We start from the raw sequence: 56,478 nt of genomic DNA, 5'->3' as shown, positions 1-56,478 counted from the left end.
GGGCGTCTCTGCATTCCCCCTTGCATGCTCAGGCATGCTGACCCGAGGGCGCAATAGGCACTTCCGACCACGCTGAGCAAGCAAGGGGGCATGCACGCCCCGGTCGCAACACCTCACACGCACTCATGCGTAGGGCGGAGATCGGCGTTGCCGGTCTCCGCCTTTTTCTCCCCTCCACGTTTGAAGAGGCATGACCATGGCTCGCCGGCGTATTCATTCTTTCCTTTTTCTGCTGTTAACCGCGGTGGCCTTCGTTGGGTTTGTGGCGTTGGGTGTTTGGCAGGTGAAGCGGCTGGCCTGGAAGGAAAATTTGATCGCTCGCGTGGACACTCGGGTGCACGCTGAAGCGATGCTCGCCCCGTCGCAACATGACTGGCCCACTGTCAGTGAGGACACCCATGAATATCTTCATGTTAGTGTCCGTGGCCGATATCAGCCCCAGGCTGTTGCGTTGGTGTCGGCAGCCACCGAAGCGGGGCAAGGCTACTGGCTGATGGCACCGTTACAGTGTGCCGATGGTAGCTGGGTGTATGTGAACCAGGGGTTTGTACCCCAGCAGCAACGCCAGGCTGCACAATCGGGTGAATATACGCCGGCTGAGCTGGTCACTGTCACCGGGCTGTTGCGCCTTAGCCATCCGGGCGGGGGCGTATTGCGAGATAATGTGCCTGACGAGAATCGCTGGTACTCACGGGATGTGAAGGCCATGGCCGAGCGGAATGGTTTGTCTCCGGTGGCTCCCTATTTTATCGATGCGCAAGCCGATGACAGTGAGCTACCCGTGGGGGGGCTTACCGTCATTCATTTCCGTAATAATCATCTAGTCTACGCCATCACTTGGTTTGCCCTTGCCTTCGGCATGGTGCTGGCGGCTTGGCTGGTGCTACGGGATTCACCCCGAACGCGCTAAACTGGGGCTATGGAAATCATGTCATCGTCCTCACCCTCTAAGACTCCTCCATCGGGATCGTTATTTTCTGCACTGCGCCGCAGTAGCGACGACCTGACCGGCCGCAAGAACCTGCAGTTACTGATACAGCTGCGCTGGATTGCCATGTTCGGCCAGTTCGCCACCATTTTGGTGGTTAATTACGGCTTTGATATTGAGCTACCCGTGGCGCAAATGCTGATGGTGCTGTTTGGTCTGCTGTTGCTCAATGCGGTCAGTTTGTTGCGAATGAGGCTGCCAAAGACCATTGGCAATACCGAGTTATTCCTTTCCCTGCTGATTGATGTGGCCACGCTGACCATGCTGTTGGCGTTGAGCGGCGGTGCTTCGAACCCGTTTGTGTTTCTGTATTTACTGCAAGTGATTCTGGGTGCGGTGTTGCTGGAGGTGTGGTCTACCTGGGTGATTCTGGTGACCACCACATTGTGCTTCGGCTGGCTGGCCTGGTATGGCCACCCATTGCCTATGCCGTTGGATCATTCCGAAGGGCTATTCAGTCTTTACATCGAAGGCATGTTTATCTGTTTTGTGCTCAATGGTGTGCTGCTAGTGGTTTTCATTAACCGTATTACCCGTAATCGACGTCAGCGTGACGAGCATCTGGCGCAGTTGCGTCAGCGAGCAGCAGAAGAAGAGCACATTGTGCGTATGGGGTTGTTGGCTTCCGGCGCGGCCCACGAGCTGGGAACGCCGCTGGCGACCCTGTCCGTGATTCTGGGTGACTGGAGGCACATGGAGCCGTTCAAATCCAATGGTGATTTGGCCCAGGAAATTACTGAGATGCAGACACAGGTACTTCGCTGCAAATCTATTGTTAGCGGTATCTTGTTATCGGCGGGCGAGGCACGGGGGGAATCTTCAGAAGGAACTACGGTACGCGCGTTTCTGGATGATTTGGTGGACGAGTGGCGCGAAACGCGCCCGGTGAAAGATTTTTCTTATAGCAATGAGTTTGGGGAAGACCTGAGTATCGTGTCCGACTCAGCCCTCCGGCAGAGCATTCATAATGTATTGGATAACGCACTGGAAGCCTCGCCAAATTGGGTGCGGCTGAGTGTGTACCGTGAAGGTAAAACCCTGCTGGTGTCGGTGGCAGACCGGGGGCCGGGCTTCGCACAGGCAATGCTCGACAATCTTGGTCGCCCCTATCAGTCCAGCAAGGGGCGACCGGGCAGTGGCCTTGGGCTGTTTTTAGTGATGAATGTACTGCGCACGTTAGGGGGTAATCTGAAAGCGAGTAATTTGGTGCAGGGCGGCGCATTAGTAACGTTGTCTTTGCCACTTTCCGTGGTCGCCCTGAAACAGGAAAGAGGAGAAACCAACGGTGACTGATACGTTGCAGGACGAAAAACTGCTATTGATTGTAGAAGATGATGACGCCTTTGCTCGCACCTTGACCCGTTCGTTCGAGAGGCGAGGATATCGAGTTATTCATGCGGATAGCTTGGAGTCGATGCAGGCTTTGCTAAAAAGCCATGAGCCTGGTTTTGCCGTAGTCGACCTGAAGCTTAAGGGTGACTCGTCTGGATTGGCCTGCGTGCAGGCGTTGCACGAGCATGCTGAAGACATGCTGATTGTGGTGCTTACAGGCTATGCCAGTATTGCTACGGCAGTGGAAGCGGTGAAGCTGGGAGCCTGCCATTACCTAGCGAAGCCCTCCAATACGGATGATATTGAAGAGGCCTTCAGCCGGGCGGAGGGTAATGCCGAGGTGTCCCTTACCGCACGTGCCACTAATCTCAAGACTCTGGAGTGGGAGCGCATCCACGAAACGCTGGCGCAAACGGGGTTTAATATCTCAGAAACCGCCCGCCGCCTTGGTATGCACCGTCGCACTTTGGCCCGCAAGCTGGAAAAACAGCGGGTTAAGTGAACACTGCCAACATCAATGGCCGAGCCCACGTTCTCAGATCAGTGTGGAGGCCATGCTTTGCCATCAGCCCCATCTACGTTAGCCGATTTAATGAAGCTCTTCCGGCGGAGGGGTGTAGCGGTGGGGAGGTAACTCGACCCGCTGGGTAACGCCACCCTGCACTACGGTGCGGCCTTCGTAACGTTCCCCGCCGGTGACGGTAAATTCGAACCGATAGATGCGGGTGATGCGTCTTTTGCCGTGGTTATCTTTGCTCAGGGTGAGCTTTTCCAGGCCAACGCTTTCGTCTAGAAATTCCAGTTTTTGTCGCTCACAAAAGCGTCGGGTCGCGACCAACGCCCGCTCACGGATGCCGTGGGAACGCCAGAACAATGCGCCGATCATGACCAGCGCGGTGATTAATAACACATCAGACAGATCCAGGTTCACCGGTGTGCCCCCGGCAGGCCGCCAAACAGGGCCTGCCACTGAGCCTCGTTAAGGCCATTGAGTGTTGCTATGTTCCGTTCGGGAATCTGTTCCGGATTCGGGTAGCTGGCGAGCCCTTTGTCCAAACTGGCTTCGCGTAGGATGTGTAGAATCGGGTAGGGTGCCCGGTTGGTGTAGTTCTCCGGGTCGTCGGCAGTGGTATCGGCGAATTGGTAAGCGGGGTGAAAGCTGGCGATTTGATAGGTGCCTTCCCAGCCTTGCTGTTCTAGCAGGCCATCGGCTAGGTCTAATACGTCATTGTAGTCGAGAAAATCGTCTAACTGGTCGGTAATGATCAACAGCGTGGTGTCCACTTCTTCTGCAGATACGCGATCCATGTGGTCCAGTTCTTCGTGCAGATCCCCCAGCAAGGTTTCCACATTACGGCTATCGCTAACGGCAAAGCGTACCTGCCCGGCGGTGAAGGGCTTGCGCGCAAAAGGGCACAGGTTCAAGCCGATGACCACCTCTTCGAGCCATTGGCGGGTCTGGTTGATCGGGCAGGTTTTTTCCATGTCGTTAATCCGGTATTTCAATATTATCGCCAACGCGAACCACGCCGCTGGATAGAATTTCACAGCGCAGGCCGCCACGGCCCAGTAGGGCGTTGATCACTTGTTTAGGCGTTAGATCGCCTGCTAGCAGCTGACCGACTACAGAGCAGGGTTCGCAAAGCTCAATGCCGCGCAAGCGGATGTTGCCGAGCTGAAATTCACGCCCTTCCAATGCATTGAGGTCAACCCCTTTGGTCAATACGTTACGCCGCAGGGTTGATGGAACAACCTGTTGCTGATATTCGCGGTTGAAGCTGTCGATGGCCTCTGATTCGATCAGGGTGATTTGTTCTTCTGGTTTGGCATTGCGTCGATAGTGGCGGTCGCCAACGATGCCACAACCCGCACGCAGCTGTACCGCAGGCTGATTTTCCACCGGGCCACGGGACTGGCTGGCGGTGTAAAGGGCGAGGATTCTCATGGAACTCCTGGGCTGACGCCTAAGGCCGGTCGCTGAAGTACGCACATCGCACATATTGACGCGCCAGTTTAGCAGTTTCTTCCGAGTTTTCAGCGTCTAGCCTCTGGCGTCCTCATTAGCTAGAATCCACATCAATACTAATGATTGAGAAAGGACGTCCCTTGGACTGTGCCCTGAGCGACAATCCGCTTTTCCTCCTCACACCTGCTCGCTGGCGATGGTGATGCTCTCCCTGTGTCTGTACTGACACGTCTTTTGATTATTTTTCCTCTACAATTATTGCTCTAGATCGCGGTCCGCCTAAGTGCTGGGCCGTAGCGAAATGCTAAGGACAATTATGTCACCACAAGAACTGGATCGTTTTGCCCAGCAGGGCTATACCCGGGTGCCCGTGGTTCGCGAAGTATTGGCGGATTTGGATACGCCGCTGTCGGCCTATCGTAAGCTGGCGTCTGGCCCCTACACCTACCTGTTTGAATCGGTGCAGGGGGGCGAACGGTGGGGCCGGTATTCCATTATTGGCCTGCCGGCCACAGAGGTGGTGCGGATTACTGGCCAGCAGGTGCAGGTCGATGGCCCAGAGGGGCGTCAGCATTACGAAGCGGCTGACCCTATTAGCTGGGTGGAAGAGTATCGAAAAGCCTATCGTAGCCCAGACTTGGAGGGCTTGCCCCGTTTTAATGGCGGCCTGGTGGGGTATTTCGGTTATGACAGCGTGCGGTATTTCGAGCCACGTTTGGGGCCTGCACCTGGCGAGGATGTGCTGGGGGTTCCGGATATCCTGCTGATGCGGTCCGAGGAGGTGGTGGTCTTCGATAACCTGCGCGGGGCGCTGTTCCTGGTGGTGCATGTGGACCCGAAAGAAGACGGGGTACTGATGCGCGCCGAGCAGCGGCTAGAGGCGTTGGAAAGCCAGCTGCGCGCTCCCTTGTCGGAGCCGGCACATACCGTTTACGGCGAGCCTGTGGACGAAAACGATTTCCACCATGAATTTCCGCAAGACGCTTTCAAGGCGGGTGTGGAAACCATCCGCGAGTACATCCTGGCGGGGGACGTGATGCAGGTGGTGCCGTCCCAGCGCATGAGTTGTCCGTTTCAGGCGCCGGCGCTGGATTTGTATCGTGCCCTGCGTTACCTGAATCCGTCGCCTTACATGTTCTATCTGGATCTGGACGATTTTCATATCGCCGGCTCTTCGCCGGAAATTCTGGCTCGCGCTGAGCAGGGGCGAACGACGGTGCGGCCACTGGCGGGCACGCGCAAACGCGGTGCCAATGAAGCGGAAGATTTGGCGCTGGAAAAAGACTTGCTGGCGGACCCGAAGGAAATTGCCGAGCACCTGATGCTGATTGATTTGGGGCGCAACGATATTGGCCGTGTTTCTAAGGCGGGCAAGGTGGAGGTTTCCGACCAGATGGTCGTGGAGCGTTATTCCCACGTGATGCATATTGTGTCCAATGTGGACGGCGAGCTACGCGAAGATTTGGGGCCGCTGGATGTGCTGCGTGCCACCTTCCCGGCGGGCACCCTGAGCGGTGCGCCGAAGATCCGCGCTATGGAAATCATTGACGAACTGGAGCCCACCAAGCGCGGCGTCTACGGGGGCGCAGTGGGGTATATCGGTTTTAACGGCGATATGGACACGGCTATCGCTATCCGTACTGCAGTGATCAAGGATCAACGCCTGTACGTGCAGGCTGGGGCAGGGATTGTGGCCGACTCCGTGCCGCAGTCTGAATGGGACGAGACCATGAATAAAGCCCGGGCAGTATTCCGAGCGGTAAACATGGCATTGGGTGGTCTCAACCTGGCAGACGGAGGACAGTAATAATGCGCGTGCTGATGATCGATAATTACGACAGTTTTACCTACAACCTGGTGCAGTACCTACAGGAGCTGGGTGCTGAGGTGCTGGTGCACCGCAACGACCAGATTAGCCTGGAAGAGATTGAACAGCTGAACCCTGATCGGTTGATGATTTCCCCTGGCCCTTGTACCCCCAATGAAGCGGGTATCTCCCTCGCAGCGATTAAGCACTTTGCTGGCAAGCTGCCGATTCTTGGTGTGTGTTTGGGGCATCAGGCGATTGGGCAAGCGTTTGGGGGCCAGGTCATTCGGGCCCGCCAAGTGATGCATGGTAAAACCTCGCCGATTTACCACAATGGTGTGGGCGTGTTCCGTGATTTGCCATCGCCCTATACGGCAACTCGCTACCATTCTCTGGTGGTGGAAAAAGACAGCCTTCCGGATTGTTTGGAAATGACGGCCTGGACTCTGAAAGACGATGGCAGCGTCGATGAAATCATGGGTATGCGTCACAAGACGCTGCCGATTGAAGGGGTGCAATATCACCCTGAGTCTATTTTGAGTGAGCACGGTCATGCCCTGCTTGAGAATTTTTTAAAGCTGGATGAGCAGGGGGAAGGGGCATGAATATTCCGCAAGCGCTGGCCAAAGTGGTCGATAATATTGATTTGAGCATCGAGGAAATGCGCGATGTGATGGGCCAGGTGATGACCGGTGGCGCCACCGATGCACAGATTGGTGCACTGATGGTCGGCCTGCGGATGAAAAGCGAATCTCTGGATGAAATCACTGGCGCCGTTATGGTTATGCGCGAGCTGGTTACCGGGGTGACGGTGGAGAACCGTCAGTATCTGGTGGACATCGTCGGTACCGGCGGCGATGGCGCCAATTTGTTCAATGTGTCCACCGCCAGTAGTTTTGTGGCCGCGGCCGCCGGTGCCCATGTGGCCAAGCACGGGGGCCGTTCGGTGAGCTCGCAAAGTGGTTCCGCTGATCTGTTGGAAACGGCGGGTATTGCGCTGGACCTAAGCCCGGCACAGATTGGCCAATGTGTGGATAATGTTGGTGTCGGCTTCATGTTTGCGCCGAACCATCACAAGGCTATGAAGTATGCCGTGGGGCCGCGCAAGGAGCTGGGTATGCGCACCCTGTTTAATATTCTCGGTCCGATGACCAACCCGGCCGGGGTTCAGCGGTTGGTGATGGGTGTATTCTCGGAAAAGCTGTGTCGTCCGCTGGCGGAAGTCATGGGGCGCCTGGGCGGCGAGCACATCATGGTGGTGCACAGTAAAGACGGCCTGGATGAGATCAGCCTGGCGGCACGTACTCATGTGGCGGAGTTCAGGGATGGTGAGGTGAAAGAGTACGACCTGACACCGGAAGATCTTGGGCTGGGATCCGATTCCCTGGTCGGCCTTGATGTAACTGACTCAAAAGCGTCTTTGGCGCTGATCAAAGATGCGTTTGGCAAGCGCACCACAGAAGCCGCTTGCAAGGCTGCAGACATGATTGCCCTGAACGCGGGGGCGGCCATTTATGTCAGTGGTATTACTCGCACTCACAAGGAAGGGGTCAGCATGGCGGAAGACCTGATCCACAATGGAGAAGCGGCAGAACGCATGCGCGAGCTGGCCCAGTTCAGCACGGCCCTCAAGGTTGGCGACGAATCCCATTAAGGAGCGAGGTTATGAGCACAGGCACCATTCTCGATAAGATTATCGCCCGCAAGCAGGAGGAGATTGCCATTGGCAAGAACCATTATACGCTGGGTGATCTACAGTCCATGGCAGACAACCAGCGCAAGGCACGAGGGTTTATTTCCAGCCTATTCGGCCGGGTGAAGGAGCATCAGCCAGCGGTGATTGCGGAGATCAAAAAGGCCTCTCCCAGCAAGGGCGTGATCCGAAATGATTTTGATCCGGTATCCATTGCCCGCAGCTACGAAGCTAACGGTGCGGCTTGTCTGTCGGTACTTACTGACAAGGATTTTTTCCAGGGCGATGAACATTACTTACGTGCAGCTCGTAACGCGGTAAACCTGCCGGTGTTGCGCAAGGATTTCATGATTGATCCGTGGCAGATTTTTGAGTCCCGAGCCATGGGGGCAGATGCGGTGTTGTTGATTGCGGCAGCGCTGTCCGATGCGCAGATGGATGAGTTATATCATGCTGCTCAACAGGCCGGATGCGACGTGTTAGTGGAAGTGCACACGGAAGAGGAATTGCAGCGGGCGATAGCGTTGAACGCAGAGCTCATCGGCATCAACAACCGTAATCTGCATACCTTCGAGACCAGCCTGAATACTACGTTGACTCTGGCTCAACAGGTGCCGGGTGACCGTATGGTGGTGACTGAAAGTGGAATCCACTCCAGTGCAGACGTGAAGCTGATGCGTAACAACGGCATCCATAGTTTCCTGGTCGGCGAAGCCTTTATGCGTGCCGATGACCCGGGCGCTGAACTCAAGAAACTGTTCTTCTGATTTATAGGCCTCGTCGTTTCAATTGAGTGTTGTTGGGCAGTGCAAGCCGGTAGGCGGTGGTTAGCTTGAGGTATTGTTTTTAGCGTCCACGTTTTCAGGCTTTCTGTGCCCTTGGGTAAAATTATCTGCCTGCGCAAGGTACGTTCAGCCCGTGTTGAACAGGCAAGAGATGGAAACGAAAGAGGCCGCGCTAATGGTTGGGCGCGGCCTCTTTGCGGTGAATTGGCAGAACATTCATTCGCGTTTGAACGTGTAGCTTACCTAGTACCGTACACCACCATGGTTTTGCCTTTTACGGAGACCAAGCCCTGTTCTTCTAGGTTTTTGAGTACCCGGCCTACCATTTCCCGGGAGCAACCGACGATGCGACCGATTTCCTGGCGAGTGATTTTGATCTGCATGCCGTCTGGGTGTGTCATTGCATCGGGTTGTTTACATAGGTCTAGCAGGGTGCCCGCGACACGGCCGGTGACATCCAGAAATGCCAGATCGCCCACTTTGCGAGTGGTGGCGCGTAGGCGGCCCGCAATTTGGGCGGATACGGTGAACAGGATATCTGCGTCTTCACGTGCCAACTGCCGAAATTTTGGGTAACTAACTTCGGCAACTTCACATTCTGTCTTGGCTTTTACCCAAGCAGAGCGGGAGGGGTCGTTTTCAAATAGACCCATTTCACCGAAGAAATCCCCTTCATTAAGGTATGCCATGATCATCTCGCGACCATCGTCGTCCTCGATCATTACCGTCACAGAGCCTTTGAGGATGTAATACAGCGCATCCGATTCATCACCAGCATAGATGATGGTGCTCTTCGCCGGGTACTTGCGGCGGTGGCACTGGGCCAAAAAGTGGTCCAGATTTGGGATGATTTTGTTGCCGTTCATCATGGGAGCTCAGTCTTTGAAACCAGAAAAATGTCTTAGTTATAAGCCTATGGATACTGCCTGTTTTTATGAGTTATGCCAAGAGGACAGGTTCTTTATCGTGGTTTTCACATGGTTAATGGGAACCAAGTTATTATTAAACAACGTTTTTTCTCTATATACGCCAATTTCCTAGGGGGGGTAAAAATAGAGAAAATATTCCCAATAGTCTGCTCTGAAAAGGGTGGCGTGAGGCCCGCGCTATGGTACTCTGCGCCCCCTTCAAAGGCGGGCGCACTCAGGCTTTCGGTTTGTGTTCGGGATGGGGTGACATACTAGGAGAGCGCCATGAAAGCAGTGGTTAAATGGCAGGGTGAAGCTTGCTATGAGGCGGAGACAGAAAGCGGCCATAAGGTGCTGATGGATGGTCCGCCGGATCATGGTGGTCAGAACCGCGGGCCGCGCCCCATGGAAACCTTGTTGTTGGGGGTGGGTGGTTGCTCCTCCTTTGATGTGATTCATATTCTTAAGAAGTCCCGTCAGGACGTGACCGACTGCCGGTGTGAATTAACCGCAGAGCGTGCTGACGAGGTCCCGGCGGTGTTTAGCAAGATCCACCTGCATTTTATTGTCAGCGGTAACAGCTTGAAGGAAGCCCATGTGAAAAGGGCGGTCGAGCTGTCGGCAGAAAAATATTGTTCTGCCAGCATTATGCTGACTCGCGGTGGTGTTGAGATCACCCATAGTTATACCATTGAAGGCTGAGGCGGCCTGCAGGCGTTTCGGTAATGGCAATATGCCGGCCAGGCCGGTGATTGTGGTGACATCCTTTGGGATGTTGCAAACAAGGTAGCCGCTAGGGTTGCGGTGGTGTGTTTGTCTTAACGTGGCGATGAAACGCCCATGGGGTAAGGCTGTGGTGAAAGATCCCAATCCCAAGATTACGGTTCACGGTTTCAATAACCTGACCAAATCCTTGAGTTTTAATATTTTTGATATCGCTTACGCAAAGACAGAACAGCACCGTCAGGAATATATCGAATATATTGACGAGCTGTATAACGCGGAGCGTCTCACCGAGATTCTCACCAACGTAACCAATATCATTGGCGCCAATATTTTGAATGTGGCTCGCCAGGATTATGAGCCTCAGGGTGCCAGTGTGACCATGCTGATTGCTGAGCATGAAACTCCACCTGTTGGGACCGACTGGGACGAAGAAGGGCCAGGGCCGTTGCCAGAGACGGTCGTTGCTCATCTGGATAAGAGCCATGTGACGGTACATACCTATCCTGAGTCGCACCCGGATAATGGCATCTCCACTTTTCGGGTCGATGTGGACGTGTCGACCTGTGGGGTAATCTCCCCGCTGCGTGCGTTGAACTACCTAATCCACAGTTTCGATTCCGATATTGTCACGGTGGATTACCGGGTGCGTGGAATGACTCGTGATCTGGATGGCACCAAGCACTACATTGATCACGATATTAATTCGATCCAGAACTTCCTGACTGAAGATACCCAGAACGCTTATCAGATGATCGACGTGAATGTGTATCAGGAAAATATCTTCCACACCAAGATGTTGCTGAAAGACTTCGATATTGATAACTACTTGTTTGGCGCCGGTAGGGATGAATTCGCACAAACCGAGTTAGACCAGATTGAAGAGCGGATGAAGACTGAGATGCTGGAGATTTTCTACAGCCGTAACTTGGGATAAGCCTGCAGCAAGCTTCCACGTAACACGCAGAATAAAAAAGCCGCGCCCGTACAGGGTGCGGCTTTTTTTGTTGCTGGACGCCGGCTACAGAGTGGTTAGAGCGTTGATTAGATCCTGTAGGTGGTGAATGTCATCACCTTACTCATTAGCGTCATGGCGTGGCGTACCGGTGAGGGGAGGTCGGCGCCGCCGGCGTCCTTAGCGGTGACCGCGTGCTTGAGTTCGTCGGTTTTCATTTGCTCAAGAATGGCGCGGGTGCGCAGGTCGCTTTCTGGCACCTGGTACAGGTGGGATTCCAGATGTTTGACTACTTGATTCTCTGTTTCGGTGACAAAGCCTAGGCTCCAGCGGTCGCCGATCAGGCCAGCGGTGGCGCCCACTGCATAGCTCATGGCATAGAACAGTGGATTAAGCTTGCTGGGCACGCCGCCGAGCTCCTGAATGCGCTCTTCGCACCAGGCTAGATGGTCTTCCTCTTCCCGTGCGGATTCTTCCATGGCGTGGCGAATATGCGGCAGGCTGGCGGTACTGGCTTGGCCTTGATAGAGCGCCTGGGCGCAGACTTCTCCGGTATGGTTAATACGCATTAGCCCCAGCACGTGTCGGCGCTGGTCGCTGGGCAGGGTGCCGGCTTCCGGGGCGTCCGGCGCTGGAGCGGCATGGGCGGGCGTTCGCTCTGCCTGGGTGGTGCCAGGGGTCAGGGTTCGCAGGGCGTTATCAGCGCGGGCGAGTAGCTTGTCCAGAGGAGACAGTCGGCGTTCAGTCATGGCAAATTATCGCTGGCAGGCAAGCAAGCCAAAGGCTTGCAGCGTGAAAAGTGAGTGGCTCCTAGTGTAGCCTAAGAATGGCTGAATTGAAGCACCCTACCGACTAGACAACATAACAAGGGCCTGTGTGCCAGCGTATTGCGTGAAGCGTGCAAGCAATAATGCATGAGTGACCTGAATGACCTGAAGATGCTGTTGGAGTCCCGCTATCCCATTGTGGTGATTGAAACCTGGGAAGAGCTGCGGGCGCTGGATTTGATTCGTCGCTTGGGCATGCTTGAGGGCCGACCAGTGTTTGCCTGGAATGCGGTGGATGGCTTACGCAGGCTGGAGTTGGAACAGAGCCCCAGCCAAAAACACACCATTGAGCCCGATGCCATGCTGGGACAGATTCGCGCTACTAACGAACCGGGCATCTATGCGCTGTGTGATTTGCATCCCTATCTGGATGGGGAGCCAAAGCCTATACGCTTAATCAAGGAAATCGCGCTTCATCATGAGCGTTTACACCACACCTTGGTGCTGGTTAGCCACGAATTCACCATCCCGCCTGAGTTACGCCGCTACTGTACGCGTTTTAATTTGTCTATGCCGGATGAAAAGCAGCTGGAGCATATTGTTCAGGATGAAGCGCGCCGCTTCAAAAAGGAACGCGGCGAGCGGGTTCGTGCCGACAGAGCTTCATTGGAGCGTTTGGTGCGCAATTTACGTGGGTTGAGCGTGGAGGATGCTCGCAAACTGGCCCGTGGGGCTATTATCCATGATGGGGCTATCACCGAGGAAGACTTGCCGGAGGTGAATAAGGCCAAGTTTGCACTAATGGAAATGGACGGGGTGCTTAGCTATGAATACGACACCGACAGCTTTGCCAATGTGGGTGGGCTGCAGGGCCTGAAAGATTGGTTGGGCAAGCGCGAAGGCGCCTTTCAGGATGGTCAGGGCCAAGCTATCGACTCGCCCCGTGGGGTGATGCTGGTAGGTGTGCAGGGTGGTGGTAAAAGCTTGGCCGCCAAGTCGGTGGCGGGGCTTTGGGGCTTACCATTGTTGCGGTTGGATATGGGCGCCATATACAACAAATTTTTCGGTGAGTCCGAGCGCAATGTGCGTGAGGCGTTGGCGATGGCGGAAACTATGTCGCCTTGTGTGTTGTGGATAGACGAAATCGAGAAGGGCATTGCGGTAGGAGATAACGATGGGGGTACTTCGCGCCGGGTGTTGGGCACGTTGTTAACGTGGATGGCAGAAAACCGCAGCAAAGTCTTTATGGTGGCGACGGCTAACGATATTGAACGGTTGCCTCCAGAGCTTATTCGCAAGGGTCGACTGGACGAAATTTTCTTTGTTGATTTGCCTTCCTGTGAGGTGCGCAAAGATATTTTCTGCATCCACTTGAACAAACGTGGGCAGCAGACCAATGCCTTCGATTTGTCCCGTCTAGCTCAGTGCAGCGATGGTTTTACTGGTGCCGAGATCGAGCAAGCGGTGGTGGCCGGGTTATACAGTGCAGGGGCGGCAAATCAGCCCCTGGATCAGGCCTTGCTGGAAGCGGAGCTGGCGGCCACGGTGCCGTTGTCGGTAACCATGGCGGAATCGCTGGGCCGTCTGCGGCAATGGTGTCAGGGGCGAGCAGTCAGTGCCGGGGGGTGACTCGGGGTTGATGGCTTTGAGCCTAGGATTTCATCCATTGGTCTGCTCAGTTGTGTGTGCTGCGTTGGAGGGTTGCTGAGCTGTCTCCGGAGGGGCGGATTGGGTAAAACGCACGAGGGTATTGCGTAATACGTTTAGCTCCACGGGCTTGGGTAGGTGGGCGTTCATGCCGGCGGCTAGGCTGCGGTCCTTGTGCTCACGCAGAATGTGTGCGGTTAACGCCACAATCGGTACCGCCGGAAGGTCTTGTTTCTGTTCGTGCTCGCGAATCATGCGAGTGGCTTCAAAGCCATCCATTTCCGGCATTTCGCAATCCATTAAAATGAGGTCGTAACGTGTCTTGCTAGCCAGCTCTAGCGCTTCCTTGCCGTTGGAGGCGATGTCTGCTTTCAGGCCTAATTTACCCAGCATGCCGCGAATCACTTTCTGGCTAAGGTAATGGTCCTCCGCCACCAGCAGTTTCAGCCCTGGATCCAGTTTGCGCTGAGGCTCGGGCTGCACGGTTGCGATCTGATGGCAAAGTCCAAGTTCTTCCGCCAGGGCCTGACGCAGCCGTGGGGCAGAAACCGGCTTTGATAGTACCCGGTGGATACCCACGTTGCGGGCCTGGGTGGCGGTGGGGGCATTGTTGATGCCGGTTAACATCACTAGCACGGTGGGATGCATGATGACCGGGTCTTCATGGATACGAGCAGCCAACTGCATGCCGTCGATGCCTGGCATGTGATGGTCGAGCACCACTACATCGTACGGCTCATTGATATTGGCCTGGGTTCGCAGTGAAGCCAGTGCTTCGCGGGGGTCGTGGCAGGCAGTGACACGCATGCCCCAGGACAGCGCATGGTGACGCAGTACCCGGGTCACGGTAATGGAATCGTCGACCACTAGAAGGCTGCGTCCGGCGAGGAGGGAGGTGTCCACGTTGGCGTTGGGGGTCGAGGTATTTTCCGCCGGCAGAGATACTACGAACCAATAGTGTACATCTCTATGATCTTGCAGAGTGCCCATGCGCCCGCCTAGCACTTCTATCAGCTGCTCGGCAATGGCCAGGCTCAGATGGCTGCTCTTGTTCTGCCTTTGGTTGTCGCGCAGTCGCTCCAGTGTTTCTTCGTTCATGGCGCTGCCGGTGAAGCCGAAGCGCACCCGATCTGCCTGGCCGGTGGGCTCCATGGAAACGTCGATAACCAGCTCTCCGGGGTAGCCGTGACGAATCAGGGCGCCCATTAAGTTGATGACGATCTGGCGAAGCCGCCCGGCATCCCCAATGACTCGGCTGGGCACGTTAGTATGAACATGGGTAATCAATTCGATCTGCTTTTCTTCGGCCCGCTCTTTGAATAAATCGATGGCTTCCATGATCAGATCGTGAATATCCAGTGCGCTATGGTTGATGTCTTTGCCACTGGTGGAAAGTTGGGAATGCTCAAGCACGTCATTGATGATGCGCAGCAGATTGTCGCCGGCATTCTGGATGGCGCTTACACATTCGCGCTGGTTGGGTGTTAGCGGGGTGTCAGCCAGAATCTCCGACATACCGAGAATACCGCTGAGAGGGGTGCGGACATCATGGCCGATCCGTGACAGGGTTTCCCGGCGGGTGGCATCCACGGTTTCCGCCACGGTTTGTGAACGTTTTTGCTCGATATGAAGGAGCGCCTGATGGCGATGGCTGAGCCGTAAACCGACCTCCAGCGTCACCGCTTCTAGAATGGTGCTGGCCAGTAACCATTGCGGCAGTTCCGCACTGGTTTGCAGAACACCCAAGTAGGCCAGGCACACTAACATGACGGGGCCGCTGGCCAGTACGGAGGTAAGGAAAAATAACCCGCCATCATTTAATTCTCGCTGCCAACTGATATAGCCGAGAATCAGTAACAACAATACGGCTAAACTAGCGAGGACAAAGCTGGTGCCAGCGGCCAGCCCAACCGGTAGCAACAGTGTTAGGGGGATTACGACTAGTGCTCCCCACTTCACTATTAGGGTGATGCGATGCAAAAGAGGGGCTATCTCGGACAGGTCGAAGAAGGAGCGTGCCACTCCAGTGGAGGCAAACAGGGCGATCATTATCATAGAGAACAAAATGTGAGGCTGAACGGTGCTGTTCTCTGTCAGTGACTGGGGAAGGAATCCCGCCAGCACTAAGCTGATAGCGAGTACGCTGAGAATAAATACGCAATGATAAAAATAAGTTTGTTCACCACGCATGATGCCGGACATTAGATTGTAGATAGCGAGAATGAGTAAGGCGCCCGTTAAAATCATGTACACCGCGGTGGTAGCACTCTGTTGTTTTAGGTGGGCATTAATGTTGTTCAGGGTTAGACCATAGGTGAGGTATCCCTGTGGCTGCAGTTGTAGGTAGATCAGCTGCCGTTCGCCGGTAGGTAGGTGTAGTCGGTAGCCGGCATTTCGTCCGGGGATACGTTGATCTTCGCTGGCCTGGGTGTAATGGCCGTTAGGGCCAGGAAGGAACACGCGGGCATCGGGGTTGCCTTTGAGGATTAGTGCGTAGTCTTGCCTGTTGCTCAGCTCATTCTGCAAGGCTACGCGTACCCACCATTTGCCATCACAAATCCCTAGCCGTTCAATGTAGCGTGTGGCGGGCTGGAAAAGATTGCTGGTCGACGGTTGGCTGATGGTGTCGATATCGCTGTTGCCGTCGGCGTCACGGTAATATTCGGAATAGATAGTAATGCGAGCCTGATCCGGTTCGCTGTGAATCACAAAAGGGGGAGGCGCATCTGCGAAAACGCTATTGGTTATGCCGCATAACGCGAGGACTAATAGCCAGAATAGCGATTCAGGCTTGAATAGCCTTTGCATGGGTTTGTTGTTTTGCATCCGTCGGTTTTCCCCGGTCAAGCACATAGGCACTTAAGCCTGCTTCGGAGAGGATATAGGCTCCGAGCTCGCTACGTCGACCATCACCGCATACTACGTAGAAAAAATCCTTTTCTAAGTTCAAAGCTTCGCGGCGTAATTCATTGAGCGGTAGGTTGCGGGCGCCTGGAGTTCGGTCATGGCGAAACTCCATGGGCAAGCGGACATCCACCAAGATGCAGGCTGCTTCTGCCTCAAGCACCATGGTGTCCAGTTCGTCTTCGGTGAGGTGGCGAATCACCGAATCTTGCAGTATTGCTTGAAAGTCACTTTTCCCTAGGCACATCAGTACGCCATCGCTGGTCATGGTAATGGTGGCATTACGAGGGCTTTCACTGATCAAAGCATCCTCACCGAAGAAGCGACCGGCGGAGAGGGCGGCGAGAGTTTCCTGCTTGGCACCTTTGATGCGGGTAACCATGGCTTTGCCCTGTTTGATCACGAACAGGGTGTCGCCGTGGTCGCCTTCTTTGACAATGACTTCACCTAGTTGAACTTCGCGTTCCTGGAATTTTACGAACAGGCTGTGAATCATGGCCGGTGGCACGGCTGAGAACAGTTCCGATGAAAGCAGCGCGTCCATCCAGTCCCGTTCATTTGCATCGTCCTCATCGTCCAGCATGGACTCGGCGGCTTGGGTCCACGTCATCAGCAGGTCGAGCTTGGTGCGGTCGATGGCATACAAAGTGGTGGCTTCGGCGGTTATCGCATTGATGGTGTGTTCGGCGTAGTTGTCGATAGCCAGGTAATTTTCATCGTCGTCGGCGGTAAAATGGCGTACCTGAAAACTGGCATCGGTGAGATCCAGCGAACCTTTAATCAGGAAGTAGGCCTTGTCGCTGCTTTGGCCGCGCTTGAACAGGAGCCGGCCAGGGGCAATCTTGATGACGCTGATTTGGCCCTGGATTTCATTGCGGTGGGATTCGCTCAGGCAGTCAAAAGGAATGAAATTCTCAAGACGTGACATATCCGCCGTTTGATTCGACATGGCAACCCCCGAAGGTGTGTTGATGGGTGAGCCGGAGCCGGCTCACCTTTAATTCTTAGTTGCCTGTACTTTATGCTTTTTCGCGGGCCACTGCACGGTAGCCAATGTCGGAACGATACTGGGCATTACGCCATGTGATCTGCTTCACACCCTCGTAGGCATTGGCCTGGGCTTCACCGACGGTGTCGCCGACACCGGTGATGCAGAGCACCCGCCCGCCACTGGTAACCACCTGGCCGTCTTGTTCGGCGGTCCCGGCGTGGAAGACCTTCACAGTATCAGAATCGGCCTGATCCAGCCCCTTGATGGCATCCCCCTTGTCGTAGCTATCCGGGTAGCCGCCAGCGGCCATTACCACACCTAGCGTGGGACGTGGATCCCATTGAATCTCGGCCTGATCCAGCTTACCTTCCAGCGCGGCCAGACATAGCGCAGCCAGGTCGGACTGCAGGCGCATCATGATGGGCTGAGTTTCCGGGTCGCCGAAGCGGCAATTGTATTCGATTACTTTGGGGGCACCGTCTGGGTTGATCATCAAGCCCGCGTAGAGGAAGCCGGTGTAGGGCATGCCTTCGGCGGCCATGCCTTCTACGGTGGGGGTGATGACTTCGTCCATGATGCGTTTGTAGACCGCGTCGGTGACCACCGGCGCCGGGGAGTAAGCGCCCATGCCGCCGGTGTTGGGGCCCGTGTCGCCGTCGCCGGCTCGCTTGTGATCCTGGCTGGTAGCCATGGGCAGAACGTTTTTGCCATCGACCATGACGATGAAGCTGGCCTCTTCGCCTTCGAGAAACTCTTCGACCACTACACGGTGGCCGGCATCGCCAAATTTGTTGCCGTCAAGCATGTCGCGTACGGCATCTTCCGCTTCCTGCAGAGTCATGGCGACGATCACACCTTTGCCTGCGGCCAGCCCATCGGCCTTGATCACGATAGGAGCGCCCTGTTCGCGCACGTAGGCCAGCGCTTCATCCATGTCAGTGAAGTTGCCGTAGGCGCCGGTGGGAATGTTCTGCCGGGCCAGAAAGTCTTTGGTGAAGGCTTTGGAGCCTTCCAGTTGTGCTGCAGCCTTGTTCGGACCGAAGCACTTCAGGCCATTTTCCTGGAAGGTGTCGACCAAACCCTCTACCAGTGGCGCTTCCGGGCCAACAATGGTCAGGTCGATGCTATTGTCTTTGGCAAAGGCCAGCAGCCCGGGTTGATCCAGTACGTCCAGGGCCACATTTTCGAGCTTGGCTTCGCGGGCGGTACCCGCGTTGCCGGGGGCAACGAAGACGGTTTCTACCTGCTCGGCTTGAGCCACTTTCCATGCCAGGGCATGCTCGCGGCCACCGCCGCCAATGATGAGTACCTTCATGGGGTGATCCATTTGCTATGAATGGTTAATCCTGATCGCGTGTCGTGATCGGCGACGAGCTTGACGCCAGAGGTCCAACGCGGGACCGGAGGGTCGCTTCATGCGTTGGACGTCTGGCGGCCAGCGTTAATGCCTGAAATGGCGCATGCCGGTGAAGACCATGGCCATGCCGGCTTCGTCGGCGGCGGCAATAACTTCTTCATCGCGAATCGAGCCGCCGGGCTGGATTACGCAGCTGATTCCTACCTTAGCCGCGTTGTCGATGCCATCGCGGAACGGGAAGAAAGCATCGGAGGCCATTACGGAGCCTTTCACTTGCAGGCCAGCATGTTCTGCTTTGATAGCCGCAATGCGCGCAGAGTTGACCCGGCTCATCTGGCCGGCGCCCACGCCTACGGTTTGACGATCTTTGGCGTAAACAATGGCATTGGATTTGACGAACTTAGCCACTTTCCAAGCGAAGATCAGGTCGTGCATTTCGGCTTCAGTGGGCGCGCGCTTGGTGACCACCTTCAATTCACCTTCGGTGATCATGCCGAGATCGCGATCTTGCACCAGTAGCCCGCCGTTGACGCGTTTGTAGTCCAGGCCAGAAGCCGCTACACCCTCCATTTCACCACACACCAGTACTCGCACATTCTTTTTGGCGGCGGTGATGGCCAGGGCTTCTTCTGTGGCGCTGGGGGCGATAATCACTTCGACAAACTGGCGATCAACGATGGCCTGGGCGGTGGCGGCATCCAGCTTGCGGTTGAAGGCGATGATGCCGCCGAAGGCGGATTCGGTATCGGTGGCGAAGGCCAGATCATAAGCTGTGGTAATGCCATCTAGGCTCACCGCCACCCCACAGGGGTTGGCGTGCTTGACGATTACACAGGCCGGCTTGGTGAAGCCTTTTACGCATTCCAGTGCGGCGTCGGTATCAGCGATGTTGTTGTAGCTTAGTTCTTTGCCCTGCAGCTGTTTCGCGGTGGCGATGGATGCCGGGGCCGGGTTGCGCTCGGTGTAGAAGGCCGCTTTCTGGTGCGGGTTCTCGCCATAACGCATGTTCTGGGTTTTTTCGAAGTTCAGGTTAATGGTGCGCGGGAAGTCCAGATTGCTCATACCATCCTGTCCTTCGACTTTCTTGCCAAAGTAGTTGGCAATGGCACTGTCATAGGCGGCGGTGTGCTCGAACGCTTTGATGGCCAGGTCAAAACGCAAGTCATCAGACAGCGCGCCGTTGTTGGCGGCCATGTCGTCGAGTACGCGCTGGTAGTCGGCGGCATCAGTCACAATGCCAACGCTGGCATTGTTCTTGGCGGCAGAACGAACCATGGTCGGACCGCCAATGTCGATGTTCTCGATGGCGTCCTCCAGAGAGCAATCCGGGTTGGCCACGGTGGCCTCGAAGGGGTAAAGGTTGACCACCACCAGATCAATGGGGCTGATGTCGTTGTCGGCCATGACCTGTTCGTCCTGGCCGCGACGGCCAAGGATGCCGCCGTGCACTTTAGGGTGCAGGGTTTTTACCCGGCCGGCCATCATTTCCGGGAAACCGGTGTAGTCGGAGACTTCGCGTACGGCGATGCCGGCCTCCTGCAGTTTCTTGAAGGTCCCGCCTGTGGACAGCAGTTCCACGCCCTTGTCAGCTAGGGCCTGGGCGAATTCGACGATACCGGTTTTATCGGAAACACTGATCAGTGCACGTTCAACATTGCTCATGGGGTTTCACCAAGTTGCGAAGTCTTAATTAATACGAGGGCTAGAAACAAAAAAAGGGCAGTGTGGTCACTGCCCTTGGTGTTACGGGTCTGTATTACAATAGACCGTACTGCTTGAGTTTCTTGCGCAGAGTGCCGCGGTTCAGGCCCAGTAGCTCAGCGGCTTTGGTCTGGTTACCACGGGTGTACTCGAGCACTTTCTCAAGCAGGGGAATTTCCATTTCAGCCAGCACCATCGGGTAGAGCTCGCTCACGGCTTCGCCGTCCAGCTGGTTGAAATAATCGTTTAGCGAACGTCGCACACAATTGCGCAGCGTGTCGTGGGTTTCGCTGCGCGCAATAGTAAGATGCGGCTGCTTTCGTGCTTCAGCGGTGTTCATTTCAGTAAGTGTCCGTGCAGCGGCTGTGTTAACTGAAGAAAGGGTCATGCGGCCAGGGCTCCGTTTTTCTTCCGGGCAGACACCTCGCCATAACGACCGAAGCGAACTCGGTCGGTAGTGGCGCTTATCTGTTGGAAAAACTGCTCGATTGCCACGCGTTGATCGGTGGCATTTTCCAGTGTGTTAAACCCGCGCCGGAAGTCTTCCCCATTGGGCAGGTTCTGTGTGTACCAGCCCAGGTGCTTGCGTGCGATACGTACCCCCATGAACTCACCATAAAAATCATGCAGTTCGTACAGGTGCTGTTGCACGCAATCATGGACTTCCGTTACTAACGGCGCTGCGGGCAGCGAGCCGTGCTCGAGGTAATACAGGGTGTCCCGGAAGATCCACGGGTTACCCTGAGCAGCGCGGCCGATCATGATACCATCGGCGCCGGTGGATTCCAGTACCCGTTTGGCTTTTTCCGGACTATCCACGTCTCCATTGGCCATGATCGGAATGTTCACCGCATCCACCACCTGTTTGATAGTGGCGTATTCGGCGTCACCGTTGAACTTGTCGGCGCGGGTGCGCCCGTGAATGGCAAGGGCTTGAATGCCCGCAGTTTCGGCGATGCGGGCAATGTCGATGGCATTGCGCTGATCGCGATCAGGGCCGGTACGGATTTTCAGGGTAACGGGGACATTTACAGCCTGAGTCACTGCATCGAGGATGCGCGCGACTAGGTCCGGGTCGGCTAGCAGGGCAGACCCCGCGGCGCGTTTGCACACTTTTTTCGCCGGGCAGCCCATATTGATGTCAATAATCTGGGCGCCATGCTCCACGTTGGCGCGGGCCGCCTCTGCCAGCATTGCCGGCTCTCCGCCGGCGATCTGTACCGAGATGGGGCCTGGTTCGCCGCTATGGTCTAACCGTTGGCGAGACTTTCGAGAGTTCCACAGACGGGTGTCCGAGGTCACCATTTCCGACACCAGCAGGCCGGCCCCCAGGTCTCTGCACAAGCGCCGGAATGGGCGGTCCGTGACGCCGGCCATGGGGGCTAGAATCAAGGAGTTCGGCAGGTTATAGGGTCCGATCTGCATGGCGCCGGGCTTGGGGTGTCTAAGAGGGGGAACAATGATAGAGATCGGAGGCTAGGGATGAAAGGCCCGTCTGCCATCAGGCGACGGGCTGTCGATTTTGCGCTGGCGATGGTGCCGGCTAGCGCTGGGAGAGCTGTTCTCCGCCTTGGGGGGGCGGCAGCAGGCGAAGGTTGTAGCTCACGGCCTGCTCGCCCGGATCCACAATTTCCAAAGAAATATGCAATGGCGTGCGTGTGGGCATGATGCCCATGCCGTGTAGCTCTCCTTGCAGGTATTCCTTGGGGAAAAAGCGGCGGCTGGCTACAGGGCGGCCATTCAAGGTGCTAAAGCTCAGTTCCAGTTCCGGGAAAGGTTGTGGGTACTTGGCTTCATTAAACAGGATGGCGTCAACAATCAGCGCATTGGCATAGTTCGGGTGGCTGCGAACCACTAGGTTGGTGCCGCGCACCTTGGTGATGTCGGAGCGACTCGGTAGTTGGCAGCCAAGTATCCCGCAGGCCTGTTGGTACAAGGGGCGCCATTGTGGGCTGCGAGCCAGATCGTCGAAGTTGAAGAAGGTGTACTGGCCAATCAATGTCACTAAGGCGATCCCCGAGAGGGACGTCCATTTAATCAGCTCGCCCCAGTCCCGCTGCTGGCGGAAATGAGTGTGGCGTTCGTGAACCGGTTTGTCCGAGGAGCTTGGTTTTTCATAATGGTCATCAGCAAACAGATCCAGCCCGACAAATAGGCTGTTATCGTCGTCTTCTGATAGAGACGGTGACTGTTCGCTGGTTTTTGTGCTGGGAGCGTTAGGTGTCTGCTGCTTTGGTGACGGTGAGTGGCTGGCGGCTGTCCCGGGTGATGGAGGGGCTCCATACGTGGTATTGGCAGCAGCTGGCTCGTCTTCTTCCAATTCTTGCAGTAGGGCTTCGGCCCAGGATTCATCCGCATTTTCATGGTGGTTGGCGCGGCCTGCGCCTTGCATGTCGGTGAAATCTTCGCCTAGTCCGAGGTCGGTGTCCTCTACATCTACATTCATGAATGAGTCACTGAGCTCCATCCCGTGAATGCTCAGGCTCTCGGCATCGTCATCGTCATCGGCTAATGTCTGAGTATTTTTGGGCAGGTTGTTGTCAACGTCGGACCCGTCCAGCGCGCCAGCCCAGCGATTTTTTTGGGGCTGCTGCTGGGCGTCGGCAGGATCGATCAGGTAATCGCTGGCCTGAAAAATCTGCAAGCATGAGCCGCACCGAACCGCACCGCGCGCCTGTTTCAAATGTTCATCGGTGATCTTGAACTGGGCTGCACAATGGGGGCAGCGGGTTTTGTATTGGCTGGCCATGGCTTTCGCCTGAATTGTTATTGGAAGAAGAGAGGTGGCACGTTGCACGCTTTGGGGTTCGGGCAACGAAGCAATCCGAGCATCGCATGCAGATGATTTAGGTATGTTTTACAGAAAAAGCAGGACAAGCCGCAAGGACTTGTCACTCAGTTTCTTTTGAAAGTCTGGTTTTAGCGGGCCCGCCGTACCCCGTCGATGCGCACCCAGTCACCTTGTTGGGTGGTGGGGTTGAGTTCAAACCAAGGCTCGTAGGCAGTGCGTACGCTATCTGCTTGTTCAGCAAGAATGCCAGACAGGGCCAGTTTGCCGCCGGCCCGGCAGTAACGGGCTAGTAACTCGGAGAGCTCAACCAGCGGCCCGGCGAGTATGTTGGCCACCAGAATGTCACACTGATAATCTTGGGGCATTTGTTCGGGCAGGAACAGGGTTAGAGATTCGGCTACGCCATTGTTGTGGGCATTGTCATGACTGGCGATCAACGCTTGAGGGTCAATATCGGTGCCGGTGGTATCGCCGGCGCCCAGCAGCAGAGCGGCGATGGCCAGTACTCCAGAGCCACAACCGAAGTCGAGTACGGTTTTGTTGTGCAGGTCGGTGCTATCCAGCCATTGTAGGCACAGGGCAGTGGTTTCATGGGTGCCGGTGCCGAAGGCTAGGCCTGGGTCTAGCTTCAAGTTGACCGCCGCTGGGTCCGGGGCTTCGCTCCAGCTAGGAATGATCCACAGCCGTTCACCGAATTGCATGGGTGAAAAATCATCCATCCAGGCCCGCTCCCAGGCCTGATCTTCCAAGGTTTCGTGGTGGCTGGCTTGTGCTTCTAGTCCTTGGGCTGTGAGGGCGTTAAGAATCTGCTCCGGGGTATGGTTCTGCTCGAACAGGGCGCTGACCACCGTATTCTGCCATAGCGGGCGAGTGCCCGGCGGCGGTTCGAACACAGGTTGGTCGGCACCGTCGGTGAGGGTCACGGCCACGGCACCGAGGTTTTCCAGTGCAGCCTGAAAGGCATCGGCGTGCTGTTCGGTGGTGGCAAGGTGGAGTTGAAGCCAGGCCATGTTGTCGCTTCGCTCTAGTTGAGAGTTAACCGTTAAAAGTGCGAGGGGGTAATTTTGTAGTGTCTGTAACGCAAGAGGCCGCGCCCAAACGCTGGGCGCGGCCATCAGGGGGATGGTAACCGTTAACGATAATAGCGATCAATTCACTATCAACGGCTTTTAGTGTGTCCCGAGTTTCTTTTCTAGGTGGTGAATGTCCACGCCGCCTTTAATGAAAGCCTCGTCCTTGAAGATTTTGTCGCGGTGCAGGGCAATATTGGTTTTGATGCCTTCCACGACAATTTCGTCCAGCGCATTTTTCATACGGGAGAAGGCGGTCTCGCGATTTTCCCCCCAAGTGATCAGCTTGCCGATCAGGGAGTCGTAGTATGGCGGAACAGTGTAACCACTGTAGATGTGGGAATCGACTCGTACGCCATTGCCACCGGGGGCGTGGAAGTAGGTGACTTTGCCCGGGCAGGGGGTAAACCGTACCGGGTCTTCTGCGTTGACGCGAACCTCAATGGCATGGCCCTGGAATTGTACATCGGACTGCTGGATTTGCAGGCCTTCACCGCCGGCGATACGCAATTGTTCCTTGACAATATCCACCCCGGTAACCATTTCGGTGACGGGGTGTTCTACCTGTACACGGGTATTCATTTCGATGAAGTAGAAGCCTTCATTCTCGTAGAGAAATTCGAAGGTGCCCGCACCCCGGTAATTGATTTCTTTACAGGCGTTAACGCAGCGCTCGGCGACTTCTTCTTTTAGATGCTGAGGGATTCCGGGTGCCGGAGCTTCTTCCACCACCTTCTGGTGACGGCGCTGCAAGGAGCAATCACGGTCGCCTAAGTGAATTGCATGGCCGGCACCATCGGCCAGCACTTGCACTTCCACGTGGCGTGGTTGCTGCAGGAATTTCTCCATGTAGACGGTGGCGTCGCCAAAGGCATTTTTCGCTTCGGAGCGGGTCAGGGTGATGGCGTTTAGCAGCTGTTTTGCTTCATCAACCACACGCATGCCGCGCCCGCCGCCGCCTGCTGCGGCCTTGATGATCACCGGGTAGCCGATTTGTTCGGCCATGGCCAGTGAGGCTTCATCATCGTCGCCGATGGGGCCGTTGGAGCCCGGTACGGTGGGCACACCCGCTTTTTTCATGGCTTCAATGGCGGCTACCTTATTGCCCATCAGGCGAATAGTGTCTGCCTTGGGGCCGATAAAGGTGAAGCCGGAGCGTTCTACGCTTTCAGCAAAGTCTGCATTTTCCGCCAGAAAGCCATAGCCTGGGTGAATGGCGTCGGCATCGGTCACTTCGGCGGCGCTGATCAGCGCGGGAATGTTCAAGTATGAATCGGCGGATGAAGCGGGACCAATGCACACGGCTTCGTCAGCAAGACGAACATGCATTAGATCCCGGTCCGGTTTCGAGTAAACCGCTACGGTACGAATGCCTAGCTCTTTGCAGGCGCGCAGAATCCGTAGAGCAATCTCGCCGCGGTTGGCAATGACGACCTTTTCCAGCATGGGAAGCCTCCGTTAAACGATGGAGAACAGAGGCTGGTCGAATTCAACCGGCTCGCCGTCTTCAACCAAAATGGCATCCAGAGTGCCGGACTTGTCCGCCTCAATCTGGTTCATCATCTTCATGGCTTCCACGATACACAGCACATCGCCAGCTTGAACCTTTTGGCCTACTTGGGCGAAGGCCGAGGCGCCTGGCGACGGTGAACGATAGAAGGTGCCGACCATGGGCGAGCGAACCAGGTGGCCGCTTGGAGTATTATCCTGCGCGGCGGGCGCTTCGGCTGCGGGAACAGGTGCCGGAGCGGGAGCGGGAGCCTGCGGGGCCGCATAGTAATGTGCGGGTGCTGCCGGTTGACGAGAGCCGCGACTGATGCGCACGGACTCTTCCCCTTCACAAATCTCCAGCTCTTCAATGCCGGACTCTTCCAGCAGCTCAATCAGTTTCTTGATTTTGCGAATATCCATGTTCAGTCATCCAGTTGTTCGAGAGCAGCGGTTAACGCCAGCGCATAGCCAATGGCGCCGAGGCCGCAAATAACGCCCTTGGCAATATCAGAAAAAAAGGAATGGTGGCGGAAGGTTTCCCGGGCATGCACGTTGGATAGGTGCACTTCAATAAAGGGAATGTTCACCGCTAGCAGGGCGTCACGTAGCGCCACGCTGGTATGGGTGAAAGCCGCCGGGTTGATAATAATGAAGTCGACCCCCTCGGTATGGGCATCGTGAATGCATTCGACCAGTTCATATTCTGCGTTGCTTTGCAGGTGCTGCAGGTGATGGCCGGCTTTGCTGGCCTGTTCCTGCAGTTGCTGGTTGATGTCCGCCAGGGTGGTATGGCCGTACTTGTCCGGCTCGCGTGTGCCGAGCAGGTTCAGGTTTGGGCCATGTAACACCAAAATGGAAGCCAAAATGGGTCCCCTCGCGAATTTGTCGTTATTTGCAGTGATCATGCTGGAAAAACCCAGGTTAACTTGGGTTTTCTCATACAAATGCAATATTAGGGGGAATCTATGACAGAAAAAAGGGGTTTACAACATTCGTTACAAGTTGCGGGAAGATATCGGGATATCGGCACTCTTTCAGGTTATTTGCTTAGGTGGGAGGCGCAACCGCTCGCGGTAGGAGCGTGACCCGCGGGGCGTTTGCAGCGAAGGGCGCGCGCGCGCCCCTTTCTATATTGGCGCGGCATTAAAGCCTAGGCAGGACCCGCTTGTTAAGGTGTTCAATAAACCGTTGTGGCCCCATTTCGCCGAGGACTCTTGAATCGGGAATTTCAGTGCTTATGGGGGTGAAAAACACCAGTGCCGGCAACCCAAGAATGTTGTACTGCTCCATGATGGCCTGGCTGTCGGCGTTGATTTCGGTGATATCCACCCGGTAGAGGTCAAAGCCGAGCATGGCATTAAGCACATCCGGGTGACTCAATGTGGTCTCTTCCAGGACCTTGCAAGCCACGCACCACTCAGCGAAGAAATCTACCAGCACGGGCTTGTTGGCTTGACGAGACGTGGCCAGTGCCTGCTCCAGGGAGGCCTTGCCAACGATGGTCTGCCAGGGACCATGATCGCCAGGCTGGGAGGAGGGGGTGCTAACGTGGAGGGGGCCGTTGTTCGTGGCTGGCTGATTCATCTGCGCTAACGGTTGCAGAGGGTCCTTGCCGCCACTCAAGGCGCCGACAATCATCACCGCCCCGTACAGAGCCAGTACCAGAGCCAAGCCCCGCTTGAGCCGGGCAGCGCCTTCACCGGCAGGCTCCAATGCCCCCAGCTGGATGCCATACACGGTTAACAACAAGCCATAGAGGCCAAGGGTAATAGTGTCACTGATGATGCGGTCCAGCAGCCAGATGGCGACGCCTAGCATCACTACGCCGAAGAACCGTTTGATCTCTTCCATCCACATGCCAGCACGGGGAAGCAAGCTGCCGCCACCGGTGCCAAAGATAATCAATGGTAGGCCCATGCCAATCGATAGGGCGAACAGGGAAGCCGCGCCGGTGGCCGCGTCGCCACTAGCGGCAACATAGATCAACGCGCCGGCTAGGATGGGGGTAACACAAGGGGAGACGACCAAGGCCGAAATGGTGCCCATGATGGCGGCGCCGATCAGGCTGCCGCGGGCTTCTTGGCCAGGTTGATGGAGCTTGTTACGCAAGGCCGCAGGTAGCTGCAGTTCATACAGACCAAACATGGACAGGGCCAGTACGACAAATACCGCTACTGAAGTAATGATGGCCGCGGGTTGTTGCAGCATGAATTGCAGGTTCAGGCCGGCGCCAAAAAGTGCCACCAATAAGCCTGCCAAAGTGTACGGCACGGCCATACCCAACACATAGCTGACACTGAGAGTAAAGCCCCGTGTGGCGCTGGGCTCTTTCTCGCCGGCAATGATACCGGAGAGAATGGGGACCATGGGAAACACGCAGGGGGTAAAGGCCAGCAGCAGCCCGCCCACAAAGAAGAGGCCGATGATTAAACCAAGGGGTTGTTCGTTCATCCACTGGTTGAAGGCGTTGGCGTCCTCAGACCGTAGTGTATCGAGAAAACCCGGGCCGGCGGTGGAGTCAGTGGCCGCGGGTGGCACCGCGGCCATGGGCTTTTTTGCCGGTTGCGGATTGTCGAATGCAAACACTTTGCGGGTGGGCGGGTAGCAGAGAGTATCTTCAATGCAGCCTTGATAGCGTACTTCCAGTTCGGTATCCACTAGCGGCACGCTATTCAAAGGAAGCGAGAACTTCAAACGGTCGAAATAGACTTCTACATCACCGAATATCTCGTCGGTTTTGGGCTTCCCGGGGGGCAGTATCAGTTCGGCAAAGTCGTTAATCACATTGCCGTTGGTGTCACGTAGGGTGAACCCGAAACGGTGTTGATAGAGATAAACATCATCGATCAGCTCGAAATCCAGTCGCAGTTGCTGGTTGTCCCAGTCGGCATCAGGTACTAGCTGAATGGCTTCATCCACGGTGGGCAGGCGTTCTTGGTCGCCGAATAGATCCTGCGCAATGGCTGTGGACACTGTAAATAGCATTAATAGAGCAAGCCCCAGTCGTTGCCAGCTTGTATGCATTCCTTTCTCCTCAAACCCCGAACCCAAAAATGGTGGCATCGCTTGGATGCCAGGATAGCCGATAAGTTTCAGGGCAGATTATTAACAGTGCCTTAAGGTTACTTTAAGGCGCCGGTAGGAGGCTGTGGTCTCAATATCAAGGAGAAGCCTATGCGCTTTCTACGGGTGCTTGCCCTGCTGGTCATCCCCTGGCTGGCTCATGCGGAACCGTTGCCATTTTCCCCCGAGCAGGTCGGGGAAGCAAAAGTCATTTACGTAGACTTTTGGGCCAGCTGGTGCGTGCCTTGCCGGCGCTCGTTTCCTTGGCTGAATCGGATGCAGGCGAAATATGGAGATCGTGGGTTCACCATCATCGGTGTGAATTTGGACCTGCGCAAAGAGGATGCAGAGAAGTTTCTGGCCAATTACCCGGCCACTTTCCCGTTGGTGTTTGACCCACAAGGGGAGCTGGCAAGCCGCTATCAGCTTCAAGGGATGCCCAGTGCCGTGCTGATGGATGAGCGCGGGAACGCGCTAGCCCGTCATATCGGTTTTATGGAAACAAATAAGGACGCCTACGAGCAAGAAATCGTCCAGCTGCTGGAGGAGCAATGATGAAATTTGCGTTGGGAATACCCGTGTTTCTGATCACTGTGGGCTGTGTGTCCGGGTGCCAGAACCTGGGGGTGCAACCCTGGGAGCGTGATTTGTTGGCCAAACCAGTAATGACGATGGGTGCTGCGGATGGTCTCGATGATGCGCTGGATGATCACATCTATTTTAGCAAGGAAGCCTCCAGCGGTGGGCGTGGATTTGGTGGCGGTGGCTGTGGCTGTAATTGAGGAAGGCGTAATGAAAAAAAAACTGGATGGGAAGACGATTGGGAGTGGCCTGGCCGCTGCGACCTGTGCTCTGCTGGGCCAGCCGGTACAGGCACAGCCCGCAGATGATGCCTGGCAATTTGATTCCGCCGTGTTGTATTACGCGGAGCAAGATCGTGTCACGGCGGTGGAGCCAGTGGTTCGCGGCAAGAAACAGTTTGGTGATGACAGCGAGCTTGAACTGAAACTGACGCTGGATTCGTTAACTGGTGCATCCCATAACGGGGCGATCAAATCGGATAAGCCGCAGACGTTTACTTCCCCGTCTGGTTCACAGGAATATCAGGCCACCAATGAGGTGCCGTTGGATGACTCCTTCAAGGACACGCGTGTTGCCGCAAACATGCAGTATACCCGCCCATTTAGCCGGACTATGCGATGGACGGCGGGGATGAATTTCTCCAATGAATATGATTTTACTTCTTTGGGCTTAAATGCTGGACTCTTATGGGATTTGAACAATAAAAACACCACGCTCACATTCGGCCTAGCCCATGAGGCGGACACCATAGACCCGGTGGGCGGTGTACCGATTGGTTTGACGTTCCAGAGTAATCAACAAAAAAATGACGGCACTGAAGATCGAACTATAAATGATCTGTTGTTTGGATTACCCAGGTGATCAACCGTAACTGGCTGATGCAACTCAATTACAGCGTGTCGATATCGGACGGTTACCAGACAGACCCTTACAAGATTGTCACGGTAGTAGATGCTAATGGGGATCCGCTGGAAGCGGAAAGCTTTGGTGCAGCAGATATTGGCGTGGGTGATGCCCATATTTTCGAGTTGCGCCCCGATTCGCGCACCAAGAATGCGCTTTACTGGGAGAACCGTTATCACTTCAACCGCGATGTGTTGGCGGTGGGGTATCGTTTTATGTCTGACGACTGGGGCATTACATCACATACTCTGGATGTGAAATATCGCTTTCAGTTTGACAATGGCTGGTTTCTGCAACCCCATGTGCGTTGGTATGAGCAGGGCGAAGCTGATTTTTACCGTGAATCGGTTAGCGCTGCAGATCTGAATACGTTGGATGAAGTATCGGCGGATTACCGGCTGGGGAATCTCACTGATACCACCTATGGCGTCAAGCTTGGCAAGCAATGGAAAAACAACCAGCAATGGAGTTTCCGGGTAGAAAGTTTCCAGCAGAGCGGCGACAGTGATGCTTCGGAACTCGATGCACTGATCACGCAGGTCGGGTATACATTCTACTGGTAGTCGTTGCGGTGGAGTCTCTATGACACAGGGGAAAGCATTTACCCTGGAACAGGACGGCGCCCTTTGGCGCGGCCGTTTTTCTGCCATGGCAAGTCCTTGTGAATGTTTGGTGCGCGGAGTCAGTAAAAGCCAGGCACTGGCACTGTTTGAGTGTGTGACCGAGGAGGCCTGGCGAATCGAAAGAAAATACTCCCGTTTTCGGCAAGACAATTTGATCGCGGCCATCAATGCTGGAGATGGGCGCTGGGTGGATATTGATGATGAGAGCGCCCGGTTACTTGATTTCGCCGGTCAATGTTGGCAGCTCAGTGACGGTGCTTTTGACATCACTTCGGGCGTATTACGACGTGCCTGGCACTTTGATGGTTCTAATCGGTTACCGAAACCTGAGCAGGTTGACGCCTTATTATCATTGGTGGGTTGGAACAAGGTCGAACGGCAGCCAGGAAAAATTCGCTTACAGGCGGGGATGGAACTGGATTTAGGTGGCATTGGTAAAGAATATGCAGTGGACAGTGCCTTTCAATTGGCCGGCCAATTTACCGATGCGGATGTACTGGTGAATTTTGGGGGTGACCTAGTCGCGCGTGCTGCGCAGGCACCCTGGCAGGTGGGTATGGAGGGTACAGCCAAGCCTGTTGCCGGGCAGTTGCAGTTCACCACCGGTGCGCTGGCGACTAGCGGTGATAGCCGCCGTTTTTTACTTCGTGATGGTGTCCGTTATAGCCATGTGCTGGATCCGCGCAGTGGCTGGCCGGTATCCGGTGCGCCTCGTGCTGTTACCGTATATGGGCGCCAATGTACTCAGGCTGGTCTGTTGTCTACGCTTGCTCTGCTTCAGGGAAAAGACGCTGAAACCCTGTTGCGAGGGGCAGGTGTACAATATTGGATTCAATGGGGGAATGATGCGCCTATTGCTGGTTGAGAATGATGTGCTGCTAGCAGATGGCCTGCAACGTGCGCTCCGGGCTGAAGGCTATACGGTGGATCATATCGATCGGGGTGATCTGTTGATGCCGGCTCTGGAGGGCGGAGGTTTTCAACTGGTGTTGCTGGATCTGGGACTGCCCGGGCTGGATGGTATTGATGCCTTGAAAATCTTGCGGCAAAAGGACAAACAGATCCCGGTAATCATTATTAGTGCCAGAGATGCACTGGAAGACCGCATCGGGGGCTTGGATTGTGGCGCCGATGATTATCTGGTGAAACCGTTCTCCGCTGTGGAGATGATTGCGCGGATTCGTGCCCGATTACGGCGTCGTGAACCGCCTGGCTCAGAGACGCTTCATCTCGGTGAGCTGGAGATTGATCCTGTGCGTTTTATCGTCACTCGTCGCGGCGAGCTGGTAAATCTGTCGCGGCGGGAGATGAGCCTGTTGATGCAGCTGTTGCGCCATCGGGGTCGAGTTCTCACCAGAGATCAACTGGAGGGTGGGTTGTATGGCTGGAATGAGGATGTAGAAAGCAACGCACTGGAAGTCCACATACATCATTTGCGTAAAAAGTTGGGAAGCGACTTGATTCGGACTGTGCGTGGTGTCGGCTACAGCCTGCAGGGAACTATGGAATGATTTTTTCCATTCGTCGCTTTCTGGTTGTATCACTGTTGCTGGTGATCGCCGGTGGCGGGGTCTTATTGGTCTTTTTGACTTATCGCACTCTCTATCATGAGCTGGATGAACAATACGACGCAGAGCTGGTGCAAAGTGCACGTCTGCTGGCCGGTTTTTGGCGGGATGGTTATCCCCCCAATGCGTCCCTGTCAGCGCTGGACTCCGAAGAGTCTCGCTACCTACGCTATTTCATCTACCAGTTATGGCAGGACGGCAAGCTGGTTACTGCTAGTGAAGGGTCACCAATCTCACCTTTGATCGCCCTCAATCCACGTCCTCATTATGCAGAAATCAACGGCTGGCATGCTTATTCGTTGCCAATGACCAATGATCGCTGGTTGATCCTGGCGGAAAGTGATTACGCCCGTCAATCCATGGTCAGAAATGTGGCAGGAGCATTGGTGGCTCCCTACCTGATCAGTGTGCCTTTTGTTGTGTTGCTAGTATGGCTGGCCATTCGTTTTGGACTCTCGCCACTCTCCGATCTTATTCAATCCGTGAGCCAACGTTCTCCGGATAATCTGACTCCGCTCTCCATCGGTAAGCAGGTGTGTGAACTGGAACCTGTGAAGGCCGCCATCAATGAGCTCTTGCTGCGACTGGAGGCGGGTATGGAGCGTGAAAAGCGTTTTACGGCAGATGCTGCGCATGAATTGCGAACATTATTGATGGTGTTGCGGCTGCATGCAGATAACGCTCGCTCACTGCCGGATCCGCAGCAGCGCGAAGAGTCCCTACAAGGGCTGCAGGAGGCAGTGGGTCGTGCCGAACGGATGCTCGAACAATTGCTGGTGCTGGCGCGTTTGGACCCTGCCATGGGGCCGCCGAAAAAGAATGCTCGTGCTGATATTCTGCCGGTGGCACGGGATACCCTGGCGTCACTGGTGCCGCTAGGCGATCGTTTTGAGCAGCATCTGGAATTGCGCCTTGATCATTCTCTATGGGTTGCTGTCCCCGAGGAAGCTCTGCATCTGGTGTTACGGAACTTGGTCGATAATGCTTGCCGCTATACCCCCCCGGGGGTTATCGGAGTGAACGCTGAGAAAAGAGAAGGTCAAATCCGTATCGAGGTCTACGATAGCGGTGAAGGGCTGAGGCTAGAGCAGTGGCAGCGCTACAGTGAACGCTTCAGCCGCGGGCATTGCGATTCAGATGGCGCGGGATTGGGTCTATCTATTGTCAATGGCATCCTCAGCCTTTATGGCGGTAGCTTGGCTTATCGCAAACGGTGTGCGAGCTCTCCTGCAGCTGCTATTGTTGTTCTCCCTGCCGCTAATGAAGAGCCTACGCTGTCGTAGTGGTGTGCCGATGTTGGGAGTGATAATGAGTAACGATAAATTTAATGAAAAACTGGGGGATGCCATGCTGGACCCCCGTAATAACCGAATATGGAAAGGGGTGCTTTGGTTGCTCGGCTTGTTGCTACTGGTGGATATTTTGCTTGGTTGGTACTGGAGCCAAGAGCCGGAGCTGAAGAAGGTAACGCCGAAAGCGGATGTGGTTCGGGGCGAAACTACCACTCGAGAGCTGATTTTCGTGGCCGATACACTCTTGACTAAGCCTGGCGGCTACCTGACCAATGACATCCTTCCGCACCGCCTGTGGCTGGATAATATGCCAGCCTGGGAATATGGCGTGCTGGTACAGGTGCGTGATTTTAGCCGCGTATTACGCCGGGATATGAGCCGTTCCCAGTCCCAGAGTCAGGAAGACAAGGACCTGGCTATTGCTGAGCCTCAATTCAATTTTGATGCGCAAAGCTGGGCCATGCCGGCCACTGAAAGTGAGTATCGCCGGGGCATCAAGGCGCTAGAGCGTTACTTGGATCGCCTCACAGATGCCAATGAAAATGACGGTAAATTCTATGCCCGGGCGGATAACCTGAATTATTGGCTGAACGAGGTGCAAAATCGGCTAGGGTCCTTGAGCTTGACGCTAAGCCAGAGTGTTGGTCGCAGCCAGCTCAATGTTGACAAGGACGGCACCATCGTAGCGGCCAAGCCTGAGAAAGACGAAGATTTTATTAAAACCCCTTGGCTAGACATTGATGATGCCTTTTACGAAGCGCGGGGTGCGACCTGGGCACTAACCCAGTTAATGCGTGGTGCGGAAGTGGATTTCGCGGATGTGCTTCGTAAGAAAAATGCGACCATCAGTTTCCGGCAAATGGTTCGTGAGCTTGAGGCTACCCAAGAAACTATATGGAGCCCTTTGATTCTTAATGGCGATGGTTTTGGCATGTTAGCTAACCATTCTCTAGTGATGGCGAACTATGTATCACGGGCCAATGCTGCCTTGATCGACCTGCGTAAGTTGTTGCAGGAAGGCTAAGAAGAATCGAGATTTAATAATGGGATAATTGAAGTGACGTGAAGATTGTTGTTGCCATTACGCAACGTAGAGGCCGCGCCCAAAGAGCTGGGCGCGGCCTCTTTTATTTCTGCCATCAGCAATGACTGATACATTGCCTATTTAAGATAAATAGAATTCGCTCCATGATTTTTTCTCCTGATTAAGCCTCTCTTAAGCTCTTACTTTTAGCCTTCCTGTTGAGCCTGTTAATTGGTCAGAGGAGGCAGTGTGACCCTTACTTTTATTGCTCCGTCATGGCACAGCGTGTTAGCTCGCAATGCCTTGACGGAATTTGATGCCATGTGGTCGTTGCCCTGTGACTGGGTGGAGGCGCCGAATTATCGTCGTGGAGGCTGGAGTGGCGTGACCCGCCATCAGCTTGATACCGGGCAGTGGGTTTATGTAAAGCGTCAACAGAATCAACGTCGCCGCCTGCCCCAACAGTTTTGGCAGAAGCGCTCTACGTATTTCCACGAATTTTTGGCGTTACAGCGCCTAAAATCTGCGGCTATTCCGGTGGTGGATTGTCTTTATTATGGCGAACGAGCTGATGCTGCAATATTGGTGACTCTAGCGCCACCGGATTATATCGATTTGGCAGTATTCGCTCGCAAGCATAACGCTACGCAACTGACTATCGTTATGATGCGCTTGTTGCGTGTGCTGCGCCGGTTGCACCGTCAGCGCTGGCAGCATGGCGCCTGTTACCCGGCTCATGTGTTGGTACATCCGGTAACGTTGAAGATCATGCTGCTAGATCTTGAGCGCTTCCGTAAGCGCTTGAGTATGGGCGCTGCTGCCCGTTCGGATTTTTCTCAATTGCTGCGTCGCAGCGATTTTCTTACCCCAGCCATTCGAGCTCATTTGCATGAGCTGTATGAGAGTGCTGGACGCCGGAATGCCCCTGTTTTTTCATTACCAAGAGACCCTCGAAATGTCTGATGATGTTGCTGTTATATCCCGTGATCGGGTCAAGATGGATGAACAAGCCGTTCTAAAATATGCCAACAGAAAACCGGGCAAGCATGCTGCTGAAATGGCTCTGGTAGAGCGTTCTATGCCGGAGCTTCCTGCCGGGGCTTGTGTGCTGGATGCTCCTTGCGGTGCGGGACGCCTTAGCCTCTGGATGGCCCAGCAGGGCTGGCAGGTGTCAGCTATAGATATGGGGGCGGCGGCCGTAGATTTTACCCGGCAATTGCTTATCGATAATGGTTTTTCAGTTGAGGTAAAAGAAGGCGATATTTTTTCCATGCCTTGGGAGCGAAGAGCATTCAAATTGGTGGTCTGTTTTCGCTTGATCCATCACTTTTCAGATGCCAGGGTTCGTGAAAAGTTATTGCGGGAACTGGCTCGGGTGAGTGACCAGCACTTATTGATTTCCTATCTGTCTCCTTGGTCGTATACAGGAGTGAAACGCTGGTTAAAATATCGTCTCACCGGCCATAGTAGCCGACAAAATCATACAACTCTCAGGGAGCTAAAATCCATGCTTGAGCCGTTGGGGTTTATTCTGGCAAAGGATGTGGCCCAACGACGCTTATTTCATGCCTTGCACATGGCGTACTTTGTTCGAGTGAATAATCGGTAAGTGGCAGATTTGACGCAAGCGTTCGGTTTTGTGCTAATCGGTATGTTGACTTTCCCATGAGGCTGCACCCAGAGGGTCGGGTACAGCCGTACTTTTCTTTTATGAAGCGATTCTGGAGCTCTCTTTTACGCCGCCTGGTTCGGGCAGGGTGGAGCGCCATTCTTCAATCAGCGCACTGTTGTCGTCATCCCAAGGGTGAAAGCCGGGCTTCAGGTAGGTAAACCAGGCAGGAATGATGCTGCTGATAACGCCTTTATAACCGAAACCTTTCCATAGCCCTTTGGCAAGAGTTAGGGGCTTACGGTGGATCTTGTCGCGTTTGAGCATTTGCCAAGTGAAATAACTAGAAAAGCCAATGAGATAGACTGTGCTGGAAAGGAACAGGCGCTGGCGCTCCAAATAATTACCATTCACCTCTTTGTAAAGGTCGAAGGCTACCGCTTTATGTTCGGTTTCCTCGATGGCATGCCAAACCCACAGGTCGCGTACCGCAGGGTCCATGCTTTCCACCAGATCTGGGCGACGTAGGATGGCGTCGGCAAGAATTGCCGTAAAGTGTTCAAGACCTGCAGTCGCTGCCAATTGCTGGCGTTTACTCATGTGTTGGCGCGCGCCGGCCAATAGTTTGTTGGTAACGTTAAGAGCGTGGTTAACGATGTCGTCATACTTGCCGTTAGCAATCAGGTCATTGAAGGCCTGGTGCTCTAACGAATGCATGGCTTCCTGGCCAATAAACCCGGAAATATCCTTCTGACGATCCTTGTCTTGCACTTGGTCGCGAAGCGCACGAACTGAATCCACGAAGAAGCGCTCGCCGTCCGGGAAGGTCAACGACAGAATATTGAGCAGATGAGTTAGTACCGGATCGTTGTCGAACCAGTAATCATCGTGTTTGATTCCTTCGAAGGAAAATTCCATTCGACGTGGGGTAATGGGAATGGATGGATGTGTTTTCTTTTTTACCAGCGTCAGGTTCATTGAGATCTCCTGGTGCCAATGTCAGTGATGACATGGTCGAGTCTGGAGCCGGGTAGCAGCGTATTCGCTTTGAACAGGCTCATAATGCCAACTACTATGCGGAGTCTTGCATTCAAGGTCTTGTCGCGGAGGGCCAACAAATGGTGAGTTCGGGCCGTCCCTGGGGAGGTGCGGGGGTGCCAGGTATTTATGTGGTGCTGCTGTATGACGTACTAGAGTCCCTGAACCTGGATGCCTCGGCACTGTTGGTAGGGCTTGGGGTGAGCCGTGACGAGTTGCTGGCGGTGGACCGCCGGGTGTCTATGTCACTGGCCCAGACTGTGGCGGAACGTGGCGTTGAAATGGTGGGCGAGCGAGGCTTGGGGTTTCGTTATGCTCGGGCCATGAGTATCACTTTACATGGCCCGGTGGGGCTATTGGCCCTATCCAGCGCCAGCGCCCAGGATGCACTGGATGCAGCGTGCCGTTTTCTAGGGTTACGTGCCCCTTTCCTGGAAATCCACCGGACTCGTCAATCCGGGCAGGCTCATCTTCAATTGCGCAGCACGCGACCGCTAGGCATCGCTCACGATTTTATTATTGAGGCTATGTTGGTGGGGTTGGTCTTTATGATCGAGCAGTTGCTGGAGAGCCTGCCGCAAGGATTGGAGATTCATCGATGCGGGCCTGCGCCGGCCTGGTTAATGGCATTGCGAAAAGAGGTGGGCGTGCCAGTATGCTTTGATCAAGAGGAAAATGCGTTGGTATTTCCTCTGTCGGCGCTGGAAGCTCGCCCTCGATTGGCGGACCCTCAGGTGGCGGCCATTGCTCGGCAGCAATGCGAGATGGAGTTTCGTCAGTGGCGCACCGAAGACGAGGGTGTGATGGCGAGGCGTATTCGCTCAGCCTTGCAAGACCACCCGGCGCCTTTGCCGTCGCTACAGGGGATGGCGGAGCGGCTGGCGGTATCGGCTCGTACGTTGAAGCGTCATTTGCAGCAGGCCGGGTTGAGCTATCGTCAATTGCAGGATGAAGAGCGTTATCAGCAGGCACGCCGTTTGTTGGTTCAATCAGAAAACAGCATTAGTGAAGTGGCATACCGATTGGGATATAACGATGTGGCCAATTTCTCCAAGGCATTTAAGCGTTGGAGTGGGATGACTCCGAGCGCCTATCGAGAGAAGAGGTAGGCGTCAGCCTAAGCTGAAAAGCGAGGGACGATTAGGAAAAAGGGCGTTCCGTGTTTGCGTTTGCTCTGTGCGGGCAGAGCTTATTGCATGTTGCTGCAAGAAAGGGACATAAAAAAGGCCGCGCCCAGATAATGGGTGCGGCCTTTTTCTGCTTACCGCGAAGTTATCTCGCGTTGTCGCTTGAAGCTCACCTTACGCTTTTTCGTAAGCTTCTACAGATTTGATAATCTCGGCCTTGGCGGCTTCGGCGCCATCCCAGCCATCAACCTTCACCCACTTGCCTGCTTCCAGCTCTTTGTAGTGCTCGAAGAAGTGCTTGATCTGGGCCAACAGCAGCTCGGGAAGGTCGTCGATGTCTTTTACGTCGTCGTAGATTTTGGTCAATTTGGTGTGCGGCACTGCAACCAGCTTGGCATCTTTACCGGCTTCGTCGGTCATGTTCAGGATACCTACCGGGCGGCAGCGAATCACGGAACCGGGGACCACTGGGTACGGCGTTACCACCAGCACGTCCAGCGGGTCGCCATCTTCGGACAGGGTATTGGGGATGTAGCCGTAGTTGGCCGGATAGAACATGGGGGTCGCCATGAAGCGGTCTACGAATACGGCGTTGCTGTCTTTGTCGATCTCGTACTTGATCGGGTCAGCATTGGCCGGAATCTCGATGGCCACGTAGATGTCTTCGGGGAGGTCTTTCCCGGCGGGAACCTTAGCAAAATCCATGGTCTGTCCTTCTCAACAGGGTGGGTGGTGGGCGCGGATTATAGCAATGGCAGCGGACGACGGCTAATCGGGGACAGTCGAACTTGCCTATGGAATAGAAATATCCTTATTCCATAGGCAGTCGGAGGTGTGGTGATGGGCAAATCGGTGCTTATTGGGCGGACTCCCAGCCCGGATAATTCCCTTGCAGCAGCTTCACGTTCTTGAAGCCGGCATTTTCCAGTACGGTGGCAGCGGCGCTGGCCCGGCGGCCAGATTGGCAATACAGCACGATGTCTTCTTTGCGATACTGCTCCATCATGTCCAGGTGATGTTCCATCTGTTTGGCGGGGACCATGATGGCGCCGGGAATATGCCCGGCCAGATATTCGTCTTCATCGCGCACATCAATAATGATGGGCGCGTTGCCGTCTTGCATCCTTTGCTTGAGTTCGCTCACGGAGAGGCTGTCAGCCGCCCATAGCGAAGCACAAAGTGTGTTCAACACGGCAAAAATTGAAATGATTAGATAACGCTTCATGATTGCGGCTCCTTTCGATTTTTCCATGCTTACCTATGCTCCCAACGTTTTTCTGCGTCGTGCCGGCCCCTGCTAACGAACGGCAGGGGTGATTATAAAGAACACTTTTGGATGCACCTAGGCAAGGATTTCGTTCACGGTTCCCCGTTTTTCTTTTTGGCGTCGTTAGCGTTGTCTACGGCAATAGATTGGGAGCCGGGTATGGATAATCGTTAAGAGTGAAGAGCGAATCTGTTTCGAGGGCGCCAAAGAGAATCAGTATCAGTAACTGGAGTAAAAGCACTTGAGGTGAATATTTATTCTTAACAAAGAAATAAAAGTAATAATATATAATGATAAATTTTTTGCGTATTTAAAGGTAGGTGAAATGGGATAAGCTTTTTCCCCAAAAAAAATTGTAAAATTGCGCATTTATAGACGTATTGATAATTGTCCCTGACATTTTTATTGAGCATTGTTCCATATGAAGAAAATAACGCGTGTTTTTCAAAGGGAACAGACTATGACATTGAATCGTCTCATTTTGCCGGCCGTTATTGCGGCACTTGCCACCGGTTGTGCCAGCAACCAAACTATTCAGGAAACACGAGAATATCAAACGCTGCAAAGTCAGCAGCAGCAACTGGAACAGGAAAATCAGCAGCTACGAGCCGCGTTGAGCTCCAATGATCAGCAGCCGGCCTCTACAGATTCTTCCAGCTCTGGCGCCCAGCTGCTGCCGCCTAATGCCCTGCCGGGACATTGTTATGCACGGGTTGTGATTCCGGAAACCTACAAAACGGAAATGCAGCGTGTAATGGTGTCTCAGGAAGACAGCAAGATTTCCACCACCCCCGCACGCTATGAAACCGTGCAAGAGAAGATCCTGGTCAGCGAAGCCTATGAGAAGCTGAAAGTCATTCCGGCTACCTACAAGACCGTGACTGAGGAAGTGTTGGTTAAAGGTGCGACTACCAAGCTGATCACTAAACCGGCGGAATATAAAACGGTTACCGAGCAAGTACTGGTCAAGCCAGCCTACACGACCTGGAAAAAAGGCCGTGGCCCTATCGAGAAACTCGATCATTCCACCGGTGAAATTATGTGTTTGGTGGAAGTGCCGGCGGAATACAAAACCATTAGCCGTAAGGAACTGGTAAAACCTGAGCGCACTGAAGAAGTTAAAATTCCTGCCGTGTACAAGACGGTCACTAAGAAAGTGGTCGATAAGCCTGCCCGGACTGAAAAAGTCACTGTGCCAGCTGTCTATAGCACGGTTGAGGTGGTCAAGCAGGTAGAGCCGCCTAAAGAGAAGAAAACAGTGATCCCCGCCGTTTACAAAGACGTGCCTAAGCAGGTCAAAGTGACGGATGCGGATATGGAATGGCGTGAAATTCTCTGTGAAACCAATACCACTCAGGATGTTGTCCGCCGCCTCCAAAAAGCGCTGGCCGCGAAAGGTTACGACCCGGTTTGGATTGATGGCGTATACGGCTCCAAGACCCGAGCGGCTGTGATCGCTTACCAGAAGGATAACGATTTGGCTTCTGGTCAGCTGACCATGCAGACCCTGGATCACTTAGGTGTGAAACTGTAACGCTTTTTTTTAGTATTTAATCAAGGCCGGCTTTTGTCGGCCTTTTTTTATGGTTTTCGTGGAGCGAAGTGCTGTCGAATTCTCGCTTCTTTAATGATCCTACAATGCGTACATATTGTTCCGATTCCCATTTGGTTGTTCTTCCCTGAGTATGCAAGAGAGGGAGCAAAGCCGGTCTGCTAACGAGCGGCTGACACATCGATAAGAAAAGGTTCATCGCGGATCAGCGTGAAAATACCGGTTGTGCCTGATTGAGGGCAGCGTTGCTGGATGCCAGATGTCTGAGACTGGATGTTAAACCGACGAATCGCTGAAAGATGCCCAATAACGCTGATCTGCTGTGGGAAGTGATGCTCGCACCACGAATAGCGTCGGTGAGTTACAGGCTACTTCGCGATGCAAGCACCGCTTTCCCCTCTGTTGCTCGAGCGTTTTTCAGAGGCTCCCTAGCAGCAAATCACCCGTGAATTTTCGGCAATGTATTAACGCCTTTGGTTTTTTTTTTTCTTTGACGGTTAGTATTGTCTGACTGTGTGAGGGGGCGTGCGGTGAAATGACACAGCGTGTGCACCGGTGACATTTGCGCTGTAATCGTCACAATATCGCTATTGTTGGGGTGATCTGCGCCCCTATGTTTATTGGTATCCAGGAGCCTGCCACCATGAGTGTCCATGAAATTCGCCATCCGTTGGTCCAACACAAGCTGGGGCTGTTGCGCCAGAAGAGCTTGAGCACCCGTAGTTTTCGCCAGTTGACCTCTGAGGTGGGCAGCCTGTTGACCTACGAAGCCACTAGCGACTTGGTGCTGGAGGATTATCAGGTGGATACCTGGATGGGCAAGGCGCCAGCCCAGCGCATCCGGGGTAAAAAAATCACTGTGGTGCCTATTCTCCGGGCCGGATTGGGTATGCTGGATGGAGTGCTGGGATTGATCCCCAGCGCTAAAGTGAGTGTGGTGGGGGTGTATCGGGATGAGACCACTCTGCAGCCGGTGGCCTATTTTGAGAAGCTGGCCCACGATATCGACGAGCGCACGGCGCTAGTTATCGACCCCATGCTAGCCACCGGGGGCTCCATGCTGGCTTGCATCGACATGCTAAAAAAAGCCGGTTGCACCCAGATTCGAGCTTTGGTGCTGGTGGCGGCGCCGGAAGGTATCCGTAAAGTCCAAGAAGCACACCCTGATGTGTCTCTTTACACTGCTTCGGTGGATCAGGGTTTGAATGAGGACGGTTACATTATGCCGGGCCTGGGGGATGCCGGGGACAAGATTTTCGGCACCAAGTAGCCGCGTGATGATTGCTAACAGGAGCTCCTTATGAGCCAGACCGGCGGATTCTGGAACTGGAAAACCATTCTTATTGGTGCCCAGATGCTGTTTGTGGCTTTTGGTGCGATGGTGTTAATGCCGTTGCTCACAGGGCTGGACCCCAGCGTGGCGCTATTTACCGCGGGCTTGGGCACGCTGCTGTTTCAATGGATTACTCGGCGCTCTATTCCTGTCTTTCTCGCGTCCTCTTTTGTATTTGTGGCACCCATTTCCCATGCTGTGAAACAGTGGGGGGTGCCAGCCACGATGGGGGCGCTGTTCTGCACTGCCGTGGTTTACGTGATTCTCGGAGTGTTAGTGAAATGGCGGGGCCCGGGGTTTCTGCACCGGCTGATGCCGCCGGTAGTCACCGGCCCCATCATTATGGTGATTGGGCTGAGCTTGGCACCTACTGCGGTGAACTTTGCCATGGGCATGTCCGGTAATGGTGAGATGCAGATGTTTGCGTATGGGGATGCGCTGCTCGTTTCCATGGTTTCCTTGTTGGTCACTATGTTGGTGGCGGCGCTGGGGCATGGTTTGTTCCGGCTATTACCCATTCTGTGCGGAGTAGTTTCGGGCTATCTGACGGCCCTGGCCATGGGCATGGTGGATTTTTCCGGGGTGAATCAAGCGGGCTGGTTATCGGTGCCGACCTTTATTGCTCCCACCTTTTATTGGCCCGCCATCCTGTTCATGATGCCGGTGGCACTGGCGCCGGCCATTGAGCATGTAGGAGATGTGCTGGCGATCAGTAACGTGACCGGCAAAGACTATATTCGTAAGCCTGGGCTGCATCGCACGCTCACAGGCGATGGTGTGGCCAGCATGGTGGCGGCCTTGTTCGGTGGCCCACCTAATACCACTTATTCGGAAGTTACCGGTGCGGTGATGTTGACCCGGGTGTTTAATCCGGTGGTAATGACCTGGACGGCGATCTTCGCCATCTTATTGGCCTTTATTGGCAAGTTTGGGTTGTTACTACAGAGTATCCCCACCCCAGTGATGGGCGGAATTTTGATTCTTATGTTCGGCTCCATTGCGAGTGTGGGCATGAATACCTTGATCAAGGCGCAGGTGGATCTTCATGCGCAACGTAATCTGGTCATTGTGGCGGTAACCTTGATTTTCGGCATTGGCGGCATGGTCATGGGCAACGGCGACTTCACCCTGCAGGGTATTAGCCTATGCGGGTTGGTGGCGGTGCTCCTGAATCAGGTGCTTCCCCATGCCCCCTTCATGGCCGATGATCTTCATGAAGAGCAGGAGTATGTTGATGACTTATTGGCGCACGTGCGTAAAAAAGAGCGCGATGAGCGCACATGATTCTGTTTTTATGAGGCGGTTGATCTGATGGTTGAATCGTCGAAATTAAAAGAATAGTTGTTCTGGGAAACGGTCAGGGCTGAATGGCCATTGGCCGTTAGTGAAAAGCAAAAGCCTCGCATTGCGAGGCTTTTGCTTTTTATCAAGATGCTAGTGTTTTAGACCTCAAAAGCATCGTTTAACTTTTTCTCGACTGGGGCTAGTTTTAGTTTGGCAAATTGCGGCAGCCCGTTTTTGTAGGGAGGGTAGGATTCACCACCAATCAAAGGCTCTAGGTAGGCTCGGGCCGCGGGGGTAATGCCGAAACCATCTTTGCTAATGTATTTACGCGGCATTTTCTTTTCTACATTGGCCACTTTCTTTAGCGGCGCTTCGCCGATGGTCCAGCTGTATTTTTTTGTGTCCTTGCGAACCACGGTGGGCATGACTGCGTTTTTACCCGCCACGGCGAACTCAACGGCGGCGCGGCCCACTGCGTAGGCTTGCTCCACGTCAGTGGCTGATGCTATGTGGCGTGCGGCACGCTGTAAGTAATCGCTTACAGCCCAGTGGTATTTGTAGCCGAGTTCGTCTTTCACCATCTGAGCGATGACCGGAGCCACACCGCCTAGCTGTTTGTGGCCAAAGGCGTCAGTGTTACCCGCGTCGGCCAAGAACGTGCCGTCTTCATAGCGAGCCCCTTCGGACACCACAATGACGCAATAGCCCGCTTTCTTGACGGTGGCTTCCACCTTTTTCATGAAGGCCGCTTTGTCGAAGGCAATTTCCGGGAACAAGATTAGGTGCGGAGCGTCATCGGCATCCTCTTTGGCGAGCCCGGCGGAGGCGGCGATCCAGCCAGCGTGACGGCCCATGACTTCCATCACGAACACCTTGGTGGAGGTGGCGCACATGCTGGCCACGTCCAGGGCGGCCTCACGGCAGCTCACAGCGGTGTACTTGGCGACGGAACCGAAACCAGGGCTCACGTCGGTGAAGGGCAGGTCGTTGTCCACGGTTTTGGGCACGTGGATAGCCTGGATCGGGTAGCCCATTTTCTCGGAAAGCTGTGATACTTTTAGGCAGGTGTCGGCGGAATCACCACCACCGTTATAGAAGAAGTAGCCGATGTTGTGAGCCTTGAAGACTTCGATTAGACGTTCGTATTCGCGTTGGGAGGTCTTGAGGTCTTTCAGCTTATAGCGGCAAGAACCGAAGGCCCCGCCGGGGGTGTGCTTGAGCGCTTCAATGGCGCTTTTGCTTTCTTTGCTTGTATCGATCAGCTCTTCAGTGAGTGCGCCGATGATGCCATTCCGGCCGGCGTAGACTTTGCCGATCACATCCTTGTTTTCTCGTGCTGCTTCAATAACGCCGGCAGCAGAAGCATTGATGACGGCAGTAACACCGCCGGACTGAGCATAGAAAGCGTTTTTACGCGCCATGTGAGACCCCTTGATTCAATTTGTGAGCATTCTAGCGAAGGCGTCCAAAAAACACACCTGTGGTTGTCGGACCATATCGTGTCAAGGTTCAAGGTGTGCATGGGCTGGTGTTGTTGTGGGTGGGCGGATGAAACTGACAAGAGGGGCTGTGCGGCGGCCTTGATCGAATGGCGAAGATGTTTTTTTATGTTGCAACGTTGAGCTTGAAGCTTGTTCCTGCTTGCCTTTCCCTCCTGCTCTGAAAGAATAGCGGGCCGGAGGATCCATGACTGTATTGATAACCTTGTTCTGGCGGCTGGCTATATTTCGTGCCAGCCCTGAAAACGTCCCGTATTCCTCGTCGTTAATGGCGCTGGTGCTGGCAGGCTGGTTTATGCTGCAGCTGTTAGTGGGTAGCCTGCAGACGGCATTACCCCTTGGTGTCTTGGTGAGCAGCCAATTGCTATCGCTGGTGGTGGTGTTGGCGGGTACAGGTTTGCTGCTGGCGTTTAAAGGGCTGCAGGGGCGTTGGTTGCAGACGGCTTTGTCGCTGGTAGGTGTAGATGTGGTGTTGACCCTGCTGAGCCTGCCGTTGTTGGCCCTTAACGCCTCTATGGCTCAGTCACTGAGTGCCATTGAGCTACTTTATTTAGTGCTAGTGAGTTGGCAGTTGGCGGCGCAAAGTTTCATCTACCACCGTGCCTTGAATGTGGGGCCCTTCCTTGGGCTGGGGGTTGCCATGACCTTGCTGGTGGCCAGTTATGCGGGTGTGGTTCTGTTACTGCCTGAGGTGGTGACTGGCGCTCAATGAATCTGGGTAAGGTATTGAATAACCATGGCTGCTGCGGCAGTCCGGTTTTCAACTCCCAGTTTGCGGAAGATCTGTTCCAGATGTTTGTTCACTGTCCGTGGGCTTAACTCAAGAATCTGGGCAATTTCTCGGTTGGTTTTACCGTGTGCAATCCACACTAGTACCTGGGACTCGCGGTGGGTTACATGCAGCGCAGTTTTCAGCAACTCCAGCTCTGCATCGCTGTCGTGGTGTAGCAGCCGGAACAAGTGCTCGCTATTTTCCTCACCGCTCACTGAATGGCCCAGATAACGTAGCCCTAGGTTACCGGGCAGTTTATTGAGTTGCTGGCCCCGCTCCGGTTGATGTTTGAGCCAGCGTTGTATTGGGTCTGCAAGCGCACTGCGTTCCACCTTGGCTTTTTCCAGTAGCTGGTCGGTGTGTGGGGTTGCCCAGTGCCATTGGCCTGCCGCATCGGTGGAAAAGCTGGTTTGGCCAAGTCGGTCTAGGGTGGTGTGGGCGCTTTGCGTCATGCGAGCATTGTTTAAATGTACGCGGATGCGAGCGATCAGTTCGTTAGGCCGCACTGGTTTGGTGATGTAGTCTACGCCACCGGCTTCCAGGCCCCGGACCACATCTTCACTTTCGGTTAGTCCGGTCATGAAAATTACTGGAACGCAGGCTAGATTTGGATGCTGTTTCAGGCGGCGGCAAGTTTCGAAGCCATCTAAGTTGGGCATGATCGCATCCATCAAGATCAAATCTGGTGTCATTTTTTCGGCAATATTCAGTGCTTGCTGGCCTTCCAGTGCGATAAGAGCAGTGAGTCCGGCTTGATCCAACGCTTGATGAATCATGCCGAGAGAATCTGGGGAGTCGTCCACCACCAGTATCAGATCTTTACGTTGTGCGGCTGTCATGGGGCTGCCTCTAATAATCGGATCACGGCCTGAAAATCAAATATTTTAAGTAAAGTGTGCATTTTTTCCGCTATATCAGAACCCAGATTTCCCTTTTCTCGCTCCTGTATTATCCGATCCAGTAGACCCGTTAAGTGACCGATCTCTGCCAGAGCAAGAAGTTCATCACGCAGGGTGCTATTTAGAGCGCGCACTGGTTCGGCTTGCTGCACAACGGTGATGTGCTTTGGTGAAGTATTGTGTGGATGCAACCAAGTCAGTGATAGGTGGCGGGCTAGGCTGTCTAGTAGGCTATTGAGTTTTAGTGGTTTGGTCAGGTAATCGTTATGCAAGCCGTCGGGGATGGCTGGGTCGTTTTCACGAGCATTGGCAGAAAGCATGATTACCGGGCCACGGTAACCTTGCTGACGAATATGTTGAACGGTTTCCCAGCCGGTGAGGCCTGGCATAGAAATGTCTAGTAGTACTAGGTCTGGGGTAGTATGCCGGGCCAGTTGCAAGCCTGTTTCTCCATCCGGAGCTTCATTGATAATAAATCCCAAAGGGGTAAGCAGATCACTGATTAGGCCCCGGTGTGAGGGGTCATCATCGATGATCAACAGGCTTTTACGCTCGCCAATATAGCCGGCCACGGGTTTGCGTTCATGGCGGGTGGGGGCCGGGCCACTCAATCTGGATAGCATTACCGAAAGACGAAATTCACTTCCTTGGCCGGGGATGCTGCTTACTTGTATATCGCCCCCCATGATGTCGGCTAACAACTGGGTAATGGTGAGCCCTAGCCCGGTGCCATGAACACTGGGAGTTCCCGGTTTTCTTACCCGCTCGAACGGTCGGAAGATGCGCTTCAGGTCTTCTTCATCAATGCCGACGCCGGTATCGGCAATAACGAACTCGGCCACTTGATTGCGGTAACGAAAGGTCAGTGTGACTTGGCCTTCACGGGTAAACTTGATGGCGTTGGAGAGCAGGTTGATCAGAATCTGTCGTAACCGTTTCTCATCCGTAGTGACCCAGGTGGGCATCTGGCTTTTACTGCGAAATTCGAAGCCAATGCCTTTTTCCGCGGCCTGTAACTGAAACATGGTGACCAGTTCATCGATGAGTTCCGGTACGCATACCTGATTGCGGTACAGCTCCAGCCGGCCCGCTTCGATTTTGGATATCTCCAGCAGCCCTTCAATCAGGTCGGATAGATGCTCTGTACTGCGGCGAATGGCACCAATGGCATCGCGCCGGTTTTCCGGGATGGTTGGATCCTGCTCCAGCAGTTGGGCGTAGCCAAAAGCGGCATTCAGAGGGGAGCGTAGTTCGTGGCTGAGCCCTGTGAGGTAGCGGCTTTTTGCTTGATTGGCGGATTCGGCCAGTTCCTTGGCTTGCTGTAATGCCAGATCAGTTTTTTCGTGAGCTTTAATTTCTTCCATCAACATGCGGGTTTGGCGCCGGCTTTCTTCTTGGGCAACAACCCTACTTTCGTGGGCAAGCACAAACAACCAAGCCACCACGCCGCTGATAATGATGAGTATGGCGAACACTTTGGTCAAGGTGTCAGCCATCAGTTCTTTTACCGTAGGGTCGGCAATGGGGATTTGATAATAAATCAAAGCCAGCAGTCCACTCATAATCAAGGCCACGATGATCAGCAGGCCGAGAAAATGCCCCATCCGTGACCGCATGTGATTAATCAGTGTTTGTGGAAGCAGCCCGCCCATCCAGTCAATCAATTGTTCGGAGAAACGAGCGTTGTGTTTGCAGCTGTCGTTGCAGCGTGCATCCAAAGAACAGCATAAGGAACATATCGGGCCGTTGTAGGCGGGGCAGAAGGCCATGTCCTCCCTGTCGAAATGATGCTCGCAAATACAACAAGCAAGGCCTTCCAACTCACGGCTGGGGCTGGGCGCGCGGGCGATGTAGTAACGGCTGCGGGTAAGTAGGGCAATTAATGGGGCACTGATAAAGGTGCTGAACAGGGCGATAAAGGAGGCCAGAGCTCGGGCTGTTTCGCCCCACAGGCCGGCGCGAGCACTAAGGCCGATGGCCGTGGCGATCATCATAGAGCCGAACCCTACGGGGTTCAGGTCATAAAGATGGGCACGTTTAAATTCGATGTGTTTTGGGCTGAGTCCCAGCGGTTTATTGATCACTAAGTCGGCCACTAAAGCGCCCATCCAAGCCACCGCGACCACTGCGTAGCTGCCGAGGATGGATTCAAAAGCCCGGTAAATACCGATTTCCATCAATACCAAGGCAATCACAACATTGAAGACTAGCCATACAACCCGCCCAGGGTGGCTATGGGTCAGCCGGGAGAAAAAGTTGGACCAGGCAATCGAGCCGGCATAGGCGTTGGTTACGTTGATTTTTAACTGCGAGAGAATAACGAAGATCCCGGCCAGTGCCAGTAGCATGGTGGGGTTTTGGGTGACATGACTGAATGCCACCAGGTACATATGCATTGGTTCCTGAGCTTGCTCCAGGGCGAGCCCAGAATAAAAAGCCAGTACCGCCAAAAAGGAGCCGGCTAAGGCTTTCAGCGCGCCGATCACTACCCAACCAGGCCCACCGGCGAGCATGGCTGCCCACCAGCGTAGCCGTTTGCCTTTTTCCGGTTCAGGCATGAAACGCAGAAAATCTACTTGCTCGCCAATTTGTGCAACCAGTGAAAACAGCACGGTGGCGCCGGCGCCAAACATGATCAGGTTGAAGCTACCGCCATCGTTATTAAGTCCTTCGAAGCTGGCCCAGCGCGGCAGTGATTCTGGGTCTTGCATGAGGATAAACCCGAATGGAAGTAGCTGCAGGAATACCCATATGGGCTGTGTCCATAACTGAAAACGGGTCAGGGTGGTGATGCCATGAATGACTAATGGAATGGCGATTAGTGAGCTGAGTAAATACCCAATAGTTGGAGGGATATCGAACAGTATTTCCAGCGCCATGGCCATGATAGCCGCTTCCAAGGCGAAGAAAATAAAGGTGAATGACGCGTATATCAGGGAGGTGATGGTTGAGCCTAGGTAGCCAAAGCCCGCTCCCCGAGTAAGCAGGTCGATATCCACCCCGTAACGAGCGGCGTAATAACTGACGGGCAAACCGAGAAGGAAGATGGTGAGCATGACCGCACAGATGGCCGCCACTGCGTTAGTGAAGCCGTAATTTAAGGTGATCGCTCCACCAATGGCTTCCAGGGCAAGGAAAGTGATAGCACCGATAGCTGTGCCGGCGACTCGACCGGCAGACCAGCGACGGGCTCCCTTGCCCGTGAAACGCAATGAGAAATCCTCCAACGTTTGGTTGCCAACCCACTGATTGTAACTGCGTCGCACACGGAATATGCGTTGCTCGATTGCCATAACGTTTCCGTTGTCGGCAGCAGGATGTCCATTTCGCGGATGCCGGAATAAGTGCTGGGGCGGTGTCAGTTGCTCCATGATGATGCAGGCAGCAATGCACAAAACGTGCCCGTTCGTGTACGCGCATTACTTTATGGCCCATCGCAGGTGCGGGGTATGCGTTAAATGACGTACGGCGATGGCGTAATCACCGAATGGGCCCCAGGGGGGCAGATTTTCATACTCGTTAGCGAGGGAAACGAGGTGCTTCCCATGAATTCGCTGATGAGGGGTAAACCATGAAATTGAGCAAAACCCGTTCTTCCAGTCACCGGCCGTCCTCGACGCGCCGGCATCTTCTGGGAGGGCTGATGGCGCTACCTGCGTTGTTCGCCCTTTCTAATACGGTACTGGCTGCCGACGTGAACACCACTGGCCTAGCGGTGACTGACGACACAGTAAAGGTCGGTATTCTGCATTCGGTTACCGGCACTATGGCAATCAGTGAGACAGGCTCAGTGCAGGCTGAGAAGTTGGCGATTGAACAGATCAATGCTTCAGGGGGGGTGCTGGGACGTCAGATCGAGTATATCCAGGAAGATGGCGCCAGTGACTGGCCCACCTTCGCTGAAAAATCTCGTAAATTGCTGGTGAACGATAATGTGGCTGCGGTTTTTGGTTGCTGGACATCCGCTTCCCGTAAAGCAGTGCTGCCAGTATTTGAGCAGTATAACGGCATGCTTTATTACCCCACGTTCTATGAGGGGCTGGAAAAATCTCCAAACGTAATCTATACCGGCCAGGAAGCGACTCAGCAAATTCTCGCCAGTATTGACTGGTTGGCTGAAGAGAAAGGTGCCAAGACGTTCTACTTGCTGGGCTCCGATTACATTTGGCCGCGTACCTCTAACAAGATTGCCCGTAAGCACATTGATAAGCTGGGCTTGAAAGTAGTGGGTGAAGAGTACTACCCGCTTGGTCATACCCAGTTCAACTCGGTAATTAACAAGATCAAGTTAAAGAAACCGGATGTGATTTTTGCCTCTGTGGTAGGTGGTTCCAACGTGGCTTTCTATAAGCAGATGAAAGCGGCGGGTATCGATCTGACCAAAGAGAGTCCGTTGCTACTGACCATCTCCGTCACCGAGGATGAAATTCTGGGTATCGGTGGTGAAAACGTGGAAGGCGCTTACGCTTCCATGAAGTATTTCCAAAGCTTGGGTAACGACAATAACCAAGACTTTGTAAAAGCGTTCAAGAAGCGTTGGGGTGAAGACATCGTTATCGGTGACGTGACCCAGGCGGCTTATCTTGGCCCATGGTTGTGGAAAGCGGCGGTAGAGAAAGCGGGCTCTTTCGATATCGACAAAGTGCGCGAAGCTTCTCCGGGTATTGAGTTGACCACTGCACCAGAAGGCTATGTGCGTATCCACGAAAACCATCACTTGTGGTCCAAGGCCCGTATCGGCCAGGCACAGAAAGATGGTCAGTACAAAGTGATTTACGAAACCGAAGAACTGATGGAGCCTGACCCGTTCCCTAAAGGCTATCAGTGAGGTGTAACCCCGGCGCCCTGAATATCGGGCGCCGGATCTTTCAAGATCATTCTTTTTCTTGCCGAATTTCCCTCTTTAATTTTCGGGAGTACCTGCCATGTTCGCTGACTACACCATGACGGAGCTGACTTCTATCTTCGCCATGCAAGGGTTTGCCGGCCTGTCGCTATTTTCCATCTTTGTACTGATGGCGCTGGGGCTGGCCATTATTTTTGGGCAAATGGGCGTGATCAACATGGCCCATGGTGAATTCATGATTCTGGGCGCCTACACCACATACTTGACTGCCCAGTTGTTCGAAAACTATCTGCCAGGGTTATACGAGGGGTATTTTTTTGTAGCCATGATATTGGCCTTTTTTGTCACCGCCGCGCTTGGGGCGCTGGTGGAATGGCTAATGATACGTCACCTCTACCATCGTCCGCTGGATACGCTACTGGCGACCTGGGGTCTGAGTCTTATTCTTCAGCAGACTTACCGCAGTGTTTTTGGTGCACGGGAAGTGGGTGTGAGTCTGCCGGACTGGATGATGGGGTCAATTGCGGTTACCGATTTGGTGGAAATTCCTATCAACGGGATCTTCGTGATGGTGTTGGCGCTGGTGATTGCTTTTGGCGTTTATCTGTTGATGTTCCGCTCTGGTTGGGGTCGACAGGTTCGTGCGGTGGTACAGAACCGGCCCATGTCTGAAGCTGTCGGTATCGATAGCAGTAAAGTTGATCGCGTCACCTTTGCGCTAGGGTGTGGTATTGCCGGTGTGGCGGGCAGTGCGTTCACCATGATTGGTTCTACCGGTCCCACCTCCGGGCAATTGTATATTGTCGATACCTTCCTGGTCGTGGTTTTTGGCGGTGCGCAAAGTCTGCTTGGCACTATCGCCTCTGCATTCACCATTTCCCAGGCCCAGTCCACGATGGAATTTTTCCTGAGTGGTTCAATGGCTAAAGTGCTCACGCTGCTGGTTGTGGTCGGCATTCTGATGTTGCGTCCGCAAGGTTTGTTTGCACTCAAGGTTCGTCGCTAGGAGATCGCCATGAAATCAACGTCGTTCTTTCAATGGTTAGGATCCCGCGAGGGAATCTACCATCTGCTGTTGGCGCTGCTGCTGGTGGTGGTGTTCCCACTGGCGTTGGATGCCTTTCGTCTTAATATGGTTGGCAAGTATCTAACCTATGCGTTTGCCGCGCTAGGTCTGGTTCTTTGCTGGGGCCGCAGTGGTATTTTGAGTCTTGGGCAGGGGATTTTTTTCGGCCTTGGCGGCTACTGCATGGCGATGTTCTTGAAGTTGGAAGCGTCCAGTCCAGAAAATACATCCATTCAGTCTACCCCGGGTATTCCTGATTTCATGGACTGGAACCAGCTCACCGCACTGCCCTGGTTTTGGGAACCCTTCCACAGCTTTTCCTTTACTTTGATTGCGGTGGTTGCCGTGCCGGCGATTCTTGCCCTTATCATTGGCGTAGCCATGTTCAAACGCCGAGTAGGTGGCGTGTATTTTGCCATCATTACTCAGGCGATTGCCGCCATCCTGACGATCCTGATCATTGGTCAGCAGGGTTTCACAGGGGGGGTGAATGGTATTACCGATCTGCGCACCTTGATGGGGTGGGATATCCGTAGTGACGAAGCCAAAACGGCGTTGTACTTCGTGTGTGTAGGCATGTTGTTCCTGTGCCTGATGATTGGTCGCTGGGTCATGCATAGCAAGCTGGGGCGTATTCTGCTTGCCATGCGCGACCAGGAAGATCGGGTACGTTTTTCCGGTTACGACGTTGCTTCTTTCAAGATATTTGTGTTCTGCCTAGCCGCTATGTTTGCCGGTGTGGGTGGGGCCATGTTTACCCTGCAGGTAGGTTTCATGTCGCCAACATTTGTGGGGATTGTACCCTCCATTGAAATGGTGGTGCTGTGTGCCGTGGGCGGCCGGAATTCTCTGCTGGGCGCGGTGTATGGCGCGTTAATTGTGAATGCCGCTAAAACGGGCTTCTCAGAATCCTTCCCTGAACTGTGGCTGTATGCAATGGGTGCTCTATTCATTGGTGTAGTGCTGGCCTTCCCTGATGGCTTGGCTGGACTTTATAACCGTTATATTCAGCCGCTAGAAAATAAGTTGCCCTCGCTGCTGCGTCGCCGTCGCGCTGATGCTGAAAATCTGCCTGTGGAGGAAGTGAAATGATGCCGACTAATAATGATTTCATTCTTGCGGTAGAAGGTTTGACTGTTTCTTTCGATGGGTTCAAGGCGGTTAACGATATGTCGCTGTACCTGGAACCACAGGAGATTCGTGTGATTATCGGCCCCAATGGGGCCGGTAAAACCACGGTACTAGATCTGATCTGCGGTAAAACCCGGGCAACGGAAGGATCGATAAAGTTCAAGGGGAAAGAGCTGAGCAAAATGAGCGAGCACAAGATTGTGCGTGCTGGTGTTGGCCGAAAATTTCAAAACCCCTCTATTTATGAAGACCTAAGCGTTTTCGAAAATTTAGAAGTGTCATTTCCACGTGGGCGTTCTGTAATGGGGGCCTTGGCATTCAAGCGTGATGCTGAAGTTATCAATGCGGTGGAAGAAGTGGCCAGAACTATCTTTCTCGAAGATCTTCTCGATCAACCCGCCGCCTTGCTTAGTCATGGTCAAAAGCAGTGGTTAGAAATCGGTATGTTGCTTATCCAGAAACCGGATCTATTGATGTTAGATGAACCGGTTGCTGGCATGTCAGTAGCAGAACGAAAAAAAACGGCTGAACTTCTTCGGGTTATTACCAAAAACCATACGGTACTAGTCATCGAACATGACATGCAGTTTGTTGGTGATATTGCTGACCGCGTTACGGTAATGCATCAGGGCAAGGTGCTCTCGGAAGGGTCGCTAGAGAAGGTTAAAGCGGACCCAAAGGTCATCGAAGTTTACCTGGGTCACTGAGTTGAAGGTCGCCGCGAGTTATTCACGGTGCCGACTCTGATAGGGAGTGCTAGTTATGTTGAGAGTATCAAATTACGACGTAGCCTACGGGCAGAGCACCATTATTCGCAATATGAACCTCAAAGTTGAGGAAAACGAAATTGTTGCAGTAGTGGGCCGTAATGGCATGGGTAAAACCACCCTGATGAAATCTCTGATCGGTATGGAAAAAGCCCGCGCTGGCATAACCGAGCTGGACGGAGTGGATCTGTCGGCCATGAAAAGCTGTCAGCGAGTAAAGGCCGGTCTGGGGTTTGTTCCTCAGGGACGTATGATTTTTCCGTCGTTGACTGTGAAAGAGAATATCGAAACCGGCTTGGCCGCGGTGGGGGAAAAGAAAGTCCCCAAAGATTTATACGAACTGTTTCCCGTTCTAGAAGAAATGCAGAGCCGTCGAGGCGGAAACTTATCCGGCGGTCAACAGCAACAGTTGGCAATTGCCCGTGCACTGGCCACACGGCCCAAGGTGTTGTTGCTGGATGAGCCCACTGAGGGGATTCAACCCTCCATCATCAAGGATATGGCCCGTACGTTGAAGCGTATCCGCGATGAGCGCGGGCTATCCATTGTGGTGTCTGAGCAAGTGTTGAGCTTTGTCATGGATGTGGCTGATCGAATTTTAGTCATCGAGAAAGGCGAAATCGTACATGAAGAAAGCGGTGAGAGCATGAATCAGGAAAAAATAGCGGCATATCTTGCGGTGTGATGTGCCTGTTTGCCGATGAATTTTAAGCAGTAAAGGAGAGAGTAATGCGACACGGCGATATTTCCAGCAGTAACGATACCGTGGGTGTTGCGGTAGTGAATTACAAAATGCCGCGCCTGCATAGCAAAGCTGAAGTGTTAGATAATGCCCGTAACATTGCGGAAATGATTAAGGGCATGAAAAAGGGACTGCCGGGGATGGATTTGGTGGTTTTTCCGGAATACAGCACTATGGGCATTATGTATGACCCGGATGAAATGATGGCCACAGCGGCTACCATTCCCGGTGATGAGACCGCTATTTTCTCCGCTGCCTGTCGTGAAGCTAATACCTGGGGTGTGTTTTCGCTGACGGGCGAACAACATGAAGAGCACCCTGCGAAAGCCCCTTATAACACGCTGGTGTTAATCAATAATGAAGGGGAAATTGTTCAGAAATACCGTAAGTGTATTCCGTGGTGTCCTATTGAGGGTTGGTATCCTGGTGATACGACCTATGTAACGGAAGGTCCCAAGGGAATGAAGATCAGCCTCATCATTTGTGATGACGGTAACTACCCGGAAATCTGGCGTGATTGTGCCATGAAAGGTGCTGAGTTGATTGTTCGTTGCCAGGGCTATATGTATCCGGCGAAGGAGCAGCAGGTGATGATGGCCAAGTCCATGGCCTGGG

At 54.1% G+C, this 56,478-nt stretch carries 55 protein-coding genes (2 of these 55 cut by a window edge); 32 read left to right on the top strand and 23 right to left on the bottom strand.

Features of this window, described 5'->3' with window-relative positions; genetic code table 11:
• The 4 genes from cyoD to ABO_RS10445 all read left to right on the top strand — a co-directional run.
• Positions 1-41 carry the 3' portion of a cytochrome o ubiquinol oxidase subunit IV gene (cyoD, locus tag ABO_RS10460; RefSeq protein WP_011589313.1) on the top strand. 355 nt of this gene lie to the left of the window's left edge, so only the last 41 of its 396 coding nucleotides appear in the window; its start codon lies beyond the left edge, outside the window; its stop codon occupies positions 39-41.
• Positions 42-196: 155 nt separating this feature from the next.
• Positions 197-910 (top strand): SURF1 family protein, encoded by a 714-nt coding sequence (locus ABO_RS10455; RefSeq protein WP_231868117.1) that lies wholly within the window; start codon positions 197-199, stop codon positions 908-910.
• Positions 911-928: 18 nt separating this feature from the next.
• Positions 929-2,281 carry an ATP-binding protein gene (locus ABO_RS10450; RefSeq protein WP_231868118.1) on the top strand — a complete coding sequence of 451 codons (1,353 nt, stop codon included), beginning with the start codon at positions 929-931 and terminating at the stop codon, positions 2,279-2,281.
• The gene (locus tag ABO_RS10445) at positions 2,274-2,822 is read left to right on the top strand and encodes a response regulator transcription factor (protein ID WP_011589310.1); all 549 of its coding nucleotides are present in this window, start codon (positions 2,274-2,276) and stop codon (positions 2,820-2,822) included. The genes ABO_RS10450 and ABO_RS10445 overlap by 8 nt, the downstream gene beginning before the upstream one ends.
• An 87-nt stretch (positions 2,823-2,909) precedes the next feature.
• Here the strand turns inward: ABO_RS10445 and ABO_RS10440 are convergent, their stop codons facing one another.
• Genes ABO_RS10440 through ABO_RS10430 form a run of 3 tightly spaced genes read right to left on the bottom strand, consistent with a single transcriptional unit; the run spans position 2,910 to position 4,265 of the window.
• Positions 2,910-3,251, bottom strand: a complete 342-nt coding sequence (locus ABO_RS10440) for a DUF3301 domain-containing protein (RefSeq protein WP_011589309.1) — start codon at positions 3,249-3,251, stop codon at positions 2,910-2,912.
• Positions 3,248-3,805, bottom strand: coding sequence for a DUF1415 domain-containing protein (locus ABO_RS10435; protein ID WP_011589308.1), 558 nt, complete (start codon positions 3,803-3,805; stop codon positions 3,248-3,250). Before ABO_RS10435 ends, ABO_RS10440 begins: the two co-directional genes overlap by 4 nt.
• Positions 3,806-3,809: 4 nt before the next feature.
• A complete protein-coding gene (locus ABO_RS10430; RefSeq protein WP_011589307.1) occupies positions 3,810-4,265 on the bottom strand; it encodes an MOSC domain-containing protein in 456 nt (151 codons plus the stop codon).
• A gap of 337 nt (positions 4,266-4,602) precedes the next feature.
• Here ABO_RS10430 and trpE point away from each other — a divergent pair, with 337 nt between their 5' ends.
• From trpE to trpC, 4 genes are read left to right on the top strand one after another with little or no spacing between them, the layout of a single operon-like run.
• On the top strand, positions 4,603-6,093 hold the full coding sequence (gene trpE / locus ABO_RS10425; protein WP_011589306.1) for an anthranilate synthase component I: 1,491 nt from the start codon (positions 4,603-4,605) through the stop codon (positions 6,091-6,093).
• A 2-nt stretch (positions 6,094-6,095) separates the two neighbouring features.
• Positions 6,096-6,698, top strand: coding sequence for an anthranilate synthase component II (locus tag ABO_RS10420; RefSeq protein ID WP_011589305.1), 603 nt, complete (start codon positions 6,096-6,098; stop codon positions 6,696-6,698).
• Positions 6,695-7,747: an anthranilate phosphoribosyltransferase gene (gene trpD / locus ABO_RS10415; protein ID WP_011589304.1), complete on the top strand. Its 1,053-nt coding sequence runs from the start codon at positions 6,695-6,697 to the stop codon at positions 7,745-7,747. The genes ABO_RS10420 and trpD overlap by 4 nt, the downstream gene beginning before the upstream one ends.
• Before the next feature lie 11 nt (positions 7,748-7,758).
• A complete protein-coding gene (trpC, locus tag ABO_RS10410) occupies positions 7,759-8,553 on the top strand; it encodes an indole-3-glycerol phosphate synthase TrpC (RefSeq protein WP_011589303.1) in 795 nt (264 codons plus the stop codon).
• A 257-nt stretch (positions 8,554-8,810) separates the two neighbouring features.
• On the opposite strand, the gene crp is transcribed toward trpC, so the two are convergent.
• Positions 8,811-9,440 (bottom strand): cAMP-activated global transcriptional regulator CRP, encoded by a 630-nt coding sequence (crp, locus tag ABO_RS10405; RefSeq protein ID WP_011589302.1) that lies wholly within the window; start codon positions 9,438-9,440, stop codon positions 8,811-8,813.
• A gap of 324 nt (positions 9,441-9,764) precedes the next feature.
• Between crp and ABO_RS10400 the strand changes: the two genes are divergently transcribed.
• Complete coding sequence (locus ABO_RS10400) at positions 9,765-10,181, top strand: OsmC family protein (RefSeq protein WP_011589301.1); 417 nt, start codon at positions 9,765-9,767, stop codon at positions 10,179-10,181.
• Between the two features lie 151 nt (positions 10,182-10,332).
• Complete coding sequence (speD, locus tag ABO_RS10395) at positions 10,333-11,139, top strand: adenosylmethionine decarboxylase (protein WP_369825711.1); 807 nt, start codon at positions 10,333-10,335, stop codon at positions 11,137-11,139.
• Positions 11,140-11,246: 107 nt separating this feature from the next.
• Here speD and coq7 read toward each other — a convergent pair whose 3' ends face one another.
• Entirely contained in the window at positions 11,247-11,906 is a 660-nt protein-coding gene (coq7, locus tag ABO_RS10390) for a 2-polyprenyl-3-methyl-6-methoxy-1,4-benzoquinone monooxygenase (protein WP_011589299.1), read from the bottom strand.
• A 165-nt stretch (positions 11,907-12,071) separates the two neighbouring features.
• Between coq7 and ABO_RS10385 the strand changes: the two genes are divergently transcribed.
• Entirely contained in the window at positions 12,072-13,553 is a 1,482-nt protein-coding gene (locus tag ABO_RS10385) for an AAA family ATPase (RefSeq protein ID WP_011589298.1), read from the top strand.
• Positions 13,554-13,583: 30 nt separating this feature from the next.
• Here ABO_RS10385 and ABO_RS10380 read toward each other — a convergent pair whose 3' ends face one another.
• The 12 genes from ABO_RS10380 to dsbD all read right to left on the bottom strand — a co-directional run bounded on the left by ABO_RS10380 (position 13,584) and on the right by dsbD (position 28,900).
• Entirely contained in the window at positions 13,584-16,397 is a 2,814-nt protein-coding gene (locus tag ABO_RS10380) for a hybrid sensor histidine kinase/response regulator (RefSeq protein WP_011589297.1), read from the bottom strand.
• Positions 16,357-17,424 carry a cyclic nucleotide-binding domain-containing protein gene (locus tag ABO_RS10375; RefSeq protein WP_011589296.1) on the bottom strand — a complete coding sequence of 356 codons (1,068 nt, stop codon included), beginning with the start codon at positions 17,422-17,424 and terminating at the stop codon, positions 16,357-16,359. Before ABO_RS10375 ends, ABO_RS10380 begins: the two co-directional genes overlap by 41 nt.
• 70 nt (positions 17,425-17,494) lie before the next feature.
• Complete coding sequence (purD, locus tag ABO_RS10370; RefSeq protein WP_186326990.1) at positions 17,495-18,781, bottom strand: phosphoribosylamine--glycine ligase; 1,287 nt, start codon at positions 18,779-18,781, stop codon at positions 17,495-17,497.
• A 126-nt stretch (positions 18,782-18,907) separates the two neighbouring features.
• On the bottom strand, positions 18,908-20,485 hold the full coding sequence (gene purH, locus ABO_RS10365) for a bifunctional phosphoribosylaminoimidazolecarboxamide formyltransferase/IMP cyclohydrolase (protein WP_011589294.1): 1,578 nt from the start codon (positions 20,483-20,485) through the stop codon (positions 18,908-18,910).
• 94 nt (positions 20,486-20,579) lie between these two features.
• On the bottom strand, positions 20,580-20,864 hold the full coding sequence (fis, locus tag ABO_RS10360; protein ID WP_007148571.1) for a DNA-binding transcriptional regulator Fis: 285 nt from the start codon (positions 20,862-20,864) through the stop codon (positions 20,580-20,582).
• A 44-nt stretch (positions 20,865-20,908) separates the two neighbouring features.
• A complete protein-coding gene (dusB, locus tag ABO_RS10355) occupies positions 20,909-21,949 on the bottom strand; it encodes a tRNA dihydrouridine synthase DusB (RefSeq protein WP_011589292.1) in 1,041 nt (346 codons plus the stop codon).
• 118 nt (positions 21,950-22,067) lie between these two features.
• Complete coding sequence (locus ABO_RS10350) at positions 22,068-23,273, bottom strand: zinc-ribbon and DUF3426 domain-containing protein (RefSeq protein WP_011589291.1); 1,206 nt, start codon at positions 23,271-23,273, stop codon at positions 22,068-22,070.
• A 170-nt stretch (positions 23,274-23,443) separates the two neighbouring features.
• On the bottom strand, positions 23,444-24,325 hold the full coding sequence (gene prmA, locus ABO_RS10345) for a 50S ribosomal protein L11 methyltransferase (RefSeq protein ID WP_035459129.1): 882 nt from the start codon (positions 24,323-24,325) through the stop codon (positions 23,444-23,446).
• 159 nt (positions 24,326-24,484) lie between these two features.
• On the bottom strand, positions 24,485-25,831 hold the full coding sequence (accC, locus tag ABO_RS10340) for an acetyl-CoA carboxylase biotin carboxylase subunit (protein WP_011589289.1): 1,347 nt from the start codon (positions 25,829-25,831) through the stop codon (positions 24,485-24,487).
• 12 nt (positions 25,832-25,843) lie between these two features.
• A complete protein-coding gene (gene accB / locus ABO_RS10335; protein ID WP_011589288.1) occupies positions 25,844-26,296 on the bottom strand; it encodes an acetyl-CoA carboxylase biotin carboxyl carrier protein in 453 nt (150 codons plus the stop codon).
• A gap of 2 nt (positions 26,297-26,298) precedes the next feature.
• Positions 26,299-26,739: a type II 3-dehydroquinate dehydratase gene (aroQ, locus tag ABO_RS10330; protein WP_041705513.1), complete on the bottom strand. Its 441-nt coding sequence runs from the start codon at positions 26,737-26,739 to the stop codon at positions 26,299-26,301.
• A 280-nt stretch (positions 26,740-27,019) separates the two neighbouring features.
• Positions 27,020-28,900 (bottom strand): protein-disulfide reductase DsbD, encoded by a 1,881-nt coding sequence (dsbD, locus tag ABO_RS10325; RefSeq protein ID WP_011589286.1) that lies wholly within the window; start codon positions 28,898-28,900, stop codon positions 27,020-27,022.
• A gap of 150 nt (positions 28,901-29,050) precedes the next feature.
• Here dsbD and ABO_RS10320 point away from each other — a divergent pair, with 150 nt between their 5' ends.
• The 10 genes from ABO_RS10320 (at position 29,051) to ABO_RS10280 (ending at position 36,540) form a co-directional block, all read left to right on the top strand.
• Entirely contained in the window at positions 29,051-29,494 is a 444-nt protein-coding gene (locus ABO_RS10320; RefSeq protein ID WP_011589285.1) for a TlpA family protein disulfide reductase, read from the top strand.
• Positions 29,491-29,721, top strand: a complete 231-nt coding sequence (locus tag ABO_RS10315; RefSeq protein ID WP_011589284.1) for a DUF4266 domain-containing protein — start codon at positions 29,491-29,493, stop codon at positions 29,719-29,721. The genes ABO_RS10320 and ABO_RS10315 overlap by 4 nt, the downstream gene beginning before the upstream one ends.
• 10 nt (positions 29,722-29,731) lie before the next feature.
• The gene (locus ABO_RS14655; RefSeq protein WP_158299164.1) at positions 29,732-30,382 is read left to right on the top strand and encodes a DUF3570 domain-containing protein; all 651 of its coding nucleotides are present in this window, start codon (positions 29,732-29,734) and stop codon (positions 30,380-30,382) included.
• Positions 30,379-30,987 (top strand): DUF3570 domain-containing protein, encoded by a 609-nt coding sequence (locus tag ABO_RS14650; RefSeq protein ID WP_050731515.1) that lies wholly within the window; start codon positions 30,379-30,381, stop codon positions 30,985-30,987. Before ABO_RS14655 ends, ABO_RS14650 begins: the two co-directional genes overlap by 4 nt.
• A gap of 19 nt (positions 30,988-31,006) precedes the next feature.
• A complete protein-coding gene (locus ABO_RS10305; protein WP_011589281.1) occupies positions 31,007-31,912 on the top strand; it encodes an FAD:protein FMN transferase in 906 nt (301 codons plus the stop codon).
• Positions 31,893-32,558: a response regulator transcription factor gene (locus ABO_RS10300; protein ID WP_011589280.1), complete on the top strand. Its 666-nt coding sequence runs from the start codon at positions 31,893-31,895 to the stop codon at positions 32,556-32,558. Before ABO_RS10305 ends, ABO_RS10300 begins: the two co-directional genes overlap by 20 nt.
• On the top strand, positions 32,555-33,898 hold the full coding sequence (locus tag ABO_RS10295) for an ATP-binding protein (RefSeq protein ID WP_011589279.1): 1,344 nt from the start codon (positions 32,555-32,557) through the stop codon (positions 33,896-33,898). The genes ABO_RS10300 and ABO_RS10295 overlap by 4 nt, the downstream gene beginning before the upstream one ends.
• Positions 33,899-33,923: 25 nt before the next feature.
• A complete protein-coding gene (locus ABO_RS10290) occupies positions 33,924-34,931 on the top strand; it encodes a DUF2333 family protein (RefSeq protein ID WP_041705025.1) in 1,008 nt (335 codons plus the stop codon).
• Positions 34,932-35,180: 249 nt separating this feature from the next.
• Complete coding sequence (locus tag ABO_RS10285) at positions 35,181-35,894, top strand: lipopolysaccharide kinase InaA family protein (protein ID WP_050731514.1); 714 nt, start codon at positions 35,181-35,183, stop codon at positions 35,892-35,894.
• A complete protein-coding gene (locus ABO_RS10280; RefSeq protein WP_041705022.1) occupies positions 35,887-36,540 on the top strand; it encodes a class I SAM-dependent methyltransferase in 654 nt (217 codons plus the stop codon). Before ABO_RS10285 ends, ABO_RS10280 begins: the two co-directional genes overlap by 8 nt.
• Positions 36,541-36,639: 99 nt before the next feature.
• Here the strand turns inward: ABO_RS10280 and ABO_RS10275 are convergent, their stop codons facing one another.
• Positions 36,640-37,518: a metal-dependent hydrolase gene (locus ABO_RS10275; protein WP_011589275.1), complete on the bottom strand. Its 879-nt coding sequence runs from the start codon at positions 37,516-37,518 to the stop codon at positions 36,640-36,642.
• A 140-nt stretch (positions 37,519-37,658) separates the two neighbouring features.
• Here ABO_RS10275 and ABO_RS10270 point away from each other — a divergent pair, with 140 nt between their 5' ends.
• Positions 37,659-38,687: a helix-turn-helix domain-containing protein gene (locus ABO_RS10270; protein WP_011589274.1), complete on the top strand. Its 1,029-nt coding sequence runs from the start codon at positions 37,659-37,661 to the stop codon at positions 38,685-38,687.
• Positions 38,688-38,879: 192 nt separating this feature from the next.
• Here the strand turns inward: ABO_RS10270 and ppa are convergent, their stop codons facing one another.
• Both ppa and ABO_RS10260 read right to left on the bottom strand, forming a co-directional pair.
• A complete protein-coding gene (ppa, locus tag ABO_RS10265) occupies positions 38,880-39,410 on the bottom strand; it encodes an inorganic diphosphatase (protein WP_011589273.1) in 531 nt (176 codons plus the stop codon).
• A gap of 151 nt (positions 39,411-39,561) precedes the next feature.
• Entirely contained in the window at positions 39,562-39,930 is a 369-nt protein-coding gene (locus ABO_RS10260; protein WP_011589272.1) for a rhodanese-like domain-containing protein, read from the bottom strand.
• Positions 39,931-40,432: 502 nt separating this feature from the next.
• Here ABO_RS10260 and ABO_RS10255 point away from each other — a divergent pair.
• The 3 genes from ABO_RS10255 to ABO_RS10245 all read left to right on the top strand — a co-directional run bounded on the left by ABO_RS10255 (position 40,433) and on the right by ABO_RS10245 (position 44,141).
• Positions 40,433-41,506, top strand: a complete 1,074-nt coding sequence (locus ABO_RS10255) for a peptidoglycan-binding domain-containing protein (RefSeq protein ID WP_011589271.1) — start codon at positions 40,433-40,435, stop codon at positions 41,504-41,506.
• 661 nt (positions 41,507-42,167) lie between these two features.
• A complete protein-coding gene (upp, locus tag ABO_RS10250; RefSeq protein WP_041705504.1) occupies positions 42,168-42,794 on the top strand; it encodes a uracil phosphoribosyltransferase in 627 nt (208 codons plus the stop codon).
• Between the two features lie 30 nt (positions 42,795-42,824).
• On the top strand, positions 42,825-44,141 hold the full coding sequence (locus ABO_RS10245) for a uracil-xanthine permease family protein (RefSeq protein WP_011589269.1): 1,317 nt from the start codon (positions 42,825-42,827) through the stop codon (positions 44,139-44,141).
• Positions 44,142-44,299: 158 nt separating this feature from the next.
• On the opposite strand, the gene ABO_RS10240 is transcribed toward ABO_RS10245, so the two are convergent.
• Positions 44,300-45,562 (bottom strand): 6-phosphofructokinase, encoded by a 1,263-nt coding sequence (locus ABO_RS10240; protein ID WP_011589268.1) that lies wholly within the window; start codon positions 45,560-45,562, stop codon positions 44,300-44,302.
• Positions 45,563-45,827: 265 nt separating this feature from the next.
• On the opposite strand from ABO_RS10240, the gene ABO_RS10235 reads away from it, so the two are divergent.
• Positions 45,828-46,352 carry a hypothetical protein gene (locus ABO_RS10235; RefSeq protein ID WP_011589267.1) on the top strand — a complete coding sequence of 175 codons (525 nt, stop codon included), beginning with the start codon at positions 45,828-45,830 and terminating at the stop codon, positions 46,350-46,352.
• On the opposite strand, the gene ABO_RS10230 is transcribed toward ABO_RS10235, so the two are convergent.
• Complete coding sequence (locus tag ABO_RS10230) at positions 46,346-47,251, bottom strand: response regulator transcription factor (RefSeq protein ID WP_011589266.1); 906 nt, start codon at positions 47,249-47,251, stop codon at positions 46,346-46,348. The two genes, ABO_RS10235 and ABO_RS10230, sit on opposite strands and share 7 nt — an antisense overlap.
• Positions 47,248-50,604, bottom strand: coding sequence for a hybrid sensor histidine kinase/response regulator (locus tag ABO_RS10225; protein WP_041705018.1), 3,357 nt, complete (start codon positions 50,602-50,604; stop codon positions 47,248-47,250). Before ABO_RS10225 ends, ABO_RS10230 begins: the two co-directional genes overlap by 4 nt.
• 278 nt (positions 50,605-50,882) lie before the next feature.
• Between ABO_RS10225 and urtA the strand changes: the two genes are divergently transcribed.
• The 6 genes from urtA to ABO_RS10195 all read left to right on the top strand — a co-directional run.
• Positions 50,883-52,139 (top strand): urea ABC transporter substrate-binding protein, encoded by a 1,257-nt coding sequence (urtA, locus tag ABO_RS10220; RefSeq protein ID WP_011589264.1) that lies wholly within the window; start codon positions 50,883-50,885, stop codon positions 52,137-52,139.
• Positions 52,140-52,236: 97 nt separating this feature from the next.
• Positions 52,237-53,163: an urea ABC transporter permease subunit UrtB gene (gene urtB, locus ABO_RS10215; RefSeq protein WP_011589263.1), complete on the top strand. Its 927-nt coding sequence runs from the start codon at positions 52,237-52,239 to the stop codon at positions 53,161-53,163.
• Between the two features lie 9 nt (positions 53,164-53,172).
• Positions 53,173-54,315, top strand: coding sequence for an urea ABC transporter permease subunit UrtC (gene urtC / locus ABO_RS10210; protein ID WP_011589262.1), 1,143 nt, complete (start codon positions 53,173-53,175; stop codon positions 54,313-54,315).
• Entirely contained in the window at positions 54,312-55,061 is a 750-nt protein-coding gene (gene urtD, locus ABO_RS10205) for an urea ABC transporter ATP-binding protein UrtD (protein ID WP_011589261.1), read from the top strand. Before urtC ends, urtD begins: the two co-directional genes overlap by 4 nt.
• Positions 55,062-55,116: 55 nt before the next feature.
• The gene (gene urtE, locus ABO_RS10200; RefSeq protein WP_035459102.1) at positions 55,117-55,806 is read left to right on the top strand and encodes an urea ABC transporter ATP-binding subunit UrtE; all 690 of its coding nucleotides are present in this window, start codon (positions 55,117-55,119) and stop codon (positions 55,804-55,806) included.
• A gap of 44 nt (positions 55,807-55,850) precedes the next feature.
• Positions 55,851-56,478: the 5' portion of an aliphatic amidase gene (locus ABO_RS10195; RefSeq protein ID WP_011589259.1), read on the top strand. Its footprint extends 419 nt past the window's final position; the window shows 628 of its 1,047 coding nt (coding positions 1-628); the start codon lies at positions 55,851-55,853; the stop codon falls past the right edge of the window.

Source organism: Alcanivorax borkumensis SK2, assembly GCF_000009365.1.
Lineage (GTDB): Bacteria > Pseudomonadota > Gammaproteobacteria > Pseudomonadales > Alcanivoracaceae > Alcanivorax > Alcanivorax borkumensis.
This window is presented reverse-complemented; position numbering and strand designations above follow the sequence as displayed.

Bases quoted from the DNA above. Each gene is read 5' to 3' on its own strand.
- ABO_RS10270 (WP_011589274.1), top strand. From the start codon at position 37,659: ATGGTGAGTTCGGGCCGTCCCTGGGGAGGTGCGGGGGTGCCAGGTATT.
- ABO_RS10455 (WP_231868117.1), top strand. From the start codon at position 197: ATGGCTCGCCGGCGTATTCATTCTTTCCTTTTTCTGCTGTTAACCGCG.
- ABO_RS10430 (WP_011589307.1), bottom strand. From the start codon at position 4,265: ATGAGAATCCTCGCCCTTTACACCGCCAGCCAGTCCCGTGGCCCGGTG.
- ABO_RS14655 (WP_158299164.1), top strand. From the start codon at position 29,732: ATGAAAAAAAAACTGGATGGGAAGACGATTGGGAGTGGCCTGGCCGCT.
- coq7 (WP_011589299.1), bottom strand. From the start codon at position 11,906: ATGACTGAACGCCGACTGTCTCCTCTGGACAAGCTACTCGCCCGCGCT.
- ABO_RS10375 (WP_011589296.1), bottom strand. From the start codon at position 17,424: ATGTCGAATCAAACGGCGGATATGTCACGTCTTGAGAATTTCATTCCT.
- ppa (WP_011589273.1), bottom strand. From the start codon at position 39,410: ATGGATTTTGCTAAGGTTCCCGCCGGGAAAGACCTCCCCGAAGACATC.
- dsbD (WP_011589286.1), bottom strand. From the start codon at position 28,900: ATGCATACAAGCTGGCAACGACTGGGGCTTGCTCTATTAATGCTATTT.
- fis (WP_007148571.1), bottom strand. From the start codon at position 20,864: ATGAACACCGCTGAAGCACGAAAGCAGCCGCATCTTACTATTGCGCGC.
- ABO_RS10240 (WP_011589268.1), bottom strand. From the start codon at position 45,562: ATGGCGCGTAAAAACGCTTTCTATGCTCAGTCCGGCGGTGTTACTGCC.
- upp (WP_041705504.1), top strand. From the start codon at position 42,168: ATGAGTGTCCATGAAATTCGCCATCCGTTGGTCCAACACAAGCTGGGG.
- ABO_RS10400 (WP_011589301.1), top strand. From the start codon at position 9,765: ATGAAAGCAGTGGTTAAATGGCAGGGTGAAGCTTGCTATGAGGCGGAG.
- ABO_RS10235 (WP_011589267.1), top strand. From the start codon at position 45,828: ATGACTGTATTGATAACCTTGTTCTGGCGGCTGGCTATATTTCGTGCC.
- ABO_RS10380 (WP_011589297.1), bottom strand. From the start codon at position 16,397: ATGCAAAACAACAAACCCATGCAAAGGCTATTCAAGCCTGAATCGCTA.
- urtE (WP_035459102.1), top strand. From the start codon at position 55,117: ATGTTGAGAGTATCAAATTACGACGTAGCCTACGGGCAGAGCACCATT.
- ABO_RS10385 (WP_011589298.1), top strand. From the start codon at position 12,072: ATGAGTGACCTGAATGACCTGAAGATGCTGTTGGAGTCCCGCTATCCC.
- ABO_RS10245 (WP_011589269.1), top strand. From the start codon at position 42,825: ATGAGCCAGACCGGCGGATTCTGGAACTGGAAAACCATTCTTATTGGT.
- prmA (WP_035459129.1), bottom strand. From the start codon at position 24,325: ATGGCCTGGCTTCAACTCCACCTTGCCACCACCGAACAGCACGCCGAT.
- ABO_RS10275 (WP_011589275.1), bottom strand. From the start codon at position 37,518: ATGAACCTGACGCTGGTAAAAAAGAAAACACATCCATCCATTCCCATT.
- urtC (WP_011589262.1), top strand. From the start codon at position 53,173: ATGAAATCAACGTCGTTCTTTCAATGGTTAGGATCCCGCGAGGGAATC.
- ABO_RS10315 (WP_011589284.1), top strand. From the start codon at position 29,491: ATGATGAAATTTGCGTTGGGAATACCCGTGTTTCTGATCACTGTGGGC.
- urtA (WP_011589264.1), top strand. From the start codon at position 50,883: ATGAAATTGAGCAAAACCCGTTCTTCCAGTCACCGGCCGTCCTCGACG.
- crp (WP_011589302.1), bottom strand. From the start codon at position 9,440: ATGATGAACGGCAACAAAATCATCCCAAATCTGGACCACTTTTTGGCC.
- purD (WP_186326990.1), bottom strand. From the start codon at position 18,781: ATGAAGGTACTCATCATTGGCGGCGGTGGCCGCGAGCATGCCCTGGCA.
- ABO_RS10260 (WP_011589272.1), bottom strand. From the start codon at position 39,930: ATGAAGCGTTATCTAATCATTTCAATTTTTGCCGTGTTGAACACACTT.
- ABO_RS10300 (WP_011589280.1), top strand. From the start codon at position 31,893: ATGCGCCTATTGCTGGTTGAGAATGATGTGCTGCTAGCAGATGGCCTG.
- ABO_RS10435 (WP_011589308.1), bottom strand. From the start codon at position 3,805: ATGGAAAAAACCTGCCCGATCAACCAGACCCGCCAATGGCTCGAAGAG.
- urtB (WP_011589263.1), top strand. From the start codon at position 52,237: ATGTTCGCTGACTACACCATGACGGAGCTGACTTCTATCTTCGCCATG.
- ABO_RS10305 (WP_011589281.1), top strand. From the start codon at position 31,007: ATGACACAGGGGAAAGCATTTACCCTGGAACAGGACGGCGCCCTTTGG.
- trpC (WP_011589303.1), top strand. From the start codon at position 7,759: ATGAGCACAGGCACCATTCTCGATAAGATTATCGCCCGCAAGCAGGAG.
- accB (WP_011589288.1), bottom strand. From the start codon at position 26,296: ATGGATATTCGCAAAATCAAGAAACTGATTGAGCTGCTGGAAGAGTCC.
- accC (WP_011589289.1), bottom strand. From the start codon at position 25,831: ATGCTGGAAAAGGTCGTCATTGCCAACCGCGGCGAGATTGCTCTACGG.
- dusB (WP_011589292.1), bottom strand. From the start codon at position 21,949: ATGCAGATCGGACCCTATAACCTGCCGAACTCCTTGATTCTAGCCCCC.
- ABO_RS10255 (WP_011589271.1), top strand. From the start codon at position 40,433: ATGACATTGAATCGTCTCATTTTGCCGGCCGTTATTGCGGCACTTGCC.
- ABO_RS10420 (WP_011589305.1), top strand. From the start codon at position 6,096: ATGCGCGTGCTGATGATCGATAATTACGACAGTTTTACCTACAACCTG.
- ABO_RS10230 (WP_011589266.1), bottom strand. From the start codon at position 47,251: ATGACAGCCGCACAACGTAAAGATCTGATACTGGTGGTGGACGACTCC.
- ABO_RS10350 (WP_011589291.1), bottom strand. From the start codon at position 23,273: ATGGCCAGCCAATACAAAACCCGCTGCCCCCATTGTGCAGCCCAGTTC.
- ABO_RS10290 (WP_041705025.1), top strand. From the start codon at position 33,924: ATGAGTAACGATAAATTTAATGAAAAACTGGGGGATGCCATGCTGGAC.
- ABO_RS10320 (WP_011589285.1), top strand. From the start codon at position 29,051: ATGCGCTTTCTACGGGTGCTTGCCCTGCTGGTCATCCCCTGGCTGGCT.
- trpE (WP_011589306.1), top strand. From the start codon at position 4,603: ATGTCACCACAAGAACTGGATCGTTTTGCCCAGCAGGGCTATACCCGG.
- purH (WP_011589294.1), bottom strand. From the start codon at position 20,485: ATGAGCAATGTTGAACGTGCACTGATCAGTGTTTCCGATAAAACCGGT.
- ABO_RS10295 (WP_011589279.1), top strand. From the start codon at position 32,555: ATGATTTTTTCCATTCGTCGCTTTCTGGTTGTATCACTGTTGCTGGTG.
- ABO_RS10225 (WP_041705018.1), bottom strand. From the start codon at position 50,604: ATGGCAATCGAGCAACGCATATTCCGTGTGCGACGCAGTTACAATCAG.
- trpD (WP_011589304.1), top strand. From the start codon at position 6,695: ATGAATATTCCGCAAGCGCTGGCCAAAGTGGTCGATAATATTGATTTG.
- urtD (WP_011589261.1), top strand. From the start codon at position 54,312: ATGATGCCGACTAATAATGATTTCATTCTTGCGGTAGAAGGTTTGACT.
- ABO_RS10280 (WP_041705022.1), top strand. From the start codon at position 35,887: ATGTCTGATGATGTTGCTGTTATATCCCGTGATCGGGTCAAGATGGAT.
- ABO_RS10450 (WP_231868118.1), top strand. From the start codon at position 929: ATGTCATCGTCCTCACCCTCTAAGACTCCTCCATCGGGATCGTTATTT.